45 protein-coding genes and 1 pseudogene are annotated in these 44,959 nt (G+C 66.5%); 22 read left to right on the top strand and 24 right to left on the bottom strand.

Annotated features, from left to right (window positions below):
* Both minC and JMF82_RS13465 read right to left on the bottom strand, forming a co-directional pair.
* Nucleotides 1-363 (bottom strand): annotated as a pseudogene (gene minC / locus JMF82_RS13470) (septum site-determining protein MinC); the annotation flags it as partial.
* Nucleotides 360-983: a GNAT family N-acetyltransferase gene (locus JMF82_RS13465; RefSeq protein WP_201315079.1), complete on the bottom strand. Its 624-nt coding sequence runs from the start codon at nucleotides 981-983 to the stop codon at nucleotides 360-362. The gene JMF82_RS13465 and the pseudogene minC, both read right to left, overlap by 4 nt.
* 475 nt (nucleotides 984-1,458) lie before the next feature.
* Between JMF82_RS13465 and JMF82_RS13460 the strand changes: the two genes are divergently transcribed.
* From JMF82_RS13460 to JMF82_RS13430, 7 genes are all read left to right on the top strand, one after another.
* Nucleotides 1,459-2,688 carry a sensor histidine kinase gene (locus tag JMF82_RS13460; RefSeq protein ID WP_201315078.1) on the top strand — a complete coding sequence of 410 codons (1,230 nt, stop codon included), beginning with the start codon at nucleotides 1,459-1,461 and terminating at the stop codon, nucleotides 2,686-2,688.
* A gap of 152 nt (nucleotides 2,689-2,840) precedes the next feature.
* Nucleotides 2,841-3,482: a response regulator transcription factor gene (locus JMF82_RS13455; RefSeq protein WP_026635939.1), complete on the top strand. Its 642-nt coding sequence runs from the start codon at nucleotides 2,841-2,843 to the stop codon at nucleotides 3,480-3,482.
* Nucleotides 3,483-3,829: 347 nt separating this feature from the next.
* Nucleotides 3,830-5,182 (top strand): polyketide cyclase, encoded by a 1,353-nt coding sequence (locus tag JMF82_RS13450; protein ID WP_201315077.1) that lies wholly within the window; start codon nucleotides 3,830-3,832, stop codon nucleotides 5,180-5,182.
* A 167-nt stretch (nucleotides 5,183-5,349) separates the two neighbouring features.
* On the top strand, nucleotides 5,350-6,282 hold the full coding sequence (locus JMF82_RS13445; RefSeq protein WP_201315076.1) for an ABC transporter ATP-binding protein: 933 nt from the start codon (nucleotides 5,350-5,352) through the stop codon (nucleotides 6,280-6,282).
* A complete protein-coding gene (locus JMF82_RS13440; RefSeq protein WP_201315075.1) occupies nucleotides 6,279-7,013 on the top strand; it encodes an ABC transporter permease subunit in 735 nt (244 codons plus the stop codon). The genes JMF82_RS13445 and JMF82_RS13440 overlap by 4 nt, the downstream gene beginning before the upstream one ends.
* A complete protein-coding gene (locus JMF82_RS13435) occupies nucleotides 7,010-8,917 on the top strand; it encodes a Gldg family protein (protein WP_236585466.1) in 1,908 nt (635 codons plus the stop codon). Before JMF82_RS13440 ends, JMF82_RS13435 begins: the two co-directional genes overlap by 4 nt.
* A gap of 52 nt (nucleotides 8,918-8,969) precedes the next feature.
* Nucleotides 8,970-9,833 carry a cytochrome c oxidase assembly protein gene (locus JMF82_RS13430; RefSeq protein WP_201315074.1) on the top strand — a complete coding sequence of 288 codons (864 nt, stop codon included), beginning with the start codon at nucleotides 8,970-8,972 and terminating at the stop codon, nucleotides 9,831-9,833.
* A 77-nt stretch (nucleotides 9,834-9,910) separates the two neighbouring features.
* Here JMF82_RS13430 and JMF82_RS13425 read toward each other — a convergent pair whose 3' ends face one another.
* Together JMF82_RS13425 and JMF82_RS13420 are read right to left on the bottom strand one after the other, a co-directional pair.
* Complete coding sequence (locus tag JMF82_RS13425) at nucleotides 9,911-10,384, bottom strand: copper chaperone PCu(A)C (protein ID WP_201315073.1); 474 nt, start codon at nucleotides 10,382-10,384, stop codon at nucleotides 9,911-9,913.
* Complete coding sequence (locus JMF82_RS13420; RefSeq protein ID WP_236585465.1) at nucleotides 10,381-10,965, bottom strand: SCO family protein; 585 nt, start codon at nucleotides 10,963-10,965, stop codon at nucleotides 10,381-10,383. The genes JMF82_RS13425 and JMF82_RS13420 overlap by 4 nt, the downstream gene beginning before the upstream one ends.
* Nucleotides 10,966-11,069: 104 nt before the next feature.
* Between JMF82_RS13420 and JMF82_RS13415 the strand changes: the two genes are divergently transcribed.
* A complete protein-coding gene (locus tag JMF82_RS13415; RefSeq protein ID WP_201315071.1) occupies nucleotides 11,070-11,456 on the top strand; it encodes a DUF423 domain-containing protein in 387 nt (128 codons plus the stop codon).
* 4 nt (nucleotides 11,457-11,460) lie between these two features.
* Here JMF82_RS13415 and JMF82_RS13410 read toward each other — a convergent pair whose 3' ends face one another.
* From JMF82_RS13410 to JMF82_RS13390, 5 genes are all read right to left on the bottom strand, one after another.
* Nucleotides 11,461-11,925, bottom strand: a complete 465-nt coding sequence (locus JMF82_RS13410; RefSeq protein WP_201315070.1) for a DUF1203 domain-containing protein — start codon at nucleotides 11,923-11,925, stop codon at nucleotides 11,461-11,463.
* Nucleotides 11,926-12,002: 77 nt separating this feature from the next.
* Nucleotides 12,003-12,200: a hypothetical protein gene (locus JMF82_RS13405; protein ID WP_201315069.1), complete on the bottom strand. Its 198-nt coding sequence runs from the start codon at nucleotides 12,198-12,200 to the stop codon at nucleotides 12,003-12,005.
* A gap of 99 nt (nucleotides 12,201-12,299) precedes the next feature.
* Nucleotides 12,300-12,491 carry an Arc family DNA-binding protein gene (locus tag JMF82_RS13400; protein ID WP_201315068.1) on the bottom strand — a complete coding sequence of 64 codons (192 nt, stop codon included), beginning with the start codon at nucleotides 12,489-12,491 and terminating at the stop codon, nucleotides 12,300-12,302.
* The gene (locus JMF82_RS13395) at nucleotides 12,481-13,350 is read right to left on the bottom strand and encodes an SPFH domain-containing protein (RefSeq protein ID WP_201315067.1); all 870 of its coding nucleotides are present in this window, start codon (nucleotides 13,348-13,350) and stop codon (nucleotides 12,481-12,483) included. The genes JMF82_RS13400 and JMF82_RS13395 overlap by 11 nt, the downstream gene beginning before the upstream one ends.
* A 63-nt stretch (nucleotides 13,351-13,413) precedes the next feature.
* A complete protein-coding gene (locus tag JMF82_RS13390; RefSeq protein WP_201315066.1) occupies nucleotides 13,414-14,931 on the bottom strand; it encodes a transglutaminase-like domain-containing protein in 1,518 nt (505 codons plus the stop codon).
* Between the two features lie 146 nt (nucleotides 14,932-15,077).
* Here JMF82_RS13390 and purT point away from each other — a divergent pair, with 146 nt between their 5' ends.
* The 3 genes from purT (at nucleotide 15,078) to adhP (ending at nucleotide 19,110) form a co-directional block, all read left to right on the top strand.
* Nucleotides 15,078-16,259: a formate-dependent phosphoribosylglycinamide formyltransferase gene (purT, locus tag JMF82_RS13385; protein ID WP_201315065.1), complete on the top strand. Its 1,182-nt coding sequence runs from the start codon at nucleotides 15,078-15,080 to the stop codon at nucleotides 16,257-16,259.
* 159 nt (nucleotides 16,260-16,418) lie between these two features.
* On the top strand, nucleotides 16,419-17,939 hold the full coding sequence (locus tag JMF82_RS13380; protein ID WP_201315064.1) for an FMN-binding glutamate synthase family protein: 1,521 nt from the start codon (nucleotides 16,419-16,421) through the stop codon (nucleotides 17,937-17,939).
* 133 nt (nucleotides 17,940-18,072) lie between these two features.
* Nucleotides 18,073-19,110, top strand: coding sequence for an alcohol dehydrogenase AdhP (adhP, locus tag JMF82_RS13375; RefSeq protein WP_201315063.1), 1,038 nt, complete (start codon nucleotides 18,073-18,075; stop codon nucleotides 19,108-19,110).
* 152 nt (nucleotides 19,111-19,262) lie between these two features.
* Here adhP and JMF82_RS13370 read toward each other — a convergent pair whose 3' ends face one another.
* The 4 genes from JMF82_RS13370 to JMF82_RS13355 all read right to left on the bottom strand — a co-directional run bounded on the left by JMF82_RS13370 (nucleotide 19,263) and on the right by JMF82_RS13355 (nucleotide 22,035).
* Nucleotides 19,263-19,973, bottom strand: a complete 711-nt coding sequence (locus JMF82_RS13370) for an arginyltransferase (RefSeq protein WP_201315062.1) — start codon at nucleotides 19,971-19,973, stop codon at nucleotides 19,263-19,265.
* Between the two features lie 101 nt (nucleotides 19,974-20,074).
* Complete coding sequence (locus tag JMF82_RS13365) at nucleotides 20,075-20,467, bottom strand: DUF2007 domain-containing protein (RefSeq protein WP_201315061.1); 393 nt, start codon at nucleotides 20,465-20,467, stop codon at nucleotides 20,075-20,077.
* Nucleotides 20,468-20,558: 91 nt separating this feature from the next.
* A complete protein-coding gene (gene tesB / locus JMF82_RS13360) occupies nucleotides 20,559-21,422 on the bottom strand; it encodes an acyl-CoA thioesterase II (RefSeq protein ID WP_201315060.1) in 864 nt (287 codons plus the stop codon).
* A 46-nt stretch (nucleotides 21,423-21,468) separates the two neighbouring features.
* Complete coding sequence (locus JMF82_RS13355; RefSeq protein WP_201315059.1) at nucleotides 21,469-22,035, bottom strand: N-acetylmuramoyl-L-alanine amidase; 567 nt, start codon at nucleotides 22,033-22,035, stop codon at nucleotides 21,469-21,471.
* A gap of 256 nt (nucleotides 22,036-22,291) precedes the next feature.
* Between JMF82_RS13355 and JMF82_RS13350 the strand changes: the two genes are divergently transcribed.
* From JMF82_RS13350 to JMF82_RS13340, 3 genes are all read left to right on the top strand, one after another.
* A complete protein-coding gene (locus JMF82_RS13350) occupies nucleotides 22,292-22,819 on the top strand; it encodes an alpha/beta hydrolase (RefSeq protein ID WP_201315082.1) in 528 nt (175 codons plus the stop codon).
* On the top strand, nucleotides 22,816-25,011 hold the full coding sequence (gene rlmKL / locus JMF82_RS13345; RefSeq protein WP_201315058.1) for a bifunctional 23S rRNA (guanine(2069)-N(7))-methyltransferase RlmK/23S rRNA (guanine(2445)-N(2))-methyltransferase RlmL: 2,196 nt from the start codon (nucleotides 22,816-22,818) through the stop codon (nucleotides 25,009-25,011). Before JMF82_RS13350 ends, rlmKL begins: the two co-directional genes overlap by 4 nt.
* A 127-nt stretch (nucleotides 25,012-25,138) precedes the next feature.
* The gene (locus tag JMF82_RS13340; protein WP_201315057.1) at nucleotides 25,139-25,477 is read left to right on the top strand and encodes a hypothetical protein; all 339 of its coding nucleotides are present in this window, start codon (nucleotides 25,139-25,141) and stop codon (nucleotides 25,475-25,477) included.
* 61 nt (nucleotides 25,478-25,538) lie between these two features.
* On the opposite strand, the gene JMF82_RS13335 is transcribed toward JMF82_RS13340, so the two are convergent.
* Nucleotides 25,539-25,967: a DUF6491 family protein gene (locus JMF82_RS13335; protein ID WP_201315056.1), complete on the bottom strand. Its 429-nt coding sequence runs from the start codon at nucleotides 25,965-25,967 to the stop codon at nucleotides 25,539-25,541.
* A gap of 213 nt (nucleotides 25,968-26,180) precedes the next feature.
* On the opposite strand from JMF82_RS13335, the gene egtB reads away from it, so the two are divergent.
* Complete coding sequence (gene egtB, locus JMF82_RS13330) at nucleotides 26,181-27,434, top strand: ergothioneine biosynthesis protein EgtB (protein ID WP_201315055.1); 1,254 nt, start codon at nucleotides 26,181-26,183, stop codon at nucleotides 27,432-27,434.
* Nucleotides 27,431-28,417, top strand: a complete 987-nt coding sequence (gene egtD / locus JMF82_RS13325) for an L-histidine N(alpha)-methyltransferase (RefSeq protein ID WP_201315054.1) — start codon at nucleotides 27,431-27,433, stop codon at nucleotides 28,415-28,417. Before egtB ends, egtD begins: the two co-directional genes overlap by 4 nt.
* A 40-nt stretch (nucleotides 28,418-28,457) precedes the next feature.
* On the opposite strand, the gene JMF82_RS13320 is transcribed toward egtD, so the two are convergent.
* From JMF82_RS13320 to JMF82_RS13300, 5 genes are all read right to left on the bottom strand, one after another.
* Nucleotides 28,458-29,576: a calcium:proton antiporter gene (locus tag JMF82_RS13320; protein WP_236585464.1), complete on the bottom strand. Its 1,119-nt coding sequence runs from the start codon at nucleotides 29,574-29,576 to the stop codon at nucleotides 28,458-28,460.
* Between the two features lie 35 nt (nucleotides 29,577-29,611).
* Nucleotides 29,612-30,040 carry a VOC family protein gene (locus tag JMF82_RS13315; RefSeq protein ID WP_201315052.1) on the bottom strand — a complete coding sequence of 143 codons (429 nt, stop codon included), beginning with the start codon at nucleotides 30,038-30,040 and terminating at the stop codon, nucleotides 29,612-29,614.
* A 52-nt stretch (nucleotides 30,041-30,092) separates the two neighbouring features.
* Complete coding sequence (locus tag JMF82_RS13310) at nucleotides 30,093-31,010, bottom strand: LysR family transcriptional regulator (protein WP_201315051.1); 918 nt, start codon at nucleotides 31,008-31,010, stop codon at nucleotides 30,093-30,095.
* 113 nt (nucleotides 31,011-31,123) lie between these two features.
* On the bottom strand, nucleotides 31,124-34,579 hold the full coding sequence (gene mfd, locus JMF82_RS13305; protein ID WP_201315050.1) for a transcription-repair coupling factor: 3,456 nt from the start codon (nucleotides 34,577-34,579) through the stop codon (nucleotides 31,124-31,126).
* A gap of 154 nt (nucleotides 34,580-34,733) precedes the next feature.
* The gene (locus JMF82_RS13300; RefSeq protein ID WP_201315049.1) at nucleotides 34,734-35,339 is read right to left on the bottom strand and encodes a GNAT family N-acetyltransferase; all 606 of its coding nucleotides are present in this window, start codon (nucleotides 35,337-35,339) and stop codon (nucleotides 34,734-34,736) included.
* 181 nt (nucleotides 35,340-35,520) lie between these two features.
* Here JMF82_RS13300 and JMF82_RS13295 point away from each other — a divergent pair, with 181 nt between their 5' ends.
* Nucleotides 35,521-35,910 carry an MmcQ/YjbR family DNA-binding protein gene (locus JMF82_RS13295; RefSeq protein WP_236585463.1) on the top strand — a complete coding sequence of 130 codons (390 nt, stop codon included), beginning with the start codon at nucleotides 35,521-35,523 and terminating at the stop codon, nucleotides 35,908-35,910.
* Nucleotides 35,886-36,296 (top strand): VOC family protein, encoded by a 411-nt coding sequence (locus JMF82_RS13290; RefSeq protein ID WP_201315048.1) that lies wholly within the window; start codon nucleotides 35,886-35,888, stop codon nucleotides 36,294-36,296. Before JMF82_RS13295 ends, JMF82_RS13290 begins: the two co-directional genes overlap by 25 nt.
* Before the next feature lie 312 nt (nucleotides 36,297-36,608).
* On the opposite strand, the gene JMF82_RS13285 is transcribed toward JMF82_RS13290, so the two are convergent.
* The 3 genes from JMF82_RS13285 to rlmJ form a co-directional block, all read right to left on the bottom strand.
* The gene (locus tag JMF82_RS13285; RefSeq protein ID WP_201315047.1) at nucleotides 36,609-37,517 is read right to left on the bottom strand and encodes a cation diffusion facilitator family transporter; all 909 of its coding nucleotides are present in this window, start codon (nucleotides 37,515-37,517) and stop codon (nucleotides 36,609-36,611) included.
* A 46-nt stretch (nucleotides 37,518-37,563) separates the two neighbouring features.
* Nucleotides 37,564-38,079 carry a Slp family lipoprotein gene (locus JMF82_RS13280; RefSeq protein WP_201315046.1) on the bottom strand — a complete coding sequence of 172 codons (516 nt, stop codon included), beginning with the start codon at nucleotides 38,077-38,079 and terminating at the stop codon, nucleotides 37,564-37,566.
* Nucleotides 38,080-38,170: 91 nt separating this feature from the next.
* Entirely contained in the window at nucleotides 38,171-39,049 is an 879-nt protein-coding gene (gene rlmJ / locus JMF82_RS13275) for a 23S rRNA (adenine(2030)-N(6))-methyltransferase RlmJ (protein WP_201315045.1), read from the bottom strand.
* Between the two features lie 208 nt (nucleotides 39,050-39,257).
* On the opposite strand from rlmJ, the gene JMF82_RS13270 reads away from it, so the two are divergent.
* From JMF82_RS13270 to JMF82_RS13260, 3 genes are all read left to right on the top strand, one after another.
* Nucleotides 39,258-39,614: a hypothetical protein gene (locus tag JMF82_RS13270; RefSeq protein WP_201315044.1), complete on the top strand. Its 357-nt coding sequence runs from the start codon at nucleotides 39,258-39,260 to the stop codon at nucleotides 39,612-39,614.
* A gap of 79 nt (nucleotides 39,615-39,693) precedes the next feature.
* Nucleotides 39,694-41,415, top strand: a complete 1,722-nt coding sequence (locus JMF82_RS13265) for a copper resistance system multicopper oxidase (RefSeq protein WP_201315043.1) — start codon at nucleotides 39,694-39,696, stop codon at nucleotides 41,413-41,415.
* Nucleotides 41,416-41,423: 8 nt separating this feature from the next.
* Complete coding sequence (locus tag JMF82_RS13260; RefSeq protein ID WP_236585462.1) at nucleotides 41,424-42,377, top strand: copper resistance protein B; 954 nt, start codon at nucleotides 41,424-41,426, stop codon at nucleotides 42,375-42,377.
* 49 nt (nucleotides 42,378-42,426) lie between these two features.
* Here JMF82_RS13260 and JMF82_RS13255 read toward each other — a convergent pair whose 3' ends face one another.
* Nucleotides 42,427-43,068, bottom strand: coding sequence for an NAD(P)-dependent oxidoreductase (locus tag JMF82_RS13255; RefSeq protein WP_201315042.1), 642 nt, complete (start codon nucleotides 43,066-43,068; stop codon nucleotides 42,427-42,429).
* 165 nt (nucleotides 43,069-43,233) lie between these two features.
* On the opposite strand from JMF82_RS13255, the gene JMF82_RS13250 reads away from it, so the two are divergent.
* Nucleotides 43,234-44,133, top strand: a complete 900-nt coding sequence (locus JMF82_RS13250; protein ID WP_201315041.1) for a LysR family transcriptional regulator — start codon at nucleotides 43,234-43,236, stop codon at nucleotides 44,131-44,133.
* Nucleotides 44,134-44,137: 4 nt separating this feature from the next.
* Here the strand turns inward: JMF82_RS13250 and JMF82_RS13245 are convergent.
* A partial coding sequence (locus tag JMF82_RS13245; RefSeq protein ID WP_201315040.1) for a DMT family transporter occupies nucleotides 44,138-44,959 on the bottom strand: 822 nt, incomplete at its 5' end.

The raw sequence follows: 44,959 nt of genomic DNA, 5'->3' as shown, positions 1-44,959 counted from the left end.
CGCGATGCTGCCGCCGTCGGCCGGCTCGTAGGCCGCACGGAACTTGGCGATCAGCGGCAGGCCCATGCGGCGCGAGAGGGCTTCCACCTCGCTGGTGCCGTAGGCCAGGCCCACCGGCATCATGCCGGCGCTGCGCACGGCTTCCAGCAGCGCATCGACCGTGCCGTCGTCGGGCAGGTTCAGCAGATGGCTGAGGTCCAGCACCACGGCGGCGCGGGAAAACAGTTGCGGCGCGGCACGCACGCGGCGTTCCAGTTCGTCGCAGAGGGCGGCGGCATCGGCACGGCGCACGCGCACGTTGGCGATGCCGACCTGGCCAAAACGCAGGTCGCAGGCTTCTTGTGTATCCATTCGCGCATTCATGGGCGCCGCTCTCCCGCGAGGCGGCGCCGGGTGGTGTCAGGGTGATGGAGAGGACGCGGGCGCTCGGCCAGCCACGGCACGTCGGGCAGGCCGTCATGGTCCAGGTAGGTTTCGCGCACGAAGGCGTAGCTGGGCAGGTCCTTGGCCAGCAGGCTGACCTGCGGGCCGTCGGCGGCCATGCGCTGCTGGCCCACTTCCTGGAAGCCGTAGGTGCCATGGAACAGCACCACCACGTCGTCGCGCGGCTCCAGGAACACCTCGCAGGTGAGCAGGGGCACGCGGACCTCGGCATAGCTGGTCACGTCGCAGTAGAAGATGCGACCCAGGCCATGGCGGCGGTAGGCGTTGGCGATGACGATGCGGTCGATGTAGACGAACTGCGGGTAGTGCTCGGAAAACCAGTGGTAGTTCGTGCTGTCGTAGTCGCTGCCGTCGCGCAGGGCGATCAGGAAGCCGGCCAGGTGGCCGTCGATCTCGGCCACGCGGAAATAATCCGCGTGATCAAAGAAGAAGCGCAGTTGGGTCGAGTCCAGGGCGAGGATGGTGCGGCCGGCGGCGTTGTTGAGCGCCAGTACGGCATCCAGGTCGTGCTCTCGCACGTCGCGGATGGCAAGGGCCATTCGTTGCTCCGCTTTGTGTGGTTCGAGGACAAGACCGTTTGAAGCGGCCCCACGTAACAGTCGCCATTATGACATGCGTACGGCGCCCGCACATATCACGGCGCACCATGTAAAACCTTCGTAAAGGCAGCACTGAACAAGCATCGCCGTCGTCCCACGGGACTAGCTTCGCGTCGTCACTCGCCCTGTCTGTCCGCAGGCCGAAGGGCCGCTGTCTCAACAGACAGCCAGTCGCCTTCCTCGCTCCTCAAAGCCGCGGCCATCCATGGCCGCTCCCCGCGTGCGCCAGCGGCCCTTCGGCCTGCGGACAGACAGGGCGAGCCCCAGCGTATTGGTTCAGGTGAAGGGGTGATGCCGATGGCGATACTTGACTTGTCCAGTGCTGCCTTAGGCCAGCGGGCGTGCCTTTCGGCAGGGGTAGGGGAGTGACTTCTCACGCATTGCACCACGCCCGCCGGCGGCTGATGATGCGTGCATGGCATGGTCCAACATCAACCACATCCGGCTGCTGCGGTATGCCGGCCTTACGACGTATCTCTGCGTCGCCCTGCCGCTGCTGCCCGGCAGCTGGAGCCTGGCGCAGGTCAGTTCCTGGTGGAGCAACCCGAATATCACGGGATGGGTCCTCTCGTACCTGATCTTCGGGCTCACCTATCTGTTGCTGACGCGCCGATCGAGCATGACGCGGCAGGTCGGCTATCCGTCGCTGCCGCAGCTGCTGGGCCTCGTGGTCCTGACCGGCTCGGCGGTGGCGATGGGCTGGTTCAGCCAGAGCGGCCTGTCGGCGATGCTGATGCTGGTGATCGCGGTGGTGCTGCCCTGGCAGCTGCCGGTCGGCGCCGGGCTGCTGTGGATGCTGCTGCAGAACCTGATGCTGATCCCGATCATCGCCAGCTACATGGGCTGGACCATCGTGACGGCGGTCCTGCAGGTGTGCATGTACCTGGGCATCTCGGCACTGGTGTTCTTCACCTCGATGATCGCGAGCCTGCAGGCGGAGGAGCGCGAGATCCAGCGTCGCCTCAACTCCGAACTGCGCGCCACGCGCGCGCTGCTGGCCGAGTCCACCCGTATCGCCGAGCGCATGCGCATCGCGCGCGACCTGCACGATCTGGTCGGCCATCACCTGACCGCACTCAGCCTCAACCTGGAAGTGGCCAGCCACCTGGTCAATCCGCAGGCGGCCGAGCACGTGCAGAAGGCGCAGGTCACCGCCAAGCACCTGCTGTCGGATGTGCGCGAGGTGGTCAGCGAGCTTCGCCAGGACGACGCCATCGATCTCACGCAGGCGTTGCGCAGCCTCATCGAAGGCGTGCCCGGCCTGCGCGTGCACGTGGAGACGCCGCCGCGCTTCAGCGTGGAAGACCCGCGCCGGGCCCAGGTATTGCTGCGCTGTGCGCAGGAAATCATCACCAATGCCGCCAAGCATGCCGCGGCGCGCAACCTGTGGCTGCGCTTCGACTACGTCAACGCCAACCTGCTGGAGCTGTCCGCCCGCGACGACGGGCGTGGCGCCGCCAACTTCAAGCCGGGCAATGGCCTGTCGGGCATGCGCGAGCGCCTGACCGAGTTCGAGGGCAGCGTCACGGTGGACCCTGCGCTGATGCAGGGCTTTGCACTCACCGTGCGGCTGCCGCTGGGCGAGGCGCCGGAGCTGGCGCATACGCCGTCACGGTTCGAACCTCCCGCGCTGGGGACGGTGTAAAGAATGCACCCCGGCTTGGTGGGTCATGCCAGAATGCGGGGCTTGGATAGCCGCATCGTAAGAGTCCGGACCATGCAGGGGCAGGGGCCGGGCTTGTTTCTCCGTTGGCCGCGGGCATCGGACGCAGGCCGCAACCGCTTCGAGGATTCACGATGATTTCCGTCTGTCTTGTCGATGACCAGAACCTGGTTCGCCAGGGTGTCCGCTCCCTGCTCGATCTGGCGGAAGACATCCGCGTGGTGGCCGAGTGCGCCGACGGTGCGCAGGCCGTGCAGGACATTCCGCGCATCAAGCCCGATGTGGTGCTGCTCGACCTCCGCATGCCCAACATGAGCGGCCTGGAAGTGCTGCAGGCCCTGTCCGCCCGCAACGAGCTGCCGCCCACCATCATCCTGACCACCTTCGACGACGACCAGCTGGTGCTGCAGGGCCTCAAGGCCGGCGCCCGGGGCTATCTGCTCAAGGACGTATCGCTGGAACAACTGGTCGAAGCGGTGCGCACCGTGGCCGCCGGCGGTTCGCTGGTCGCGCCCATGGTCACCCAGCGCCTGCTTGCCGGCGTCGGCCGCATGCAGAACCAGTTCACCAGCCTGGAACAGCCCGACCCGCTGACCGAGCGCGAGACCGAGATCCTGCGCCTCCTGTCCGGCGGCTACAGCAACAAGGAAATCGCCAACTCGCTGAAGGTGGCCGAGGGCACGGTGAAGAACCACGTGTCGAACATCCTTTCCAAGCTGGGCGTGCGCGACCGCACCCGCGCCGTGCTGAAGGCGCTGGAGCTGGGCATCGTCTGACGGTGCAGGCCGGGACGGCCAGCGTCCCGCAGACTTTCGCGCAAGCCCCGAAGGCGCCGGATTCCGGCGCCTTCGTTCACCTGCGCCGAAAAACGCCCCGATCCGTGCATCCGTAAGGTCTGACGCTACGCCGCCAGCCCAGTGCCATAGCCATTCGCGGGCGTCTGGAAGGCCAATTCACGGCTGGATGGCGTTCCTGCGCGTGAGCAAGTAGTATCGGTGGCTTCGGCGCTGGCCGACCCCCCGTCACGACGTGATTCTTCGGGAATTTCCCCGTGGCTGGCCGGTCTCCGGCGACTCGACTGCCCTTAGTGCCGTATACAGAGAGACGTGCGGAGAACCCCGGAATGATGCGTGTTCTTGAATTTATTGTTGCCCTGATCATTGTCGCCGTCGTGGCGGTGGTGGTGGGCGTGGTTATGCCTGGCAGCGGCCATGTGGAAAGGTCGTTGGTCATCGGCAAGGACATGCGTCAGGTCTATGACGTGCTGAGCAATTTCCGCCGCTTCCCCGAGTACACGGTGCAGCGCGAGTACGACCGCAACATCAAGTTCGACTTCTCCGGCAAGGCCTATGGCCCGGGCGCCGAGCTGTCCTGGTCCAGCCAGGACGAGAAGGTCGGCAACGGCAAGCTGACGATCGCCTCGGCCGACCCGAGCTTCGACAAGGTCGACTCGCAGGCCCGCAAGGCTTCCATCGTCTGGAACCTGGACAACGACTGGCGTGGCAACGACAAGCACTTCACGCTCGACCTCGAGCGCCAGGGCAGCCGCGGCCAGCTGACCAAGGCGACCTGGTCGTATGACGTTGCCTACGGCTTCAACCTGATCAACCGCTATTCCAGCCTCTACATTCACGGCGACCCGGATGCCTTCATCCAGTTCACCCTGAACAACCTGCAGAACGTGCTGGCCGGCGTGCAGAACGTCGACTACACCAAGCTGATCCCGTACATCGAGCAGACCCAGCCGACGCCGGTGCTGCTGGTGTCGACCTCGATCGAGCGCAAGGGCGGCCTCGAGGCCCTCAACGATGCGACCGACAAGGCCATCGGCCAGATCCAGGCGGCCGCCAAGAAGCTGGGCGTGACCACCACCGGTCCGCGCATCATCTACACCACCAACTACGGCGACCAGACCTACACGTTCGACGTGGCGATGCCGATCAGCGCGACCAGCCTGAATGTCGGCGGCCAGACCGTGGAACTCGCCGCCGCCAAGTCGCCCGACCTGGCCACCGCCGCCAGCGCCAGCACCAGTGGCGATGCCGCCGCGGCCCCGGCCGACAACACCCCGGGTGGCCATGACCGCTTCGGCCGCCTGATCGTCGACAACGACGTGCGCGCCTTCCTGGCCTTCGGTGGCCCGGCCCTCAAGGCCGTGTGGAACGGCACCGCCGCCGGCGTGCCGCAGACCCGCGACCTGATGAAGGCCTACGCGCAGACCCACGGCTACAAGTTCGACGAAGTGGTGAACCGCTTCTACGACATCGAAGCCAAGCCGGAAGTGAAGCAGGGCGACCAGGTCACGCAGTACGCCGAGTTCGACGTGTACCTGCCGCTGAGCTGGGCGCCGGACCAGACCCCGGAACAGGAAGCCGGCATCAAGCCGCCGTCGCTGGACCAGGGCACCGAGCAGCAGGCTCCGGCGTCGTCCAGTACGGCCGCGGCTCCTGCCGAAGCCGGCACCGCCGGCAAGTAAGCCGCCCGCGGCAACGCATCGAGAAGGCCCTTCCTCGCGAAGGGCCTTTTCATTTCCGATGCCCGCATCGACCGGTAACGGCGAACTTTTCGGTTACATTGCGGGTCGACTCGCTGATCCACGATGGCCATGCGCGTTGCGCGGCCCGCCTCTTGCCTCGACCGGACATGATCGAAACCGAACAGCTCACCCGGCGCTACGGCGCCTTGACCGCCGTGGATTCGCTGAGCTTCCGGGCCGAACCGGGCCAGGTGCTGGGCCTGCTTGGCCCCAATGGCGCCGGCAAGACCACGGTGATGCGCATGATCGCCGGCTTCCTCGCGCCCAGTTCGGGCACGGCACGCGTCTGCGGACACGACGTGCTCAAGGAGCCGCTGAAGGCCAAGCGCGCACTCGGCTATCTGCCCGAGGGCGCGCCGAGCTACGGCGAACTGACGGTGCGCGAGTTCCTCACCTTCATCATCCGCATGCGCGGCCTGCAGCGTGACGAAGGCTTTCGGCGCTTCGAACGCGTCGTCGGCGGCCTGCAGCTGGAAGGCGTGCTCGACCAGTGCATCGACACCTTGTCCAAGGGTCTGCGTCGCCGCGTGGGCCTGGCGCAGGCCATCGTGCACGACCCGCAGGTGCTGATGCTGGACGAACCCACCGATGGCCTCGACCCGAACCAGAAGCACACCGTGCGGCAGCTGATCGACGCGATGGCGCGCGACCGCACCATCCTCATCTCCACCCACCTGCTGGAAGAAGTGCATGCGCTGTGCAACCGCGTGGTGATCATCGCCAATGGCCGGCTGCTCGCCGACGCCACGCCGGCCGAGCTGGAGGCGCGTTCGCGCTATCACGGCGCGGTGTCCTTCAGCGCGCCGGGTAGCGGCGTCTCGCAGGAAATGCTCGGTCGCCTGCCACAGGTGGCTTCGATCGAGGTGGATCCGATGGACGGGCGCATCACGGTATTCCCCCGTCCGGGCGAACGCATCCTCGAACCGGTGGAAACGCTGTTGCGGCAGCAGGGGCTGGAAGTCTCCGAGATCCAGCTGGAACGCGGTCGCCTGGACGAAGTGTTCCGCCACATCACCACCGGCGTGGAGGGCAGGGCATGAGTCCCGTCGCGGCGGTGGTGCGGCGCGAGCTGCGCAGTTATTTCGTCACGCCGGTGGCGTACGTGTTCCTGGTGATCTTCCTGGTGATGTCCGGCATCCTCACCTTCTACGCCGGCGACTTCTACGAACGCAGGCAGGCCGACTTGCAGCCGTTCTTCGTGATGCACCCCTGGCTGTACCTGGTGCTGGTGCCGGCCGTGTCGATGCGCATGTGGGCGGAAGAGGCCAAGGGTGGCACGCTGGAGCTGCTGCTCAGCCTGCCGCTCACGCTGGGCCAGGCCATGCTGGGCAAGTTCATCGCGGCGTGGCTGTTCATCGGGCTCGCCTTGTTCCTTACCTTCCCGATCTGGCTCACGGTGAATTACCTGGGCTCGCCCGACAACGGCGTGATCCTCGCCGGCTATATCGGCAGCTGGCTGATGGCCGGCGCCTTCCTCGCCATCGGCGCGTGCCTCTCGGCGGTGACGCAGAGCCAGGTGGTGGCCTTCGTGCTGACACTGGTGGTGTGCTTCCTGCTGATACTGGTGGGGCAGCCGCAGGTGATGGAATTCTTCCAGGGCGCGCTGCCGCGCAAGCTGGTGAACGGCCTGGCGCACCTGAGCATGCTTCGCCATTTCGAGGCGATCTCGCGCGGCGTGCTGGATACGCGCGACCTGCTGTACTTCGTGCTGAGCATGGCGGCCTGGCTGATGGCCGGCGTGCTGGTGCTCGACCTGAAGCGGACGCCATGACCATGGCGCGCCTTCGTTCCCGCCGTCGCGTGGTGCTGCTTGCGGCCCTGGTGCTGCTGGCCATCGTGTTCGTTGCCATCACGCTGGGCAGCAGCCGATGGATGCGACTGGGGCGCATCGATCTCACCTCCGATCGCCTGTACACGCTGACCCCCGGCACCATCCACATCGTGGACAACCTGCGTGCGCCGTTGAAGCTCACGCTGTATTTCTCCGAGCACGCCGCACGCGATCTTCCGCAGTTGCGCACCTACGAGCAGCGCGTGAGGGAGATGCTGCAGGAGATGGTGGCCCGCTCGCACGGACGACTGCGCCTGCAATTCGTGGATCCGGTGCCGTATTCCGATGACGAGGTCAGCGCGGAAGGCCATGGCCTCACGCCCATCAGCGGCGGCAGCAACGGCGAGCGCGTGTTCTTCGGCCTGGTGGGCAGCACGCTGCCGGCCAATGCAGACAGCGAGAGCGACAGCGAGGAGCGCCTGCCCGGCAATACGCTGAGCATTCCGCTGCTCGATCCCACGCGCGAGACCTTCCTCGAATACGACATCGCCAAGCTGCTCTACGAGCTGGACCAGCCTTCCAAGCCGCACGTGGGCCTGATCACGAGCTTGCCGGTGGAAGGCAACCCGGTCATCGGCGAGCAGCCATGGACGGTGATGCGCCAGCTTGGCCAGCAGTTCGACGTGAAGGCTCTCGATGCAAGCAGGCTCAAGCGCATCGACAGCGATATCAAGGCGCTGCTGGTGATCCATCCCAAGGCGCTTCCGGCGGACGCGCTCTACGCGATCGACCAGTATGTATTGCGGGGCGGGCACCTGGTGGTGTTCGTCGATCCGGTGGCGGAAATGGACAACACGCCGTTCGTGGACAGCAACGGCAACACCGACGACCACAATTCGGACCTGGCGAAGCTGTTCGAGACCTGGGGCGTGCAGTACGACCCGCAGAAGGTGGTGCTGGACCGTTCGCGCGCGCTGCGCATCGAACTTGCCGACTCCAGCTCGATGATCCACCCGGCGATGCTTGGCCTCGGGCAGCAGGAGCTCAGCCATGACGACGTGATCACCGCGAGCCTGCAGCGCATCAATGTCTCCAGCGCGGGTTATTTCGATCTCTCGCCGGGAACCAGCTCGCGCCTGCAACCCTTGATGCAGAGCACGACCGATGCCGAGGTCGTGCCCAGCCAGCGCGTGCGCGAGTCGATCAACAATCCGGGCGGGCTGCTGGACAACTACAAGCCGGACAACAACCACTACGTGATCGCGGCGCGCGTGCGCGGAACCTTTGCCAGCGCTTTCCCCGACCGGGCCAGGCTTCCGGGCCACCTGGGCATATCGGGCGACAACGCCGAGGTGATCCTGGTGGCCGATACGGACCTGCTCAGCGATCGCCTGTGGGTGTCCTACACGCAGAGCCTGCTCGGCCAGCCGCAGCTCAGCGCGCTCGCCAACAACGGCGATTTCATCACCAATATCGCGGACAACCTGAGCGGCTCCTCGGCGCTGCTGTCCATCCATGGCAGGGTCAGCTCGCAGCGGCCGTTCACGCGCGTGCTGGCGCTGCAGAGCGCCGCCGACCAGAAGTACCTGGCCAAGAAGCAGGAACTGCAGCGCGAGCTGGCCGTCACGCGCTCGCGCCTGAACGAGCTGCAGCCGGCCAAGGCGGCGCGTGGCGATGCGGCGAGTGCGGAACAGCGCGCGGAGATCGAGCAGTTCCTGCGGCGCCAGCTGGCGATCAACAAGGAACTGCGCGACGTGCAGCACCAGTTCAATGCCGAGATCGATGCGCTGGGGCTGCGGCTCAAGTTCATCAACATCGTGCTGGTGCCATCCCTGGTGACGCTGTTCGGCCTGCTCTATGGCTGGCGACGTTCGCGCCGCAGCCGTCGCCGGGTCTCAGGGTGAGACGGGCAGGCTATGATGTGCGGTCGCCGTTGATCCGGCACGGAATCGTTCGATGATGGCAAGCGTGATCAAGTGGATCGTGCCCTGGGAGTTTTCCTGGGTATTCCTGCTGAGCTTCGTGGCCTGCAGCGTGCTGTATGTCCGCGGTTGCCGTCGCCTGCCGGTCGGCATCGGTCGCCAGCTGGCGTTCTGGCTTGGCATGGCGATGATCTATGTCTCGCTGCACACGTACCTGGATTTCTTCTTCGAGCATGAATTCTTCATGCATCGCATCCAGCAGGTGCTGCTGCATCACCTGGCGCCGCTGCTGATCATTGCGTCCTACCCGGGAACGGTGTTGCGCAAGGGGTTGCCGTTGCCGTGGCGCGTCCGCCTGCTGCGGCCGGTGTTGCGATCGTGGCCCTGGCGCCTGTTCAGCGCGGTGTTCCTGAATCCGGCGGTCGCGACCATCCTGTTCGTCGCCTTCATCCTGGTCTGGCTGATCCCGTCGATGCAGACGCTGGCGATGCTGGATTGGCGCATCTACCGCTTCATGAACTGGTCGATGCTGGTCAGCGGCTTCAGCTACTGGTGGCTGGTGCTGGATCACCGGCCGCGCCCGCCCGGTCGCATGACGCCGGGCATGCGCGTGCTTTCCCCTGGCATCACGATGACGCCGCAGATTCTTGCCGGCGCCATCGTCACGTTTTCCAAGACCGATCTCTACCCGATCTTCGAGATCTGCGGACGCGCGTTCACCTTCAACGTGCTTACCGCGCAGCTGGTCGGTGGCGTGATCATGTGGGTGCCTGCGGCGATCATCGAGTCCATCGGCGGCCTGCTGGCGATGCGCCAATGGTTGCGGCTCTCGCGCAACGGGCGCATCCGCCGGAAACCATGGCCGCGACGCCAGGCCGCGGCCAGCGACGCCTTGTAGGAGCGCACCCGGTGCGCGAACCTGCCGTGCCTCGGTAACCGCCATCGCGCACCGGGGGCGCTCGTGCATGAAGCAGGTCAGTGCTGGTGCGCGTCGCCGGCGTCCGTGGCATTCGCCGGGCGCGTGACGAAATCCGTATCCAGGGTGCTGCCATCGTCGAAGTGCAGGGTGAGCTTCACCTCGTCGCCCGGTTTTACCGGCGGGTTCGCCTTGCCCATCATCAGGTGGTAGCCGCCGGGGGCGAGTTCGGCCTCGCCGTGCGCGGGGATCACCAGGCTCTCGACCATCGCCATGCGGCTGACGCCGCCTTCGGAGCTGCTCTTGTGCAGCATCACGCTGCCGTAGCGGGTGCTGTTTGCACTGCGCAACGTGGCTGGCTGATCGCCGGTGTTTTCCAGCACGACATAGGCGCCTGCGGGCAGGTCGCCCGGCAGGATGCGGATCCATGCGTGGCTGGCACGGATGTGCTCGGCTTCGCCGGCATGCGCCGAGGTGGCCAGCAGCAGGCCGGTGGCCAGCAAGGGCAGGGCCCGCGCGGTGCGAATGATCATGTCCGATTCCCCAGGCTCAGCATCAGGTGCAGGTCGTGGACGAGGTCGTCCTGCGGATTGGCTGGCGTCGCCAGCAGGCGCGCCTTGCCATCGCGATCGAAGACGTAGATGGCCGAGCTGTGGCTCACTTCGTATTGCCCGTCGCCCTTGTCGGGCTCTCGGGTGAAGGCGGAACGGTAACGCTTGCTCAAGGCCTCGATGTCGCGCGGCGTACCCGACAGGCCTACGGCGCGCGGGTCGAACGCGTTCACGTAGGCGTGCATGATCGCGGGCGTGTCGCGCGCGGGGTCCACGCTCACGAACAGGATGCGCGCTCCGTCGGCCAGTGGACCGAGGCGCTGCATCACCACATGCAGTTGCGCGAGCGTCAGGGGGCAGACATCCGGGCAATGCGTGTAGCCGAAATAGAGCAGCACCACCTTGCCGCGGTAGTCCTGCCCGGTGACGGCCTTGCCCTGATCGTCGACCAGGCGGAAGTCCAGGTCGGGCATATGCCCCGTCACATTGGTGAGTCGCCACTCGATGGCGTCGCCGCGGTTGCAGGCCACCAGCAACAGGCTGCCGAGCAGCAGTGCGAGCATCAGCGTCAGCCGGCCGGCGTGGCGGAGTGTCGTGCGAAGATGGAAGGGAATCATCCTCCCAGCATACGACACTGGCCGCCTGGCCGTTGAAAGAAGCGCTCTCCATGCGACACCCAACCCTTGTCACTGGCGTGCTCATCGGGCTTGCAGGTGCGACCGCCGTGATGCTCGACGCCTTCGGCGCCCACGCCCTGCGCGGCGTCCTCGATGCGCAGGGCAGCGAGTTGTGGCATACGGCGGTGAGCTACCACTTCTGGCATGCGCTGGCGCTGGTGCTGGCGGCGCTCGCCACGCCGGGGCGCGCGCGTCGCGTCGCGATGGCGGCCTTTCCGTTGGGCATTTTGGTGTTCAGCGGCAGCCTGTACGCCCTGGCCTTGGGCGCGCCGCGCTGGTTCGGCGCCATCACGCCGCTGGGCGGCGTGGCGTTCATCCTCGGCTGGTTGGCCCTGGGCATCGCGCTGGCGCCGCGGCCGTCGCGCGCTTCCGGTTGAGGCGCTAGGCGCGATCCACTCGCGCCGCGTAGCATCCCGGGCGCGCCATATGGATATGCAGGTAGGACACCTGGCTGTCGGCGAACAGTCGATCGATCAGCGGCTCCAGTGCCGTGCCCTGGACGACGTCGGCATCGCGCAACATGCCGCGCGCATCGAACCCGCGCACCGAGAGCAAGCGACGCCGTAGCTGGTCGGGCACCTCGTCCACGCGATCGTACTGTTGCTCACCCTCGCGGATGTAGATGGCATGGCTGGATCGAAAGGGCGAGTCGACCGCGTGATGCTCGTAGTGCAGCAGGATCAGCGACTGCCCCGGTTCGGCATCGGTCAGGCTGACGCGACACGGATAGCCATGCGGCTGGTCGGCCACCACGCGCACGGCGCGACGCCCGGCGAGTTCCTCGTCGGACAGCGTGAACAGGCCGATGAACGGCTCGGCGGGCAAGCCCGTGATGCGGAAGCGCATGGCAGTGCTCCATGGAAACGTTACATGCAGCTTGCCGTCGGCAACGGATGCCGGCCATCCGGATCTTGCGATGGTGCTCAGTCCACGCGAAACGTGTTCACCGACTCGCATTCGGGGCAGCGATAACTCTGCAGTTCCGTGTTCTCTTTTCTCGCCCATTCGAGCGCATCGGGAGGAAGCGTCTCCTGCGGCTGCATCTCGATCTGCTTGCCTCTTCTTGAGCACGCATCGCAGAGGATCGGGCCGTCGGGCAGGGGGGCGTAGTCGTTTGCCATGGAAGTTCTCCGCTCGTCACTCGCCGGGTGGGCAAGCAGCGAACCTAGCGCCGCCGGTGTGCAAGAGGTGTTGAATCGCCGGCAAGGTACCGCGTGCGCTCAGTCGGCGTCGTCGTCGGCTACCGGCTCCGGTGCCTCTTTCTTCAGGCGCCCCTGCTTGCGCAACGCTTCGCGCAAAACGAACTCGATCTGCGCATTGACGCTGCGCAGATCGTCGTCGGCCCAGCGCTGCATGGCTTCGAGCACGGCAGCGCTGATGCGCAGGGGAAAGGCCTTTTTCTCAGCCGCCATAGAGCGTGCCGGCGTTCACCACGGGCTGCGTGGCGCGGTCGCCGCAGAGCACCACCAGCAGGTTGCTGACCATGGCGGCCTTGCGCTCTTCGTCCAGTTCCACGACGCCTTGCTGGCGCAGTTTTTCCAGCGCCATCGCGACCATGCCCACGGCGCCTTCCACGATGCGCTCGCGCGCCGCCACGATGGCGTTCGCCTGCTGGCGCTGCAGCATGGCCTGCGCGATTTCCTGCGCATAGGCGAGGTGGCTGATGCGCGCTTCGACCACGCGCACGCCGGCCTTGTCCAAGCGTGCCTGGATTTCGTCGCGCAGGTGGTTGTTGATGATGTCGCCGTGGCTGCGCAGCGCGGGCTTGCCGTCGTCGTGCGCGTCGTAGGGGTAGTTCTGCGCCATTTGGCGCAGTGCGGATTCGCTCTGGATGGTGACGAAGTTTTCGTAGTCGTCCACGCAGAACACCGCTTCGGCGGTGTCGATCACCTGCCATACCACCACGGCCGCGATCTCGATCGGGTTGCCGTCGCTGTCGTTCACCTTGAGCTTGCCGCTCTCGAAGTTGCGCACGCGAAGCGAGACGCGCCGGCGGGTGCAGAACGGGTTGGTCCAGCGCAGGCCCTCCACGCGCACGGTGCCGGCGTACTTGCCGAACAGCTGCAACACCTGGCCTTCGTTGGGGGCGACCTGAAAGAACCCCTTCACCATGAGCAGCGCGAGTGCGATGAGAAGCACGCCCGCCGGGCCAAGATAGCCCGTGGTGCCGCGAGCTGTTTCCATCCACAGTGCGACGCTTCCCACGCCCATCAGGAAGCAGACAAAGACCATCGGTATGCCGGCAACCGAAAAACCCTGACGCTCGTTCATGCTGATTCCTCCCTGGTTGGGAGGATTTGATATCAAATTGATATCTAAGTGCAAGTGCCGTGGCTACCGTCCGTTGCCGGCGCTTACGGGCGGCTCGCTCACGGTCGGCGGTGGCAGGTTGCCCGCCAGCTCGCCCGTCGGGGTCACTTCCTCGATGTGCAGCTGGCCGAACAGGTTGGCGACGTTGAAGAAATGCCACGGGTCGCCATCGCCCGTGTCCAGGGCAATGTGGGTGCTGTCGAAGTGGCGCAGGGCAGCGTCGAAACTCTGCCAGCGCCCGTTGATCCAGGACTGCACCCACGCATGGGGCACGAACACGCGCGACGCGCCGGAAAAGCGGTCGGCATAGACCATGCCGGTCACGACGCGGGTGGGGATGTGCTCGGCGCGTGCCAAGGCCGCGAGCAGCACGGCGTATTCGGTGCAGTCGCCGTCATGCGTGCGCAGCACTTCCAGTGCCGAGGCGTAGCCCACGTCCAGCCCGTGCTGCGTGATGTAGTCGCTGACGAAGCTGCGCAGACGGCGCATCTTCTGCAGGTCGTCACGCGCGTCGCCCACGACCTGCGCCGCCAGTTGGCGGATTTCGGGTGCGTCGGACTGCACCCAGGCATTGGGCAAGGTGTCTTCGCCTGAAGGCGGCGCCTGCCCGCCGGGTTGCGGGTTGCCGACATCGACCAGCCAGTTGCCGCGGCCCAGGTCCATCACGTGCTGTTCGTCGGTGCCGATGATCGGTTGCGGACTGCCTGCCGGCGTGCGGATGCGGTAACGCAGGAACGAGCTGCGCAGGTAGGCGGGCAGCAATCGCGGCGAATCGACCATCGCCGCGCGGAACATGTCCATCTTCTGCACCGGCGCCATGGCGCACTTGCGGCTGCAGGCGAGCATTTCCAGCTTGCGACCCAGCATGTCGAGCATGCCTTTGCGCGCGAAGCCCTCGTTGTCCAGCCACAGGTCCATGGTCTGCGAGCCGCGCGGCGTCTTCAGTACCTGGCGCTGGTGGCTGAGCACCATGGTGCCTTCGGGCAGGGCCACCTTTTCGTCGCCGATGACCGTCATCGCCACGCGGGCGACGGCCTGGCTGGCCGGGTCGAACATGTCCATGGTGTAGTTTTCGCCAGGACGGCTAGCGGCCTTGACCAGGGCGAGGCGCTGGCCTTCGGCCAGCATCGCGCCAGGCGGCCAGACCAAGAGGGTCTGGCGCGAGTTGCCGTCGACGGTGGTGGTTACCGTGAAATCGCCACCGGGCTGGCGCTTGCCTTCCACGATCGTGTCGGAGGAGGACAGCGTGCTGCGCGCATAGAACCCCAACGGTTCGCCGGCGCTGCTTTCCATGCTGCGGGTCAGTACGCCCAGCGGGACGCCGCTGCCGCCGCGGTTGAGTTCGATCACGAGGTCCTGCGTCGTGGTGACCACATCGCCGACGCGCTCATGGCTGATCTCGAGATGGCCGATCTTGCGGCCGCCCAACAGCACCGTCATCCAGGTGGTATCCGCAGGCGCCACTCCCTCGGCCCGGGCAACGGATCCCGGGGTGGGGCACAACGACAACACCAGCAAGAGCATGGCAGTCCGGTTGCGCATAGTCGTTCCGCGGGGACGGTGGCAAAGACAGTCAATGCCGGTTCGAGGCATTCGTCAATGGGACTTCCGACAGGTCATGCGCGCCATCTCCGCCGCCCCCGTCCCGGCCGCTTACAATGCGCATTTGCCACCCCGGGGAGAGACCGATGAAGCCGTTTGGCACGCCTTATTCCGACCGCGCCCTGCGCGTGCTGCTGCTGGGTTCGGGCGAACTCGGCAAGGAGGTGGCCATCGAGCTGCAGCGCTTGGCCGTGGAAGTGATCGCGGTGGACCGCTATGCGAATGCGCCGGCCATGCAGGTGGCCCATCGCAGCCATGTGATCGACATGCTGGATGGCGCCGCGTTGCGCCGGCTGATCGAGCAGGAAAAGCCGGACCTGGTGGTGCCGGAAATCGAGGCCATCCATACGCCGACCCTGGTCGAACTGGAAAAAGGCGGCCTGCGCGTGATTCCCACGGCGCGCGCCGCGTGGCTCACCATGGATCGCGAAGGCATTCGCCGCCTGGCCGCCGAAGAGCTCGCGCTCCCCACGTCGCGCTATCGCTTCTGCGAAACCGAGGCCGAATACCGTGCCGCCGCCACCGAAATCGGCCTGCCGTTCGTGATCAAGCCGGTGATGAGCTCGTCCGGCAAGGGACAGAGCGTGGTGCATCGCGAAGACGAGCTGCAGGCTGCCTGGGATTACGCGCAGTCCGGCGGGCGTGCCGGCAAGGGGCGGGTGATCGTCGAGGGCTTCGTGGATTTCGACTACGAAATCACCCTGCTTACCGTCCAGCACAAGGACGGTGCGAGCTTTTGCGCCCCCATCGGGCATCGCCAGGAAGATGGCGACTATCGCGAATCGTGGCAGCCGCAGCCAATGAGTGAGGCGGCGCTGGCCGAGGCGCAGCGCCAGGCGGCCGCGATCACCCATGCGCTCGGCGGCTGGGGCGTGTTCGGCGTGGAGTTTTTCGTCAAGGGCGACCAGGTGATCTTCTCGGAAGTGAGCCCGCGTCCGCACGACACCGGCCTGGTCACCTTGATTTCGCAGGATCTCTCCGAGTTCGCGTTGCATGCGCGTGCGATCCTCGGCTTGCCCATCCCGGCCATTCGCCAGCTCGGCCCCTCCGCCTCGTGCGCGGTGCTGGTGGAAGGCGAGGGTGATGCGCCCCGTTATTTCAACGTGGCCGAAGCCCTGGGCCAGCCCGATACGCAGCTGCGCATCTTCGGCAAGCCCACGGTAAAGGGACGCCGGCGCATGGCCGTCACGTTGGCGCGCGACGAAGACATCGCGTCGGCGAAAGCGAAGGCGATCACCGCGGCGAACGCGTTGCGCGTGGAACTCTGATGCTTCCCTTTCCCTCGTTTTGAGGAGAGGATCCAAAGCGGAGCGGACACTCCGATGAAGATCGCCGTGTCCGATCCGCCAAGGCCGTCGCGAGGCGGCTCTTGTTTCCGTAGTCGCCTGCGGAACATGCAAATACAACGATGACAACCGGAGGCAGTGATGGAACCGTCGGGATTTGCGCACTGGCTGGTCGTAGTGGTCGAAACCTTCGCCGCCTTCTTCCTGCTGCTGCTCGTGCTGCTGGCTGTCGTCGTCATGGTGGTGTGGTTCGTGGATCGCCACCAGACCTCCAATTCGGTGTTGCGCAACTATCCGGTCATCGGCCACTTCCGGTACTGGTTCCTGCATCTGGGCGAGTTCTTCCGCCAGTACCTGTATTCCAGCGATCGCGAGGAACTGCCGTTCAATCGCGCACAGCGCATGTGGGTCTATCGCGCGGCAAAGAATGTCGACAACACCAACGCCTTCGGTTCCACCCGCGACCTGCGGGGCGAGGGCGTGCCGTTCTTCGTCAATGCACCGTTTCCCGCGCTGGGCGAACGGCAGCTCGAGCCGCGACCGGTCACGCTCGGGCCGTACTCACGCGAGCCTTACCGGCACGCGGCGTTCTTCAACATCTCGGCCATGAGCTTCGGCGCGCTGTCCGCGCCGGCGGTGCGCGCGCTGTCGCGCGGCGCGGCCAAGGCCGGCATCTGGATGGACACGGGCGAGGGCGGCCTCGCGCCCTATCACCTGGAAGGCGGCTGCGACATCATCTTCGAAATCGGCACCGCCAAGTACGGCGTGCGCACGCCGGACGGCAAGCTCGATGACGACAAGCTCCTGGCGATCTGCGCGCACAAGCAGGTGAAGATGGTGAGCATCAAGCTCGGCCAAGGCGCCAAGCCCGGCATGGGCGGCCTGCTGCCGGCCGCGAAGGTGACGCCGGAGATCGCGGAAATCCGTGGCATTCCGGTGGGGCAGGATTCGCAGAGCCCCAATCGCCATCTCGACATCGGCAACGTGACGGAGCTGATGGATGCGATTCGCCACATCCGCGATCTCACCGGCAAGCCCGTGGGCTTCAAGGCGGTGTTCGGCGGCGTCGACTGGATCGCGGAGCTGTGCGATGAAGTGCACAAACGGGGCATCGAGAGCGCGCCGGATTTCATCATCGTCGACGGGTCGGAAGGTGGCACCGGCGCGGCGCCGCAGACCCTGATGGAAGGCGTGGGCCTGCCGCTGCACGAGGCGTTGCCGATGCTGGTGGACATGCTGATCGTGAAGGGGTTGCGCGAGCGCATCAAGGTGATCTGCTCGGGCAAATGCATCACCGCGTACGACGTGGCCTGGGCGCTGTCGATGGGCGCGGACTTCGTCAATTCCGCGCGCGGCTTCATGCTGGCATTGGGCTGCATCCAATCGCTGCAATGCAATCGCAATACCTGCCCGACCGGCATCACCACGCAGAACCCGAAGTTGCAGCGCGGCCTGGTGGTTACCGACAAGAGCGAGCGCGTGGCGCATTACGCAACGAACGTAATGCACGAGGTAGGCATCATCGCGCACAGCTGCGGCGTGGAAGAGCCGCGGCAGCTCGACCGGACCCACTGCCGCGTGGTGGGCGACGACGGGGTTTCCGTGCCGCTGGTCAAGCTTCATCCGTATCCGGTCATGCCGCAGGCCGTCGTCAACTCCTGAAGTGTCGCAGATGGCTGATCCATGTCATCCGCCCATCACGCGGTGGAAGGCATCGTGAGGTGCCCCGCGCAGCCGCGCCCCGTCGCATGGCGCGACCGGGCGGCTGCGCTCCATGACCCCAAGGAGATCACCCATGGCACCCAAGACGATGAAGGCCGCCGTCGCGCACCGTTTCGGCGAACCGCTGCGTATCGAGGACGTACCCGTGCCAACGCCCGGGCGTGGCGAGGTGCTGGTGAAGATCGTCAGCAGCGGTGTCTGCCATACCGACGTGCACGCGGTGGATGGCGATTGGCCCGTAAAGCCGCAGCCGCCCTTCATTCCGGGCCACGAAGGCGTCGGCGTGGTGGCCGCCCTGGGCGAGGGCGTGGACAACCTGAAGGTCGGCGACGCGGTGGGCATCGCCTGGCTGCACGATGCATGCGGGCATTGCGAATACTGCATCACCGGCTGGGAAACGCTGTGCGAGACGCAGCACGACAGCGGTTACAGCGTGAACGGCAGTTTTGCCGAATACGCGATCGGCAACGCCGCCTACGTGGCGCGTTTGCCGAAGGATGTCGACCATGCCGCCATGGCGCCGATCCTCTGTGCGGGCGTGACGACCTACAAGGGTATTCGCGAGACCGAGGCGCGGCCGGGTGAATGGATCGCCATTTCAGGGATCGGCGGCCTCGGCCATCTGGCCATCCAGTACGCGACGGCGATGGGGCTGAACGTCGTGGCGGTGGACGTGGCCGAGGACAAGCTCGAACTTGCACGCAAGCTTGGCGCATCCGCTGCCGTGGACGCGCGCAGCCCGCAAGCCGTCGAGCAAGTACTGGATGCCACCGGCGGCGGCGCGCACGGCGTCTTGGTCACGGCGGTCTCGCCAAAGGCGTTTTCGCAGGCGCTCAGCTTCACCCGTCGCCGCGGCACCATGAGTCTCGTCGGCCTGCCGCCGGGCGATTTCGCCACGCCGATCTTCGATGTCGTGCTCAAGCGCCTCACCATCCGCGGCTCCATCGTGGGTACGCGCAAGGATCTGGCCGAAGCCGTCGCATTCGCCGCCGAAGGCAAGGTGGTGCCGACGATCGAACGGCGGAAGCTGGAGGATGTGAACGACGTGCTGCAGGGCCTGCGCGAAGGACATATCCAGGGCCGCGTGGTGCTGGATATCGGCACACCCTGACTCGCCTCGCTCTTGTAGGAGCGCACCCCGTGCGCGACCGCAACACCACGCGATCATCCCGGTATTCGGCTTTCGCCGTCGCTTACCGCCCGAATGCCGCGCCGGTCGCGCACGGGGTGCGCTCCTACAGGGGCTGGTTTGGTGGCCGGGGCTCAGCTCTCCGGCATCTCCACCCAGCCTTCGCTGGTGCGGATCTGCAGCGGGCGGAAGCGCCGCTTGTAGTCCATCTTCGGGTGGCCGGCGATCCAGAAACCCAGGTATACCCACGGCAGGCCACGGCGCTTTGCCAGGGCCACCTGTTGCAGGATGGCGTAAGTGCCCAGGCCGCGGGCGGTTTCATCCGGGTCGTAGAACGTATAGACCGCCGACAGGCCTTGCAGGCAAAGATCAGTCACGGCGACGCCGAGCAGGCGCGAGCCGTGGCGGAACTCCAGGAAGAGCGTGGGGCTCCAGGGCGCGGTGAGGAAGCGTCGGAAATCGCTGGCATCCGCTTCGTCCATGCCGCCACCGGGATGTCGCTGGCGCAGGTAGCGCTCGTACAGCGAATGCCTCTCGGTGTTGTAGCCGGCCATCGATTCGATGACGTGCAGGTCCTCATTGCGCTTCAGGCAACGCCGCTGCGAGCGGTCCGGCATGAAGCGCGCCACGTCGATGCGGCAGGGCGTGCAGGCGCGGCAGTTGCTGCAATAGGGGTAGTACAGGTGCCCGCCGGCGCGACGGAAGCCGCGCTCCAGCGCGGGACCGTACAACTGGTCCAGCTGCGGCGCCGCCGGATCGATCACCAGGTTCTGTGCCGTGCGCTCGGCAAAGTAGCCGCAGGTGTGCGGCAGCGTTTGGAAAAGGCGGACACGATCAGAGCGCATGGACGGATTCTATGTCCGGTCAGGTCTGTCATGTGAGTAGGAAAATGCCGATAGATTGTGTCGGCTTGCCCGATTGGGCCCTCGATTCAGGCTGAGCCCGCTCAGATCACGCCCATATAACGAAGCATGAGCACCACGAAGGCCCCCGCCACCGCCAACATGACAATGCGGCGGATCCGGGTGGCGACGCTCTGGCGGCGCCCTTCCGGGGTTGGATTGCGGGCCAGGGCCAGCTCTTCGCCATGGCGCACCACCGGCTCGATGCCCAGTTCCTTCAGCAGCGCCCGGGCCCGGGTGTAGTCGTCTGCGCGGGTCACCCAGACCTGGGCCCAGTTGTCCCGGTTTTCGTTGCGCTGGGAGTAGCTGAAGCGCTGGTAGCTGGGGCGGTTGTAGTTCGAGCGGTTCTCGATGGTGCACTCGATGCCCTGCTCGGTCAGCAGCGCAGCGACGCGATCGATGTTGTCCTGGCGGGGAGAGGTATAGAGCTGACGCATGGAGAAAACCCTGGGTTGCCGTCCGGGCGGGCCGGACGGGTCAGCGGGCGAAATGCGCCCGCCGCCGATTTTACTACGGGGCCCCGGGCCCTCAGCCGCGCAGGCGGATGAGGCCTTCCTGGGCGGTAGAGGCCACCAGGCGGCCCTCGCGGGTGAAGATCTGCCCGCGTGCCAGGCCACGGGCGCCCTGCGCGGTCGGGCTGTCGAAGGAGTAGAGCAGCCATTCGTCCACGCGGAACGGCCGGTGGAACCACAATGCATGGTCCAGGCTCGCCATCTGCACGTTGTGCGTGTAGTAGGAGATGCCGTGCGGCAGGGTGGCCGTACCGATCAGGTTGAAGTCCGAAGCGTAGGCCAGCAGGGAACGGTGCAGTTCCGGCGAATCGCCCACCGGCGCCGTGAGCCGGAACCAGATGTGCTGGAAGGGCGGGCGCTTGACCGGGTGCAGCTTGTCCTGTGGCCACACATGGCGGAATTCGAACGGCGCGTCCACGCCCAGCCAGCGCTGGAGCTTCTCCGGCAGCTTGGCCAGGCGCTCGGGCGGCAGCGGCTGCATCGGCTCGATGTCCTCGGGCATCGGGACTTCAGGCATCGACGACTGGTGTTCAAAACCGGTTTCCGGCACCTGGAACGAAATCGAGCCATTCAGGATGGGCTGGCCGTGCTGGATCGCCACCACGCGGCGCGAAGAGAACGTGCCGCCGTCGCGGGTGCGCTCCACGCTGTAGACGATGGGCGCGTTGATGTCGCCCGCGCGCAGGAAATAGGCGTGCAGCGAATGCGCCTCGCGCGGCGCCTCCACCGTACGCTGGGCGGCCGATAGGGCCTGTCCGAGCACCTGCCCGCCAAAGACGAAGTGCGTACCGATGTCACGGCTCTGGCCGCGGAACAGGTTGTCCTCCAGCCGCTCGAGTTCGAGCAGGTCGACCAGTTCGCGGACGTTGGTTTCCGTCATGGGGTACTCGGAAGCGAAAAGATGGCGGGCGATTATAGCCGTGGCGTCAGTGCCCGGCTCCGGTGCGTTCCCATCCGTTGCCTTCCAGTATCCGTGCCCAGGGAAACAGCGGGCCCGGGTCGAGCTTGCGCCGCACCTCGACGGAGGGATCGTCGGAGGCGGGCAGGCGGGCCGTGTCCAGGTCCTCGTGGCCGGCGATCCGGCGCAGGTTGGGGTGCGCCTGGCGCAACTCGTCCAGCAGGGCACGCAGGGCCTCGAGCTGTGCCGGCGGGTAAGGCTCGGTCATGGTCTGGTTGCGGGAATCCCACCAGTGCGGGTAACGGCCGAGGTTCACCAGCTCGATGCCGATGGAGTTGGGGTTGTGCCCGCGCACGTGGTTGGCCACCCGGGTGGTGGGTACGTAGCAGTAGATGCCGCCGTCGCGGTCGATGTAGTAGTGGCCGCTGGCGCCGGTGCCCCGGTCCTCGTAGAGCACCCGTTCGCCGTACTCGCGGGCGAGGGCCAGGTCGGGCAGCTCGGTGCAATGGATCACCACCATGTCCACGGCCTCGGCCGGGCGCTCCGGCAGCAGGTGGACGTAGGGCAGGGGTTGGTCGATGACGGTCACGGGCATGGTCTGGGAGCCTGTTCTCTGCGTGGCCCGCGCGGAGGGCCAACCTCCGGGCCACCTCTGGTTGCCCCGCACGCCTGCGTCACCGCACGGCTGGATATCGACATGCACACCCTCGTTCTACCTTGGCCTGCGCGCGAACGGCACCCGGCGCCGGCCATGCGGAGATATGGAACAGGCTCAAGTCTCGCATGGTGGCCGATGGCCCGGAACCGTGCCTGTTACGATGCACGGCTTGATGCAGTTTTCGGAGACCGCGATGGGCGGCCAGATCATTCTTTCGCACGGCTCGGACTCGGGCCCGGATGCCACCAAGGTCAGCGTGCTGGCTGCTTTCGCGGAAAGCCTCGGCTGGGCCACCCAGCGCCCCGACTATCGCGAGGATGACAGGCGCGGCTTCGCGGGCTCGATCGATCCGCGGGTGGCACGCCTGGTCGCCGCCATCGAGTCGCTGGACCAGCCGCCGGTGCTGGTGGGTTCGAGCATGGGTTCGTTCGTGTCCGGGCTGGCTTCGTTGCAGCGCCCGGTGGCGGGGCTGTTCCTGCTGGCCACGCCCAGCGAAATTCCCGGTTACCCGCAGGCATTCGACCTGCGTGCCGGCGTGCCGGCGCTGCTCTACCACGGCTGGCAGGACGACATCTGTCCGCCCGAGGGCGTGCTCGCCTTTGCGCAGCGCAGGCGACTGCCGTTGGTGGTGGTCGACGATGACCACCGCCTGGGCGCCAGCGTGGAACACATCGTCGACCAGTTCGGTTTGTTCCTTCAATCCGTGGCGGCATCCGCATGAGCGCTTACTTCGCCACCTGTCCCAAGGGCCTGGAATACCTGCTGCGCGACGAGTTGGTCGCCCTGGGCGCGGAAGAGGTGCGCGAGGCGCTGGCCGGCGTGCATTTCGCGGGGACACTCGCCACGGCGTATCGCGCCTGCCTGTGGTCGCGGCTGGCCAGCCGCGTGCTGATGCCATTGGCGGAGTTCGACGCCGCCACCGATGACGCGCTCTACGCGGGCGTGCAGGGCATCGACTGGTCGAAGCACCTGGCGTCGCGCGCCACCCTGGCCGTGGATGCGAACTCGGCGCAGAGCAAGCTCACGCATAGCCAGTTCATCGCCCAGCGCGTGAAGGACGCCATCGTCGACCAGTTCCGCCAGCGCGACGGCTCGCGGCCGGACGTGGACACCGAAGAGCCCGACGTACGCATCAACCTGCGCCTGCGACGCGACCGCGCCACGGTTTCGCTGGATCTGTCGGGCGCGCCGCTGCACCGTCGAGGCTGGCGCGAGCTGCAGGGCGAGGCGCCGCTGAAGGAAAACCTCGCCGCCGCCATGCTGCTGCGCGCGCGCTGGCCGGAGGTCTACGCCGAAGGCGGCGCGCTGCTGGATCCCATGTGCGGTTCCGGCACCCTGTTGATCGAGGGTGCCTGGATGGCCGCCGACGTGGCGCCGGGCCTGCATCGCGAGTACTACGGCTTCCTGGGTTGGCAGCAGCACGACATCACCTTGTGGCGCGGCCTGCTGGACGAAGCGCGCCAGCGCGCCGAAACCGGCCTGCGCGGCTTGCGCAGCTGCTTTTTCGGCAGCGACGCCGATCCGCGCATGGTGCAGACCGCCAAGCGCAACGCACAGGAAGCGGGCGTCTCCGGCTTCCTCACGTTGGACAAGCACGACGCCACCCATGTGTCGCCGCCGCCGGGTTACACGCGCGGCCTGGTGATTACCAATCCGCCGTACGGCGAACGCCTGGGCGACCGGACCGAGATGCCCCGCCTCTACCGTGCCCTGGGCGAAGCCCTGCGCGAGCGCTTTGCCGGATGGCGCGCCGCCGTGCTGGCGGGCGACGCGGAGCTCGGCCACGCCATCCCGTTGCGCGCGGAAAAGAAATACGCCCTCTACAACGGCGCCCTGGAAACCGTGCTGCTGGTGTTCGAGCTGCATGCCCGCAGCGAAGCGCCGCGCGAGGTGAAGCCGCTGTCCGAGGGGGCGCAGATGCTGCGCAACCGCCTGGAGAAGAACCTGCGGCACCTGCGCAAGCGGCTGGAACGCGAGGGCGTCGCCTGCTGGCGCGCCTACGACCAGGATCTGCCCGAGTACGCGGCGGCCATCGATGTCTACGGCCAGGACGACGGCGGAACCTGGCTGCATGTCCAGGAATACCGTGCGCCCGCCGACATCCCTGCGGAAACCGCGCGCCATCGCTTGCGCGAGATCGTGCGCGTGGCAGGCGAGGTGTTGGGCGTGCCGCGCGAGCGCATCGCGCTGAAGACCCGGGAGCGCGGCAAAGGCGGCTCCAAGTACGGGCAATTCGACCAGCGCGGCGAGTTCATCGAGGTTCCCGAGGGTGGCCTGCATTTCCTGGTCAACCTTACCGATTACCTGGACACCGGCCTGTTCCTCGATCACCGCCTGGTGCGCGCCAAGGTGCGTGAATTGGCCAAGGGGCGGCGCTTCCTGAACCTGTTCGCCTATACCGCCACTGCCAGCGCTTATGCCGCCGACGGCGGCGCGCAGGACACCACCAGCGTCGATCTTTCCGCGACCTATCTGGACTGGGCGTCGCGCAATCTGGCGCTCAATGGATTCACCGGGGTGAAACACCGGCTGATGCAGGCCGACGCGATGACCTTCCTGCAGCGTGACCGCGAGCGTTACGGGCTGATCTATGTCGATCCGCCGACGTTCTCCAATTCCAAGCGGGCCGACGACTTCGATGTCCAGCGCGACCACGTGAAGCTGCTGCTGGCCTGCGCCGACCGGCTCGTCCCCGAGGGCGTGATCGTGTTCTCCAACAATTTCCGTCGCTTCAAGCTGGATCGTGAAGCGCTGAATGAACGGTTCAGCATTGAGGACTGGAGCACGCCCAGCATTCCGTTCGACTTCACGCGCCGCGCCGACATCCATGGCTGCTGGATCCTTCGGCTGCACGCCCAGGAGTCGCCATGGGGCGGCACTGTGAACCACGTCCGCAATCAGGGAAGACGCTGACCCGGCAAGGTATTTTTGCTCAGTGCCGATTCAGCGCAAAAGTCCGAGCATTGACCCCGGCAAAGAGCGATAGAAGGCATTGTCGAGCCCTTCTGTCGGAATCAAGCCTCCCTTGGGAGACAAACTCATGAAAACTAAGATTTCCACTGTCAAGCGCGTTGCCCTGGCGACTGCCATGCTGATCGGCTGCGTCGCCGTCGCGCCAGCATTCGCGGGTAGCCATGTGAGCTTGAATGTGGGTATCGGTCTGCCCGTGGTGGGTCCGGCTTATTACGCGCCGGCCCCCGTGGTCTATGCGCCGCCTCCGCCGGTGTATTACGCCCCGGCCCCGGTGGTCTACGGTCCGCCGGCTCCGGTGTATTACGGCCCGGCCGTGGGCGCCACGGTGGTGGTGGGCCACCCGGGTTACTACCGTCGTGGCGGCGGTTACTACTATCACGGCGGTTATCGTCACTACGGCCATTGATCGACCGGCTCACGTGGCAAGAAAAGCCCGGCGCATGCCGGGCTTTTTGTTTTCGCCCGCTTCAGGGCTGCGTGCCGTGCTGGCGGGACTTGCTGCCAAGCGAGTCGAACTGCGTCTTGTCGATCTTGCTGATCGACTGGACGGCACAGGGCGGCTGGTCGCGGGAAGCCACCGTCTCGCCCGCTTCGCCGCACATGGCGCCCATGCCCGCCGCCTGGTTTCCCCGGTTGGGGCGAAAACGCAGGCTTTGGCCGATGCCCAGCTGCGGACATGTGGCCTGCAGCTTGATCAGGTAGCGGTCGGGACCGGTACGCGCGATGACGGTCGTGTTGTCGACCACATACCATTCGTTGACCCGGTCCGGCCGCAGGCATTCGCTGACGGGCCGCAGGGGCGTGTACGCTGGCGTCTTGTCCTGACCGGCCGCCAAGGCAGGCAGGGCGCACGCGGCCAGGAGGGCAGCGGGCAGAAGGAAGGCAGGAGTCTTCATACGTCACCTCGCGTCGGGAGAGGCACCTGTGCCAAGCGCATTCATTGCACCGCGGCATACCGCATTGTCAGGTAAACGCCATCATCGCATCACACGATGTGAACGGTTCGTACGGCATGGTTTGCCGATGCTTGGGCATGAAGCCAGTCACCCGAAAGTGGAGCGTGGACACGTCCGCTCCGTGTATCGGGCTTTCCCGTTCCGGAGGCGGCGATGACGCTCGCGTCTTCGGCCCTGCAAGCCGAGGCGTTGGTGCTGCGATTCCGGCGAATCCGCTCCCGCAGCATGGCCTTGTGCGCACCGTTGAGTCCCGAGGACATGATGGTGCAGTCCATGCCTGACGCGAGTCCGGCCAAGTGGCACCTCGCGCACACCACCTGGTTCTTCGAGCGCTTCGTGCTCGAACGCGATGCTGCGTATCGCCCGTTGCATCCGGAGTGGCATTACCTGTTCAACTCGTACTATCAGTCGGTCGGGCCGATGCATGCGCGTCCACGACGCGGCGTGCTTTCGCGCCCGGGCGCGCAGCAGGTACGCAAGTACCGCGAACACGTCGACGAGGCCGTGAGCGAACGCCTGGTAACCGGCGTCGATGCGACGACGCTGGCCATCATCGAGCTCGGCCTCGAGCACGAACAGCAGCACCAGGAATTGCTGCTTACCGACATCAAGCACGCCTTCGCCTGCAATCCGTTGCTGCCTGCCTATGCGCCGGCATCCAGCGCGACGGCGGCCAGCAATCCCGTGCCGTTGACCTTCATCGACGGCCGCGAAGGCGTCGTCGAAACAGGACACGATGGCAACGGCTTCGCCTTCGACAACGAATTGCCGCGCCATCGCACGCTGCTGCAGCCGCATGCGTTGGCCAACCGCCTGGTCACCAATGCGGAGTACGCCGCCTTCGTGCACGACGGCGGCTACCGCGAACCATCGCTGTGGCTGTCCGAAGGCTGGGACACCGTGTGCCGCGAGCAATGGCATCGGCCGTTGTATTGGCAGGAGGACCTCGCCAGCGAATTCACCCTGGCGGGTGTGCGGGCGATCGACCCGGAAGCGCCGGTCAGCCACGTCAGCTACTTCGAAGCCGATGCTTTCGCACGCTGGGCCGGTTCGCGCCTGCCCACCGAAGCGGAGTGGGAAAGCGCCGCGTCGACGTTGCCCGTGCAGGGCAACCTGCTCGACACCCATGCCTTGCACCCGCGCGCGGCGGAGCCGCAGGGTGGTTTCCAGCAGATGTACGGCGACGTTTGGGAATGGACCGCTTCGCCCTATATCAGCTATCCGGGCTTCCGGCCATTGGCCGGTTCGCTCGGCGAGTACAACGGCAAGTTCATGTGCGGGCAATGGGTGTTGCGAGGCGGCTCCTGTGCGACGCCGCGTGAGCACATCCGTGCCAGCTACCGAAATTTCTTTCCACCCCATGCGCGCTGGCAGTTCATGGGGATACGCCTGGGGCAGGATCGATGAATGTACAAGCCTTCGACCTTCGCGACGACGATCGTCGCCCACCTGTCGATGATCTCGTTGGCATCGTGCAGCGCGGCTTGCGCTCGCAGCCCAAGCGGCTACCATCGTGGCTGTTCTACGACGAACGCGGTTCGCAGTTGTTCGAGGCGATCTGCGAGCAGCCGGAGTATTACCTGACCCGTTGCGAGATTGCGTTGATGGCCACGCACGCCGCCGAAATGGCCGACGTACTCGGTGAAGAGGTGCGACTGGTGGAATACGGCAGCGGCAATGCGGTGAAGACGCGCATGTTGCTGGAACACCTGCATGCGCCGGTGTCATATGTGCCGGTGGAGATTTCGGCCGAACCGTTGCGCCGTTGCGTGCAGGAGATGGGCGAACGCTTCCCGGCTTTGGCGGTGCAGCCGCATCCGGGTGACTTCACCCGCCCGTTGCGCTTGCCGATTCCGCCGCGCGCGCCGCGACGGACGGTGTTGTATTTCCCCGGTTCCACCATCGGCAATTTCGAGGCACGCGATGCCGCCGAGCTGCTGCGCAAGATGCGCAACGAGATGGGCGATGGCGGCGGCATCCTGATCGGCGCCGACCTCAAGAAGGATACGGCCACGATCGAGGCGGCATACAACGACAAGGCGGGCGTCACCGCCCAGTTCACGCTGAACATGCTGGTGCGGCTCAACCGCGAGATCGGCAGTGATTTCGACCTGTCGTCGTTCCGCCACCGTGCCCACTACAACGCGATGGCGGGGCGCATCGAGACTTTCCTGGTCAGTGCGCGCGACCAGAAGGTACGCATCGGCAAGCAGCTGGTGTCGTTCGCGCCCGAAGAAGCCATGCAGGTCGAATACAGCTGCAAGTATTCACACGAGGATTTTGCCGCGCTGTCCGCCAAGGCCGGACTGGAAGTGGCGCACGCATGGACGGATCCGCAGGCGATGTTCGCCGTCTACTACCTCGTGCGAGCAGGCATGTCCAGGCACTAGAAGGGAGCGAGGCGCGGTCTCGCCGGCCTCACCCCGCCCATTAGGGGCTGAACACCAGCACCAGGAACACCGCGAACATCGACAGGTGCACCGCGCCTTCCAGCATGGTGGTGCGCCATCCCGAGAAGGTGAGGCTGCTCAACACGAGCGTCGAAGCCAGCATGACGATGCTCGCCGGAGGCAGGCCCAGCACGACGGGCTTGCCGGTGAACAAGCCGATGGCGAGCACCGCGGGCACGGTGAGCCCCACCGTCGACGCCGCACCGCCCAGGCACAGGTTGATTGCGCGCGTGAGCTCATCGCGGCGAATGGCGACCAGGGCAGAAATGCCCTCTGGAGTGAATACCAGCATGGCGATGATGATGCCGCCGAGCGCATGGGGCGCGCCGGTGGCCGCGATGCCGTAGTCGAGCACCTTGGCCAGGCTCTTGGACAGGATCACGATCGGCAGGATGTTGAGCAGCAACAGGGCGACGTGGAACAGCATCTCGCCTTTGCGTGGCACGCGGCGGGGCGGCGGTGGCTGCTCCGGTTCGTTGGCGTCGGAGTCGGAGCGTGGCGCCACGAAATAGCCTTTGTAGCGGCCGGTCTGCAACCACAGGAACAAGCCGTACAGCGCGATGGTGAGGATGGAGAACGCGGTGGCCTGCACCGGGGTCAGCGTGCCGTCCGAGGTGGACGCGGTGAAGTTGGGCAGCACCAGGGCGATGGTCGCGAGCGGGATGATCACGGCGAGATACGCCGATGCGCCGTGCAGGTTGAAGGCCTGTTCGTGATGGCGAATGCCGCCGATCAGCAGGCCCAGGCCGACCACGCCGTTCAGCACGATCATCAGGACGGCGAACATGGTGCCGCGCGCCAGCGTGGCGGTATCGCCGGCGCCCAGCATCACGGCCGAAATCAGCACGACCTCGATGATCACGATGGAGAGGGTGAGCACCAGGGTGCCGACGGGTTCTCCCAACAGGCCTGCCAGTTCCTCCGCTTCGTGCACGACGCCGAACGCGACCCACACGATCACGAAGAACAGCCACGCGAACAGCGACAGGCCGATTTCATGCCGGCTCAGGTGCGCCGTCCAGTCCGAGCCGAAGATCAGGAACAGGCTGACGGTGAGCCATGCGATGGCGGGGCGGATGAGCATTCGGGGTTGGAACATCGGCAACCCGGGTTCCTTGGCGCGCGCGTCTTGCGTCATACGATCTCCTGCTCGGCAAACAGCGTGCCGCCCCATTCGGCCGGGTCGACATCAGCTATGGACTGCGAGAATACCCAGCGATGCCCGCCGATGTCTTCGACCGCGTACTGGCGTTCGCCATACGGATGGTTCGTGGGTGCGACGATGATCGTCGCGCCGCAGGCACGCGCATGCGCGTGGTGGCGGTCCACATCGGGCACGTGGACCATGGTGGCATGCGTCCTGGCGTCGACGGGTGATTCGGAGGGATGCTCGATCACGACCATCGACGCGCCGTCATACACGAGCTGCACGCGGTGGTCGCCGATGCGCAGTCGCTCGCGGAATCCGAATACACGACAGAGCCATGCAGCCGCCGCCAGCACGTCGCGATAGGCCAGTTCGGGGATGAATACGCCCGGTGGCATGGAACGGTTGCGGATCATGGCAAGTCGCTCCTTCGGATCGGCTGCGCGCAGGGTGCGGCAGGCGATGTTGTCAGTCGGTGATTTCCAGCCCCTTGATGAGCCGCTTGGCCAGGCGTGGCTGCCTCAGTTCTTCCAGCCACCAGGACAGGGCGCGGCCTTCATGGTCGCCGCGCCAGGCGACGTACAGCGTGTTGGGTTCGCGCGGGTCGGCCATCTGCTTCTCCACCAGCTCGCCGCGCTTGAGCAGGCCCGCCACGCGTTGGCGGGGCAGCCAGCCCACGCCAAGGCCCTGCCGCTGGGCGATGATCTTCGCGCGCATGCTGGGCACGGCGAGCGTCGCCTGGCCTCCCACGACGCCATAGGCGCGCCCCGCGGAGCTGCGTGACGTATCGGCCACCACGACGCTGCGGTGGCCGGCCAGGGCTTCGCGTTGCAGGGGGGCCGGGGCTTTGGCCAATGGGTGGCGGGGCGATACGGCGAACACCCACTCCATGACGCCCAGCTCGAACCATCGCAGCTTGGGGATCGCGGGCGGCTCGTTGGTCGCGCCCACGATGATGTCGGCGCGGCCGTCGCGCAGGGCTTCCCAGGTGCCACCCAGCACTTCGTTGGTCAGGCGCAGGGCAACGCCGGATTGCAGGCCATCGAAGCTGCGGATGACCGGCGCGAGTATCTCGAACTCGAGGATTTCGTCGGTGACGATCCACAGCCGGTCTTCCCAGCCGCTGGCGATCTGCTTTACGCGACGGCTCAACCGGGAGACGTCCTGCATCAGCCGCGCAGCCTCGTTGGCGAGCAGCTGGCCGGCTGGCGTGAGCTGCAGCCGATAGCGGCGGCGGTCGAACAGCAGCGCGTCGAAACGTGCTTCGAGCTGCCGCGCGGCGTGCGATAGGGTCGATGGCGCCTTGCCGAGCCGTGCCGCGGCGCGCGACAGGCTGCCGCTTTCGCGGATGGCTTCCAGCAGCGCCAGTTCGTCCTCGGACAACATGTTCGGCCCCTTCGAACGAGTCGGGGCCCATGGTAAGGCAGGCGGTGGGTCCGGGTGGGCTTTCGCGCCCGTCATCCCGCAAAAGGGCGGGGCGACGGGCAGCGGCCAGCCGATCAGCCGGGCCGGCGCGCGCCCAGTTGCACCAGCACTTCCTGCGCGGCGCGGATGCGCTCGCTGGCGCCGGGCAGTTCGAGGATCACCTTCAGCTTGTCCTGTCCGTCGAGCTTGTACACGCGCGGCTGGCTCTGGATCAGGCGGATGATGGCCATTGGTTCGACTTCCGGCTTGTCGCGGAACGTAATGCGCCCGCCGTTGGCGCCGAAGTCCAGCTTGCGGATGCCCAGCGGCGTGGCCATCAGCTTGAGCTGGGCCACCGCGAACAGCTGCTTGGCAGGATCGGGCAGCAGGCCGAAGCGATCGATCATTTCCACCTGCAGGTCGCGCAGGTGATCTTCGTTGCGTGCGCTGGCGATGCGCTTGTAGAGCGTCAGGCGCGTATGCACGTCGGGCAGGTAGTCGTCCGGGATCAGCGCTGGCAGGTGCAGTTCCACTTCGGTCTCGTGCTCGCTGGACAGGTCGAAGTCGGGCACCTTGCCGGACTTCAGCGCCCGCACGGCGCGCTCCAGCAGTTCGGTGTAGAGGCCGAAGCCGATCTCCTGGATCTGGCCGGACTGTTCGTCGCCGAGCAGCTCGCCCGCACCGCGGATTTCCAGGTCGTGCGTGGCCAGCGTGAAGCCGGCGCCCAGTTCTTCCAACGAGGCCAGCGCTTCGAGGCGCTTTTCCGCATCGGCGGTCATCGCCTTGCGGTCGGGCACCACGAGGTAGGCATAGGCGCGATGGTGCGAACGTCCCACGCGGCCGCGCAACTGGTGCAGCTGCGCCAGGCCGAAGCGATCGGCGCGATTGATGATGATGGTGTTGGCGGTGGGGATGTCGATGCCGGTCTCGATGATGGTGGTGCAGACCAGCACGTTGAAGCGCTGGCGATGGAAGTCCGCCATCACGCGTTCCAGTTCGCGTTCGGGCATCTGGCCGTGGGCAATGCCGATGCGCGCCTCGGGAATCAGTTCCTCCACCTCGCGCGCCGCGCGTTCGATGGTGTCCACCTCGTTGTGCAGGAAATACACCTGGCCGCCACGCTGCAGTTCGCGCTGGAAGGCTTCGCGGATCAGCGCCGGCTCCCAGGTGGAGATGAACGTGCGCACGGCCATGCGATGCGCCGGCGGCGTGGCGATCAACGAGAGGTCGCGCAGCCCGCTCATCGCCATGTTGAGCGTGCGCGGGATCGGCGTGGCCGTCATGGTGAGCAGGTCCACTTCGGCACGCAGTTTCTTGAGCTGCTCCTTCTGGCGCACGCCGAAACGCTGCTCCTCGTCCACGACGACCAGGCCCAGGTTCTTGAAGCGGATATCCGGGGCGAGCAGCTTGTGCGTGCCCACGATGACGTCGATCTGTCCGTCGGCCAGGCGCTTGAGCGCCTCGTTCACTTCCTTGGCCGACTTGAAGCGCGACAGCACATCCACGCGCACCGGCCAGTCGGCGAAGCGGTCGGCGAAGTTGCGGTAATGCTGCTGGGCGAGCAGGGTGGTGGGCACCAGCACCGCCACCTGCTTGCCGGCCGTGGCCGCGGCAAAGGCCGCGCGCAACGCGACTTCGGTCTTGCCGAAGCCGACATCGCCGCAGATCACGCGATCCATCGCGCGCGGCGCGGCGAGGTCGGTGAGCACGGCGTTGATGGCGTGTTCCTGGTCGGGGGTTTCCTCGAACGGGAAGCTCGCGCCGAACTCCTCCACCAGTTGGCGATCGATCGACAGCGATTCGCCGCCGCGTGCTTCGCGCTGCGCGTAGATCGCCAGCAGCTCCGCGGCGACGTCGCGTACCTTCTCGGCGGCCTTGCGGCGCGCGCGCTCCCACGCGTCGCCACCCAGCGAGTGGAGCGGGGCGAGCTCGGGCGCGGTACCCGTGTAGCGGCTCACCAGGCCAAGTTGCGCCACCGGCACGTAGAGCTTGTCGCCCTTGGCATATTCAATGGTGAGGAACTCGCCCTCCATGCCGCCCAGCTCCATCGACACCAGGCCCTGGTAGCGGCCCACGCCGTGGTCGACGTGCACGATGGGCGCGCCGATGGTCAGCTCGGTCAGGTCGCGGATGATGCTTTCGGGATCGCGCGCGGCGCCACGGCGGCGCTTGCGTTCGGTGCGCACGCGCTCGCCGAACAGCTCGCGCTCGGTGAGCACGGCAAGCGCCGGCTCGGTAAGCGCGAAACCCTGCTCCAGCGAGGCGATGGTGATGGCGAAGCGCAGCTTGTCGCCCGCGGCCACGAAGGCGGTCCAGCCGTCGACTGCATCGGGCTTGAGTCCGGCGCTGGCCAGTTGTTCGATCAAGGCTTCACGACGGCCGGCCGAATCGGCCGCGATCAGCACGCGGCCGGGATAGCTCGCCAGGAAATGGCGCAGCGATGTGCCCGGCTCCTCGCCCTTGCGGTTGAGCGGCAGTTCGAGCGCCGGCTGGGTGCCGCTGGACTGCGCGTGCTCGTGGCCACTCTCGACCAGTTCGATGCGCAGGCGCTTGTTGAGCTGTTCGCGCAGTTGCTCGGGCGGCAGGTAGAGCTCCGCCGGCGGCAGCACGGGTCGCTCGATGTCATGGGCGCGCTGGTCGTAGCGCTCAGCGGTCTGCGTCCAGAACTGCTCGGCCGATTCCATGGCGGCCTCGCCGAGCAGGAACACGGCATTGTCGGCGAGGTAGTCGAACAGCGTGGCGGTCTGTTCGAAGAACATCGGCAGGTAATACTCGATGCCTCCCGGCGTGACGCCTTCCTTCATGTCCTGGTAGAGCGGACAGCGGCGCACGTCGATCGGAAAGCGTTCGCGCAGGTGCGTGCGGAAATCCTTGGCGGCACCTTCGGTCAGCGGGAACTCGCGTGCCGGCAGCAGCTCGATGCGCTCCACCTGTTGCTGCGAGCGCTGGGTTTCCGGATCGAAACTGCGGATCGACTCGATCTCGTCGTCGAACAGCTCGATGCGATACGGCTCGGCTGCGCCCATCGGGAAAATGTCGATCAGCGCGCCGCGCACGGCGAAGTCGCCGGGCTCGGCAACCTGTGGCACGTTGCGGTAGCCCGCTGCTTCCAGTCGCCGTTGTTCGGTGGCGAGATCCAGTTTCTGGCCCTTCTTCACCATCAATCCGCTGCCGGTGATGTGGCTGCGCGGGGCGATGCGCTGCATCAGCGTGGCGATCGGCACGACCAGCACGCCCCGCTGCGTGTTCGGCAACTGGAACAGCGTGGCGATGCGTTGGGAGACGATGTCCGGGTGCGGGCTGAACACGTCGTAGGGCAGCGTTTCCCAGTCGGGGAAATGCAGCACGGGCAGGTTGCCGGCGAAGACGCGCAGTTCCTCTTCCAGCGCATGGGCGCGCTGGGTGTCGCGTGTCACCGCGACCAGCAGGCCCTGGTGCGTACGCGCGGCCTCGGCCACCAGCAGGGCGCGCGAGGAACCGTGGGGCGACGTCCAGAAGCGACGCTGCTTGGGGCTGGTGGGCAGGGACGGATGCGGGATTGTTTGGGCCATGCGTACGCGGGATCGGGAGGCGGCTTCGTCGGTCGGCGCCGCGAAAGCGGGCAAGTGTAACGCGAGCGCCCCGGATGGACCGGGGCGCTGGCGTGATCACCTGTTGTTGGGGCGCGCTGCCTGCGCGACAACCCTTCCGCGGGCGTGGCGCGGATCAGAGCTGCAGGGAGATCTGCGTCGTGCCGGGCTCTTCCGGCGTCAGGCGGCGGACGAAGCCCAGTTCCTTGCACAGGTGCAGCATGGGGCGGTTCTCCAGCAATACGTAGCCCCAGATTTCATGCAGGCCGCGGCGACGGCAGTCGTCCACCAGGCGCTGCATCAGCAGGGCGCCCAAGCCCTGGCGGGTCCATTCGCGTTCGACCAGCACCGAGAACTCGGCGCTGTTGGCCGCTTCGTCGACATAGATGCGGCCCACGCCGCGGATCTCGGCCGGATGCACCGTCTCGTCCATCAGCACGAAGGCGGTTTCCAGCGCGGGGTCGATACGGCAGAGACGCTGGGCCATGGGATCAGGCAATTCACCCATCGAATGGAGGAAGCGGCGGCGGATGTCCTCGGGCGACAGCCGTGCGAACTGGCGCTTGAGGGCGGCGACATCACCCGGCTCGATGCCGCGGAGGCGCAGCTCGCGACCGTCGTGCGCATGAACCAGTTCACCCTTCGGGCGCGGCAGCTCGAGAAGGCGCGGGCGGGCGAATCGCTCCCGGCTACGCAGGGGAAGGGAGCGGCGGGGTGTGGTGAGGTCGATGGCGGGGCTCATGGCCATACTTTACCGTATTGTGTGCAGTGCAACATGAATGGAACTCCTTTCCAGACAAGGTTCCAAGAGACTCCTTGTCGCACCGCATTGCCAGTCCCACGGCCAGGCGCGGCGCCAGCGTCGCGGACAGTCCAGAATGCGCGCTCCGGGCAGGTACGGCGGTCGAGGAAGGGTTAAATCCATGGCGGTGAGCAAAGGCATGACGGTTGCCCGGTTGGAGGCGCTTTGCGGGCGTCTGCCCGGGGCAACCCGCGACATCAAGTGGGGCGCCGACCTGGTGTTCAGCGTGGGCGGCAAGATGTTCGCGGTGACGCCGGCCGAGGGCAGCGACATTGGCCGGCTCGCCTTCAAGGTGCCCGACGAGCGGTTCCTGGAACTCACCGACCAGCCCGGTATCATCGCGTCCCCTTACCTGGCCCGCGCCCACTGGGTGGCGGTGGTCGAGCCGCGGCGATTCACGACCGCCGAACTCTCCACGCACATCGAGACCTCCTACGGCCTGGTACGGGCCAGGCTCACCAAGAAGATGCAGGCGGAACTGGGGCCATGGCCCATGGAGAAAGCGAAGTGAAGCAATACATCGGAAGCATCGCGCTGGTCGTGGCCGATTACGACGAAGCCATTGCCTGGTACACGACGGTGCTGGGGTTCCGTCTGCTGGAAGACACCGACATGGGAGCTGGCAAGCGCTGGGTGGTCGTTGCGCCACCGGGCGCCACGGAGACGCGCCTGTTGCTGGCGAAGGCATCAGGCCCCGAACAGGCCGCGCGCGTGGGCGACCAGACCGGCGGTCGCGTGTTCCTGCTGCTGCATACGGACGATTTTTGGCGCGACTACGAGCGCATGCGCGCGGCAGGGGCCGAATTCTGCGAAGAGCCGCGCGCGGAAAGCTACGGCACCGTGGTGGTGTTCAAGGACCTGTACGGCAACAAATGGGACCTGTTGCAGCTGGCGTGAGCCTGATCCTCGCGGAGAGCTTTTGGTAGGAGCGAACCCAGTGCGCGACAAGCCGACGGAGCGAAGATGCCGTGGCTCCGCGATCGCGCACTGGGTGCGCTCCTACGAGGTAAGGCGCGTCTGGTGCGACTATGAGTGCGTGCGCGCAGCTGGCGCGGTGTTCCGCCAAATGGGATCTCTTGCTGCTGGCGTCAGCCTGGTTCTACCGAAAGCTTTTTGTAGGAGCGCACCCAGTGCGCGACAAGCCGACGGAGCGAAGATGCCGTGGCTCCGCGGTCGCGCACTGGGTGCGCTCCTACAGGGGGGGGCGGCTCAATCGGCCACGTCCGGCTCGAAGAAGCTCCAGCGGATATCGGGGAAACGCTCCTTCATCGCGCGCTCGACGTGGTTGATGTTGGCGATCAACGCCGACTGGTCGGGCGCGGGCGACATGCGTGCCTTGACGGCCACCATCACGTCCGGGCCCATCTGCAGCGTGATGAGGTTGAGCACCACGTCCACTTCGGGACGTGCGTTGACGAAGGCGAGTATTTCCTCGCGTCGCATGGGCTCCACGCCCTGGCCGATCAGCAGTGCCTTCACTTCATAGGCCACCGCGATCGCGATGATCACCAGCAGCGCGCCGATGATAATGGTGCCGACCGCGTCATACAGCAGATTGCCGGTGATCATGGTGGCGAGCACCGCGACCAGGGCCACGGTGAGGCCGAGCAAGGCGGCGAGGTCCTCGCCGAAGATCACCAGCAGCTCGCTGGAGCGCGTCTCGTGGAACCACCGCCACAGGCTGCGACCCTGGCGTGCCTTGTTCACTTCAGTGAGGCAGCCGTGCATCGAGATGGACTCGGCCACCACGCCGAAGGCGAGCACGCCGATGGCCAGCCAGGGCCATTTCAGGGGTTCGGGATGGCTGAGCTTGTGGATGCCTTCGTAGATCGAAAACATGCCGCCCACGCTGAACAGCAGCATCGCTACCAGGAACGACCAGAAATACGGCGCGCGGCCCCAACCCAGCGGGTACTCGTCCGATGGCGGACGATCGGCCTGGCGCATGCCCAGCAGCAACAATCCCTGGTTGCCGCAATCGGCGAGCGAGTGCACGGCCTCGGCCAGCATCGCTCCCGAACCGGTGACGAGGGCGGCGACGAGCTTGCTGACGAAGATGGCGAAGTTGGCGCCGAGAGCGAGCAGGATCGCTCTCAGCGAGTTGGCGTGGCCTGACATCGTGCATTCCCTTGGACGAAGGCCACAGTGTAAACGGCGTCCGGCGTCAGTGGACCACGCCCACGCCGATGCCGAAGCTCACGTTCGACTTGCCGCTTTCCATCTCGGCGGCGGTCCATACGTGCGATTGCGCGACGCTCACGGTGGGAAACACGTAGCCGGCTTCGCCCACGTTGCCGTTGCGGCTGCCGGTGATGCGACCGGTGAGCGTGATCAGCGAGCCGGAGGGATAGTCGAACGACTCGACATAACCCGGCACGACGGCGACGAAGCGGCCCCAGCCGCCGCCGTTGTCCGCCTTGGGGCGCTGGGAGCTGTCCAAGGGATAGCCGAGGATCTCGATCTCGCTATGGTCGTGGAAGTTGTTCACCTGCACGATGCGGCCGCCCCAGATCACATCGGCGTTCGCAAAACGGTCGGGCGATTGCGCCACCGCGTTCGGCGGAACGGCGATGGTGTTGGACGAGGCCTTGTAGATCGGCGCGGGGGCGCATGCGGCCAGCGCCGCCAGGCCGGCGATCGCCATGCCGCGGAACAGGTAGGAAGCGTGACGGACAGGCATGGCGGACTCCGGCGTTCCAGGCTGGGACGCCATGAGCTTAGCCGGCCTCGGGCAAGGGTGGTAGGCGACAGCAGCGGATGCCTTCTGGCATTCAGGCCCTGGCTTCTTCCACCAGCCAGTCGAGACGCCATTCGGCGCGCCGTTCCTGCGACAGCAGCGGCGCCATCGCGCGCAGCGCATCGCGCAGCGCGTCGTCGAGTTTCCAGGGCGCGTTGAGGATGACCATGCCCGAACCGTTGAGGCGCAACGGCGAATCGTCGGGGTGCACCAGCAATTCGGCGCGCAGCACGCGGCGAACGCCGCAGTGCTGCAGCCAGCGGTGGAACGGCTGCACCTGGCTGCGCAGCTTGATCGGGTACCACACGGCATACACGCCGGTCGGCCAGCGCTGCAGGGCGAGCTTGAGCGCGCGCTCGATCACCCGGTACTCCGCTTCCTGGGCCTCATACGGCGGATCGATCAGCACCAGGCCGCGCTTTTCCCTGGGCGGCAACAACGCCTTCAAGGCTTCATACCCGTTGCGCTCGTGCACATGGACGCGATGGTCGTGGCGGAAGAGCTCGCGCAGGCGCGTGGCTTCTTCCGGATGCAGCTCGCACAGCTGGGCACTGTCGGTTTCGCGGATGGCGTTCGCCACCTGCAATGGCGATCCCGGATAAAGCTTCAAACCGTGTTCGTTGCCCGGCACGCGCAGGATGGCGTCCAGCCAGCGGCGCAGCAGGGGCGGCAGCGGCCCGGAGCCGCCTGCGGCGTGGAGATCGGGGAACAGCAGGCGCGCGATGCCGTCCTTGTATTCGCCTGTCTTGCCGGCTTCCGCACTGTCCAGCGCATAGCATCCGCTGCCGGCATGCGTATCGATGAAAGCGAACGGCGTGGCCTTGGCCTGCAACGCTTCGATCAGCGCGAAAAGCACCGTGTGCTTGAGGACATCGGCGAAGTTGCCGGCATGATAGGCGTGACGGTAGTTCATGGTCGGGGGAATGCGCCGGATGGCAGGCGATTATACGGCCCGGCGGTTTTCACCGTAGGAGCGCACCCGGTGCGCGAAAAGCCGGCGGAGCGACGATGCCGTGGTTCCACGGTCGCGCACTGGGTGCGCTCCTACAGAGGGGGGCGGCGTGTCCGATGGAGCCTTGTCCAGAGTTGAGCCATGGGGGGGCCGTGGCTATGCTCCGCTCATGACCTGTCGCCTGTTTCGCCATCTGCGCCGTTGCCGCGCCCTGTTCGCGCTGGCTCTGTGCGCGTGGCTGGCGCTGGCGACGGTGGCGTGGGCGCAGCCTGGCGACTGTTGCGCGCCGATGGCGTCGTCGATGGATAGGTGCATGCCGCATGCTCCTGCCCCGCACGATCACGGTGCGCCGCACTCCCTCGGCGTGGCGACCGACGGTTGCTGTGCGCATGCCTCGATCAGCGTGCCGCCGCCGGCATGGGGAGCGATGTCCCAGGCGGAACCCGCCCGCCAGGACTGGCGGGCGCACCGCGAGACGGCGCCCCAGCCGGTCTACGAACCGCCCCTGCGACCGCCGGTCGCCTGATTCTCCGTTTGATGCAAGGGCCGGATCACCGGTCGATTCGACGCGCCCGCCTCGCGGGCACGACTGACGGAGCAGGATCATGAGCAAGCAGGAACCACGCGGCTTTCAGCTGCCGCGTCGGCGTTTCGTCCAGGGGCTCGCGCTGGGAGGCGTGGCCGCTGGACTGGGGCTTTGGCGCGGCAACGCGCTGGCCCAGGCCGCTACACCGCGCACCGAATGGCGCGGCAATCATTTCGAACTGGAGATCGGTGAGCTGCCGGTCGATTTCACCGGCCGACGGCGCATCGCGACGGTGGTGAACGGGCAACTGCCCGCGCCGCTGCTGCGCTGGCGGCAGGGCGATACGGTGACCTTGCGCGTGCGCAACCGCCTGCGCGAAACCAGTTCCATCCACTGGCACGGCATGGTGTTGCCGGCCGACATGGACGGCGTGCCCGGCCTGAGCTTCGACGGCATCCCGCCCGGCGGCGAATACACCTATCGCTTCACGGTGAACCAGGCCGGCACCTACTGGTACCACAGCCATTCGCGCTTCCAGGAGCAGACCGGGCTGTACGGGCCGATCGTGATCGAGGCGCGCGACGGCGAGCGCCATGCGGCCGACCGCGATTACGTGGTGCTGCTGAACGACTGGACCGATCTCGATCCGGGGACCATCTATGCCAACCTGAAGAAGCAGGGCGGCTACTACAACCATGGCAAGCGCACCGTGGGCGATTTCGTGCGCGATGCGGGGCGCGACGGTCTCTCGGGCGCGCTGGCCGACCGGCGCATGTGGAACCAGATGCGCATGGATCCCACCGACCTGGCCGATGTTTCGGCCGTCGCCTATACCTATCTGGTGAACGGACAGACGCCCGCCGGCAACTGGACGGGCCTGTTCAACGCAGGCGAGAAGATCCGGCTGCGCTTCATCAACGGCTCGGCGATGACCTTTTTCGACGTACGCATTCCCGGCCTGAAGATGACCGTGGTGTCGGCCGACGGCCAGGCGATCGAGCCGGTGAGCGTGGACGAGTTCCGCATCGGTACGGCCGAAACCTACGACGTGATCGTGCAGCCATCGGCCGATCGGGCCTGGACCATTTTCGCCCAGAGCATGGACCGCACGGGTTATGCGCGGGCCACACTCGCGCCGCGTGCCGGCATGGCCGCCGATGTGCCGCCGCTGGATCCGCGCCCGCTGCTGGACATGGGCGACATGATGGGCGCGATGGATCACGGCGGCATGGGGCACGGCATGCCGGGCATGGACATGATGGCGATGCCCGGCATGGCCATGCACCACGCGCCTGCGCCTTCGCTGAAGACCGGACCGGAAGTCGACATGCGCGTGGCCACGCCGCGACGCAACCTCGACGACCCTGGCGTGGGGCTGCGCGACAACGGCCGCCGCGTACTCAGCTATGCGGACCTGCACGCGCTTGATGCGCCGATTTCGCCACGCGTCGACCGCGAGCTGACCTTGCGCCTCACCGGCAACATGGAGCGCTACCTCTGGTCGTTCGACGGCAAGCGCGCTTCCGCCGCACAGCCGCTGCAGCTGCGCCTTGGCGAACACCTGCGCGTGACGCTGGTGAACGACACCATGATGACCCATCCCATCCACCTGCATGGCATGTGGAGCGAGCTGGAGGCACCGGATGGTTCGTTCCTGGCGCGCAAGCACACGGTGCTGGTGCAGCCGGCACAGCAGGTGAGCTATCGCGTGAGTGCCGATGCGCCGGGACGCTGGGCATACCACTGCCATCTGCTCTACCACATGGAGGCGGGCATGTTCCGCGAGGTGGTGGTGTCATGAACCGGCGGATGCTTTCAGGAGTCGTGCTGGTACTCGGTGCTTGCGCGCCGGCGGTGTCGCTGGCGCAAAGGTCCGACATGCAGGACATGCCCGGCATGTCCATGCAGCACGAGCAACACGCGATGCCTCCCGGTCCCCGGGCGGGCCAGCACGCGACGCCGAAACCGGCTGCCAGCGAAGAGGCGCATGAGGACATGGACCATTCGGGGCATGACATGGCCGGTACCGGAGAGGCCACGCTGCCACCCAATGACCACGTGCCGCCACCCGCGCCGCGACACGTCATGCCCGCGATGACGCGGGCGCAGATGAGTTCGTTGATGCAGATGGACGATGCGGCGGCAACAGGCATGTTGTTGTTCGATCGCATGGAACGCGCGCGCAGCACGTCGGGCGACTATGCGACCCGCTGGGAAGCGGAAGGATGGCTGGGCAATCCCATCGATCGCCTGTGGCTGAAGACCGAAGGCGAGCGCGGCGGCGATGGCACCGAAGGCCGCGCCGAGGCGCTGTGGAGCCATGCCTGGACAAGCTTCTGGGACGCTCAGCTGGGCGTCCGCCAGGACTTCGGGCAGGGGCCGAACCGCCAATGGGCGGCTGTCGGCGTGCAGGGCCTGGCGCCTTACTGGTTCGAAACGCAGGCGACGTTCTATGCGGGCGAGCAAGGCCGCACGGCATGGCGGCTGGAGGCCAGCTACGAGTTACTGTTCACCCAGCGGCTGGTGCTGGAGCCCAGGCTCGAGCTCAATGTCTACGGCAAGGATGACCCGCGGCGCGGCGTGTCGTCGGGTCTGTCGGACATGGAGGCGGGGCTGCGCCTGCGCTACGAGTTCAGCCGCAAGTTCGCGCCTTATGTGGGCGTGAACTGGACACGGCGCTATGGCGATGCGCAGGCGCCCGGCGCACCCCGGTTCCATGCACGCGAAACGGCATGGGTGGCCGGCCTGCGCTGGTGGCTGTGACGCTATTGGCCCGACGGCAGCGGGCGGCCGTAGCCGCCCGCGCGATGGATCAGTAGGCCACCGTGATGCGCTTGCGGTTGGCATCACCCTTTTCGAGGCGATCGAGCAAAGCCACCGCGTAGTCGGGCACGCTGATATGGCTCTTGCCGTTGGCGTCCGCCAGTAGCTGGTCGCCTCCGACACGGTACTTGCCGGTGCGCGGGCCGTCCTCGATCAGGGCGGCCGGACTGATATACGTCCAATCAATCGGGGATGCGCTGGCGCGGAACACGGCCAGTGCCTTGCCCTGGCCGGCGGCCTCGGGTTTCCAGGCGTCGGGAAAGTGCGGATCGTCCATCACGAGCACGCCCGGTGCGGTTTCCAGCGAGCCGGCGCCGCCGACCCACGCGAGGCGTTTCACGCCCGTGCCGGGCAGGTTGTCCAGCAGTGTTGCCGCGGTGACCGGAATGCTGTCGTTGTTGCCATCGCGGCGCGCGGAGAGGCTGGCGACGACCGCATCGGCGCCATGCACGGCGTCTTTCCAGGTCCCGGGCTTGCCGGCATCGCCGGTGACCACGGTGAGGCGGGGATTGTGCGTGGACAGGCGCGATGGGTCGCGAACGATGGCGGTGACGTCGTAACCGCGCGCCAGCGCTTCGTCGAGGATGGCGTGGCCGATATGGCCGGTGGCGCCGAACAGGGCGATCTTCATGGACAGGGACTCCAGCAAGGCAAAGGGAGACCGGCGAACGATGACGCGCTTGGCGTGAATGCGTTGCCAGCACCGGGAACGGGTGAAGCATGCGCCTCCGATCGACGCGGATAAACGCACCAGCCGGGAATTCACTGTAAAGTTTGGCTTGACAGTGAGGTGCCCATGGCCGGCGAAGTGAATCTCAACCGTTTGGCGGTATTCGTGGCGCTGGTGCGCGCCGGCTCGTTCACCGCCGCCGCCGAAACGCTGGGCATGACCAAGGCGATGGTGAGCCAGCACCTGGCGCGACTGGAACAGGAACTGGGCGTCACGCTCGTGCTGCGCAGCACGCGGCGCATGACGCTCACCGAAGCGGGCAGTACGTTCCATGCCGCCTGCGTGCGCATTCTCGCCGAGGCTGAAGCGGCCATCGAACAGGTGGGCAGCAACCAGGAGAAGCCGACCGGCACGCTGCGGCTTACCGCCACCAGCGACTACGGCACCTCGGTGGTGGCGCCGGCGCTGGCCGGCTTCATGCGTAGCCAACCGCAATTGCAGACCGACCTGGTATTGAGCGATCACGTGAGCGACCTGATCGCGGAGCGGTTCGATCTGGCGATACGCATGGGCTGGTTGCGGGATTCGAACCTGCGCTCGACGCGGCTGGGCAGTTTTCGCCAGTTGCTGGTGGCGTCGCCGGCCTATCTGGCGGGCCGGGGGGAGCCGCGCAGCCTGGCGGATCTGCCGTCGCTGGAGTGGGTGGCGCTGGCACTGTTGTCTTCGCCGCTGCGCTGGACCTTCACGGCACCCGACGGCTCGCGCCGGACCGTGCGCATGAAGCAGGCCGCGCAGGCCAACAACGTGACGGCGGTGCATGCCCTGGTACGCCACGGCGCCGGTGCCAGCGTACTGCCGGATTACCTGGTCACCGACGACATCCGCGAAGGTCGCCTCGTTCCGCTGCTGGCGCAGTACGCCTTGCCCGAGGGTGGCATCCATGCGGTGTATCCGGGGCGCCAGCCACCGGCCAAGGTGCGCCTCTTCATCGAGCATCTGCGCGGATGGCTGGCCGCGCAGGGTTGAAGACTCACTCCACCACGTTGTGGCTTTCCGCCGTGCCGAGCAGTTCGGGCTGCGTGGCCTTGCCTTGCCGGCGGCCCAGCAGCGGATGCATGAATACCGCAGCAAGGATCACCGCCACGCCAGCGTAGAACCAGCCATCGAGTTCGCGCTGCTCGCCGAGCAGGAGCATGGCGAGCACGATCGCATACACCGGCTCCAGGTTCGTCACCATCTGCGTGCCGAACGCGCTCATGTGGCGCAAGGCCACCAGTGCGAGCGCAAACGGCAGCAGCGTGCAACCGAAGGAGAGCACCACCAGCAGCGCCGCATCGTGCAGGCCGGGCAGCACGAAGGCGGCGCCCGTGTGCGGCAGCAGCGGTGCCAGCAGGGTCAGGAACAGCGTGCCCGTGCCCAGCTCGATGCAGGTCACCGTGAGCGGATCGCCATGCTCCACCAGGCGCTTGTTGTACGAACCGAACAGGGCCACCAGCAGCGCGGAGAACGCGCCCACCGCGATGCCCAGCCGCATGTCGACGGGGACGCCGCCCACCACCATCGCCACGCCGGGCACGACGGCGATGCCGATCAGCAGCTCGCGAGGATCAAATTTGCGCCTGGCGATCCACGGTTCCACCAGGGCCAGGAACACCGGCCCCAGCGCGATGCAGGTCGCCGCCACCGAGGCGTTGGCCAGCTTGATCGCGGCATAGAAGGTGAGCCAATGCAGCGACACCAGCACGCCGATGCCCGCATAGGACCAGCGCAGGCGCACGGGCATGGCCTTGAGGCCACGCCAGACGCGCGGCATCAGCAGCAGCGAGCCCGATACCAGCAGCATGCGCCACCA

Source organism: Dyella sp. EPa41 (assembly GCF_016586165.1).
Lineage (GTDB): Bacteria > Pseudomonadota > Gammaproteobacteria > Xanthomonadales > Rhodanobacteraceae > Dyella.
This window is presented reverse-complemented; position numbering and strand designations above follow the sequence as displayed.

Excerpts from the sequence above, each read along its gene's own strand:
- JMF82_RS13465 (WP_201315079.1), bottom strand. The coding sequence starts at position 983 with ATGGCCCTTGCCATCCGCGACGTGCGAGAGCACGACCTGGATGCCGTA.
- JMF82_RS13460 (WP_201315078.1), top strand. The coding sequence starts at position 1,459 with ATGGCATGGTCCAACATCAACCACATCCGGCTGCTGCGGTATGCCGGC.
- JMF82_RS13455 (WP_026635939.1), top strand. The coding sequence starts at position 2,841 with ATGATTTCCGTCTGTCTTGTCGATGACCAGAACCTGGTTCGCCAGGGT.
- JMF82_RS13450 (WP_201315077.1), top strand. The coding sequence starts at position 3,830 with ATGATGCGTGTTCTTGAATTTATTGTTGCCCTGATCATTGTCGCCGTC.
- JMF82_RS13445 (WP_201315076.1), top strand. The coding sequence starts at position 5,350 with ATGATCGAAACCGAACAGCTCACCCGGCGCTACGGCGCCTTGACCGCC.
- JMF82_RS13440 (WP_201315075.1), top strand. The coding sequence starts at position 6,279 with ATGAGTCCCGTCGCGGCGGTGGTGCGGCGCGAGCTGCGCAGTTATTTC.
- JMF82_RS13435 (WP_236585466.1), top strand. The coding sequence starts at position 7,010 with ATGACCATGGCGCGCCTTCGTTCCCGCCGTCGCGTGGTGCTGCTTGCG.
- JMF82_RS13430 (WP_201315074.1), top strand. The coding sequence starts at position 8,970 with ATGATGGCAAGCGTGATCAAGTGGATCGTGCCCTGGGAGTTTTCCTGG.
- JMF82_RS13425 (WP_201315073.1), bottom strand. The coding sequence starts at position 10,384 with ATGATCATTCGCACCGCGCGGGCCCTGCCCTTGCTGGCCACCGGCCTG.
- JMF82_RS13420 (WP_236585465.1), bottom strand. The coding sequence starts at position 10,965 with ATGCTCGCACTGCTGCTCGGCAGCCTGTTGCTGGTGGCCTGCAACCGC.
- JMF82_RS13415 (WP_201315071.1), top strand. The coding sequence starts at position 11,070 with ATGCGACACCCAACCCTTGTCACTGGCGTGCTCATCGGGCTTGCAGGT.
- JMF82_RS13410 (WP_201315070.1), bottom strand. The coding sequence starts at position 11,925 with ATGCGCTTCCGCATCACGGGCTTGCCCGCCGAGCCGTTCATCGGCCTG.
- JMF82_RS13405 (WP_201315069.1), bottom strand. The coding sequence starts at position 12,200 with ATGGCAAACGACTACGCCCCCCTGCCCGACGGCCCGATCCTCTGCGAT.
- JMF82_RS13400 (WP_201315068.1), bottom strand. The coding sequence starts at position 12,491 with ATGGCGGCTGAGAAAAAGGCCTTTCCCCTGCGCATCAGCGCTGCCGTG.
- JMF82_RS13395 (WP_201315067.1), bottom strand. The coding sequence starts at position 13,350 with ATGAACGAGCGTCAGGGTTTTTCGGTTGCCGGCATACCGATGGTCTTT.
- JMF82_RS13390 (WP_201315066.1), bottom strand. The coding sequence starts at position 14,931 with ATGCGCAACCGGACTGCCATGCTCTTGCTGGTGTTGTCGTTGTGCCCC.
- purT (WP_201315065.1), top strand. The coding sequence starts at position 15,078 with ATGAAGCCGTTTGGCACGCCTTATTCCGACCGCGCCCTGCGCGTGCTG.
- JMF82_RS13380 (WP_201315064.1), top strand. The coding sequence starts at position 16,419 with ATGGAACCGTCGGGATTTGCGCACTGGCTGGTCGTAGTGGTCGAAACC.
- adhP (WP_201315063.1), top strand. The coding sequence starts at position 18,073 with ATGGCACCCAAGACGATGAAGGCCGCCGTCGCGCACCGTTTCGGCGAA.
- JMF82_RS13370 (WP_201315062.1), bottom strand. The coding sequence starts at position 19,973 with ATGCGCTCTGATCGTGTCCGCCTTTTCCAAACGCTGCCGCACACCTGC.
- JMF82_RS13365 (WP_201315061.1), bottom strand. The coding sequence starts at position 20,467 with ATGCGTCAGCTCTATACCTCTCCCCGCCAGGACAACATCGATCGCGTC.
- tesB (WP_201315060.1), bottom strand. The coding sequence starts at position 21,422 with ATGACGGAAACCAACGTCCGCGAACTGGTCGACCTGCTCGAACTCGAG.
- JMF82_RS13355 (WP_201315059.1), bottom strand. The coding sequence starts at position 22,035 with ATGCCCGTGACCGTCATCGACCAACCCCTGCCCTACGTCCACCTGCTG.
- JMF82_RS13350 (WP_201315082.1), top strand. The coding sequence starts at position 22,292 with ATGGGCGGCCAGATCATTCTTTCGCACGGCTCGGACTCGGGCCCGGAT.
- rlmKL (WP_201315058.1), top strand. The coding sequence starts at position 22,816 with ATGAGCGCTTACTTCGCCACCTGTCCCAAGGGCCTGGAATACCTGCTG.
- JMF82_RS13340 (WP_201315057.1), top strand. The coding sequence starts at position 25,139 with ATGAAAACTAAGATTTCCACTGTCAAGCGCGTTGCCCTGGCGACTGCC.
- JMF82_RS13335 (WP_201315056.1), bottom strand. The coding sequence starts at position 25,967 with ATGAAGACTCCTGCCTTCCTTCTGCCCGCTGCCCTCCTGGCCGCGTGC.
- egtB (WP_201315055.1), top strand. The coding sequence starts at position 26,181 with ATGACGCTCGCGTCTTCGGCCCTGCAAGCCGAGGCGTTGGTGCTGCGA.
- egtD (WP_201315054.1), top strand. The coding sequence starts at position 27,431 with ATGAATGTACAAGCCTTCGACCTTCGCGACGACGATCGTCGCCCACCT.
- JMF82_RS13320 (WP_236585464.1), bottom strand. The coding sequence starts at position 29,576 with ATGTTCCAACCCCGAATGCTCATCCGCCCCGCCATCGCATGGCTCACC.
- JMF82_RS13315 (WP_201315052.1), bottom strand. The coding sequence starts at position 30,040 with ATGATCCGCAACCGTTCCATGCCACCGGGCGTATTCATCCCCGAACTG.
- JMF82_RS13310 (WP_201315051.1), bottom strand. The coding sequence starts at position 31,010 with ATGTTGTCCGAGGACGAACTGGCGCTGCTGGAAGCCATCCGCGAAAGC.
- mfd (WP_201315050.1), bottom strand. The coding sequence starts at position 34,579 with ATGGCCCAAACAATCCCGCATCCGTCCCTGCCCACCAGCCCCAAGCAG.
- JMF82_RS13300 (WP_201315049.1), bottom strand. The coding sequence starts at position 35,339 with ATGAGCCCCGCCATCGACCTCACCACACCCCGCCGCTCCCTTCCCCTG.
- JMF82_RS13295 (WP_236585463.1), top strand. The coding sequence starts at position 35,521 with ATGGCGGTGAGCAAAGGCATGACGGTTGCCCGGTTGGAGGCGCTTTGC.
- JMF82_RS13290 (WP_201315048.1), top strand. The coding sequence starts at position 35,886 with ATGGCCCATGGAGAAAGCGAAGTGAAGCAATACATCGGAAGCATCGCG.
- JMF82_RS13285 (WP_201315047.1), bottom strand. The coding sequence starts at position 37,517 with ATGTCAGGCCACGCCAACTCGCTGAGAGCGATCCTGCTCGCTCTCGGC.
- JMF82_RS13280 (WP_201315046.1), bottom strand. The coding sequence starts at position 38,079 with ATGCCTGTCCGTCACGCTTCCTACCTGTTCCGCGGCATGGCGATCGCC.
- rlmJ (WP_201315045.1), bottom strand. The coding sequence starts at position 39,049 with ATGAACTACCGTCACGCCTATCATGCCGGCAACTTCGCCGATGTCCTC.
- JMF82_RS13270 (WP_201315044.1), top strand. The coding sequence starts at position 39,258 with ATGACCTGTCGCCTGTTTCGCCATCTGCGCCGTTGCCGCGCCCTGTTC.
- JMF82_RS13265 (WP_201315043.1), top strand. The coding sequence starts at position 39,694 with ATGAGCAAGCAGGAACCACGCGGCTTTCAGCTGCCGCGTCGGCGTTTC.
- JMF82_RS13260 (WP_236585462.1), top strand. The coding sequence starts at position 41,424 with ATGCTTTCAGGAGTCGTGCTGGTACTCGGTGCTTGCGCGCCGGCGGTG.
- JMF82_RS13255 (WP_201315042.1), bottom strand. The coding sequence starts at position 43,068 with ATGAAGATCGCCCTGTTCGGCGCCACCGGCCATATCGGCCACGCCATC.
- JMF82_RS13250 (WP_201315041.1), top strand. The coding sequence starts at position 43,234 with ATGGCCGGCGAAGTGAATCTCAACCGTTTGGCGGTATTCGTGGCGCTG.